At 46.9% G+C, this 57,671-nt stretch carries 48 protein-coding genes, 7 tRNA genes and 1 pseudogene (1 of these 56 running past the window's edge); 40 read left to right on the forward strand and 16 right to left on the reverse strand.

Annotated features, from left to right (window positions below; genetic code table 11):
- Nucleotides 1–16: 16 nt before the first annotated feature.
- From BM210_RS27105 to BM210_RS27135, 8 genes and pseudogenes are all read left to right on the forward strand, one after another.
- Nucleotides 17–92, forward strand: a tRNA-Val gene (locus BM210_RS27105).
- Nucleotides 93–109: 17 nt separating this feature from the next.
- Nucleotides 110–183 (forward strand) — tRNA-Met (locus BM210_RS27110).
- 38 nt (nucleotides 184–221) lie between these two features.
- Nucleotides 222–298, forward strand: a tRNA-Asp gene (locus BM210_RS27115).
- A gap of 20 nt (nucleotides 299–318) precedes the next feature.
- Nucleotides 319–394 (forward strand) — tRNA-Phe (locus BM210_RS27120).
- 23 nt (nucleotides 395–417) lie between these two features.
- Nucleotides 418–494 (forward strand) — tRNA-Pro (locus BM210_RS27125).
- A 253-nt stretch (nucleotides 495–747) separates the two neighbouring features.
- Nucleotides 748–1,254 (forward strand): GNAT family N-acetyltransferase, encoded by a 507-nt coding sequence (locus tag BM210_RS27130; protein ID WP_091175382.1) that lies wholly within the window; start codon nucleotides 748–750, stop codon nucleotides 1,252–1,254.
- A gap of 14 nt (nucleotides 1,255–1,268) precedes the next feature.
- Nucleotides 1,269–1,472, forward strand: a pseudogene (locus tag BM210_RS34425) (hypothetical protein); the annotation flags it as partial.
- A gap of 42 nt (nucleotides 1,473–1,514) precedes the next feature.
- On the forward strand, nucleotides 1,515–2,063 hold the full coding sequence (locus BM210_RS27135) for a GNAT family N-acetyltransferase (RefSeq protein WP_091175384.1): 549 nt from the start codon (nucleotides 1,515–1,517) through the stop codon (nucleotides 2,061–2,063).
- Between the two features lie 36 nt (nucleotides 2,064–2,099).
- Here BM210_RS27135 and BM210_RS27140 read toward each other — a convergent pair whose 3' ends face one another.
- On the reverse strand, nucleotides 2,100–2,819 hold the full coding sequence (locus tag BM210_RS27140) for an HAD family hydrolase (protein WP_091175386.1): 720 nt from the start codon (nucleotides 2,817–2,819) through the stop codon (nucleotides 2,100–2,102).
- Nucleotides 2,820–2,928: 109 nt separating this feature from the next.
- Here BM210_RS27140 and BM210_RS27145 point away from each other — a divergent pair, with 109 nt between their 5' ends.
- The 4 genes from BM210_RS27145 (at nucleotide 2,929) to BM210_RS27160 (ending at nucleotide 4,257) form a co-directional block, all read left to right on the forward strand.
- Nucleotides 2,929–3,414, forward strand: coding sequence for a GNAT family N-acetyltransferase (locus BM210_RS27145; protein ID WP_256224078.1), 486 nt, complete (start codon nucleotides 2,929–2,931; stop codon nucleotides 3,412–3,414).
- 35 nt (nucleotides 3,415–3,449) lie between these two features.
- On the forward strand, nucleotides 3,450–3,917 hold the full coding sequence (locus tag BM210_RS27150; RefSeq protein ID WP_091175387.1) for a GNAT family N-acetyltransferase: 468 nt from the start codon (nucleotides 3,450–3,452) through the stop codon (nucleotides 3,915–3,917).
- A 173-nt stretch (nucleotides 3,918–4,090) separates the two neighbouring features.
- Nucleotides 4,091–4,167: transfer RNA gene (locus tag BM210_RS27155), tRNA-Arg, on the forward strand.
- 7 nt (nucleotides 4,168–4,174) lie between these two features.
- Nucleotides 4,175–4,257, forward strand: a tRNA-Leu gene (locus BM210_RS27160).
- A gap of 197 nt (nucleotides 4,258–4,454) precedes the next feature.
- Here BM210_RS27160 and BM210_RS27165 read toward each other — a convergent pair.
- Together BM210_RS27165 and BM210_RS27170 are read right to left on the reverse strand one after the other, a co-directional pair.
- On the reverse strand, nucleotides 4,455–5,516 hold the full coding sequence (locus BM210_RS27165) for a Gfo/Idh/MocA family protein (RefSeq protein ID WP_091175389.1): 1,062 nt from the start codon (nucleotides 5,514–5,516) through the stop codon (nucleotides 4,455–4,457).
- 1 nt (nucleotide 5,517) lies between these two features.
- Nucleotides 5,518–6,249, reverse strand: coding sequence for a ThuA domain-containing protein (locus tag BM210_RS27170; RefSeq protein ID WP_091175391.1), 732 nt, complete (start codon nucleotides 6,247–6,249; stop codon nucleotides 5,518–5,520).
- Between the two features lie 212 nt (nucleotides 6,250–6,461).
- On the opposite strand from BM210_RS27170, the gene BM210_RS27175 reads away from it, so the two are divergent.
- The 3 genes from BM210_RS27175 to BM210_RS27185 all read left to right on the forward strand — a co-directional run bounded on the left by BM210_RS27175 (nucleotide 6,462) and on the right by BM210_RS27185 (nucleotide 11,588).
- Nucleotides 6,462–7,403 (forward strand): helix-turn-helix domain-containing protein, encoded by a 942-nt coding sequence (locus BM210_RS27175; RefSeq protein WP_091175393.1) that lies wholly within the window; start codon nucleotides 6,462–6,464, stop codon nucleotides 7,401–7,403.
- Between the two features lie 267 nt (nucleotides 7,404–7,670).
- Entirely contained in the window at nucleotides 7,671–9,221 is a 1,551-nt protein-coding gene (locus BM210_RS27180; RefSeq protein ID WP_091175394.1) for a type 2 periplasmic-binding domain-containing protein, read from the forward strand.
- A gap of 27 nt (nucleotides 9,222–9,248) precedes the next feature.
- Nucleotides 9,249–11,588 carry a helix-turn-helix domain-containing protein gene (locus tag BM210_RS27185; protein WP_091175396.1) on the forward strand — a complete coding sequence of 780 codons (2,340 nt, stop codon included), beginning with the start codon at nucleotides 9,249–9,251 and terminating at the stop codon, nucleotides 11,586–11,588.
- A 105-nt stretch (nucleotides 11,589–11,693) separates the two neighbouring features.
- On the opposite strand, the gene cyoD is transcribed toward BM210_RS27185, so the two are convergent.
- The 5 genes from cyoD to BM210_RS27210 form a co-directional block, all read right to left on the reverse strand.
- Nucleotides 11,694–12,017, reverse strand: a complete 324-nt coding sequence (cyoD, locus tag BM210_RS27190; RefSeq protein WP_091175397.1) for a cytochrome o ubiquinol oxidase subunit IV — start codon at nucleotides 12,015–12,017, stop codon at nucleotides 11,694–11,696.
- Nucleotides 12,018–12,665, reverse strand: coding sequence for a cytochrome o ubiquinol oxidase subunit III (gene cyoC, locus BM210_RS27195; RefSeq protein ID WP_091175399.1), 648 nt, complete (start codon nucleotides 12,663–12,665; stop codon nucleotides 12,018–12,020).
- Entirely contained in the window at nucleotides 12,665–14,632 is a 1,968-nt protein-coding gene (locus BM210_RS27200; protein WP_091175400.1) for a cbb3-type cytochrome c oxidase subunit I, read from the reverse strand. Before BM210_RS27200 ends, cyoC begins: the two co-directional genes overlap by 1 nt.
- Before the next feature lie 24 nt (nucleotides 14,633–14,656).
- Nucleotides 14,657–15,625, reverse strand: coding sequence for a ubiquinol oxidase subunit II (gene cyoA / locus BM210_RS27205; RefSeq protein ID WP_091175518.1), 969 nt, complete (start codon nucleotides 15,623–15,625; stop codon nucleotides 14,657–14,659).
- Nucleotides 15,626–15,923: 298 nt separating this feature from the next.
- Nucleotides 15,924–16,205 (reverse strand): hypothetical protein, encoded by a 282-nt coding sequence (locus BM210_RS27210; protein ID WP_091175402.1) that lies wholly within the window; start codon nucleotides 16,203–16,205, stop codon nucleotides 15,924–15,926.
- A gap of 258 nt (nucleotides 16,206–16,463) precedes the next feature.
- Between BM210_RS27210 and BM210_RS27215 the strand changes: the two genes are divergently transcribed.
- Nucleotides 16,464–17,339 (forward strand): SDR family oxidoreductase, encoded by an 876-nt coding sequence (locus BM210_RS27215; protein ID WP_091175404.1) that lies wholly within the window; start codon nucleotides 16,464–16,466, stop codon nucleotides 17,337–17,339.
- A 235-nt stretch (nucleotides 17,340–17,574) separates the two neighbouring features.
- Complete coding sequence (locus BM210_RS27220) at nucleotides 17,575–18,249, forward strand: TIGR00266 family protein (RefSeq protein ID WP_091175405.1); 675 nt, start codon at nucleotides 17,575–17,577, stop codon at nucleotides 18,247–18,249.
- Nucleotides 18,250–18,260: 11 nt separating this feature from the next.
- On the opposite strand, the gene BM210_RS27225 is transcribed toward BM210_RS27220, so the two are convergent.
- Together BM210_RS27225 and glpX are read right to left on the reverse strand one after the other, a co-directional pair.
- Entirely contained in the window at nucleotides 18,261–19,064 is an 804-nt protein-coding gene (locus BM210_RS27225; RefSeq protein ID WP_091175407.1) for a sulfite exporter TauE/SafE family protein, read from the reverse strand.
- A gap of 173 nt (nucleotides 19,065–19,237) precedes the next feature.
- The gene (gene glpX, locus BM210_RS27230) at nucleotides 19,238–20,215 is read right to left on the reverse strand and encodes a class II fructose-bisphosphatase (protein ID WP_091175409.1); all 978 of its coding nucleotides are present in this window, start codon (nucleotides 20,213–20,215) and stop codon (nucleotides 19,238–19,240) included.
- A 255-nt stretch (nucleotides 20,216–20,470) separates the two neighbouring features.
- Here glpX and BM210_RS27235 point away from each other — a divergent pair, with 255 nt between their 5' ends.
- The 10 genes from BM210_RS27235 (at nucleotide 20,471) to glp (ending at nucleotide 30,510) form a co-directional block, all read left to right on the forward strand.
- Nucleotides 20,471–21,121, forward strand: coding sequence for a helix-turn-helix transcriptional regulator (locus BM210_RS27235; protein ID WP_091175410.1), 651 nt, complete (start codon nucleotides 20,471–20,473; stop codon nucleotides 21,119–21,121).
- Between the two features lie 139 nt (nucleotides 21,122–21,260).
- Nucleotides 21,261–22,067, forward strand: coding sequence for a pyruvate, water dikinase regulatory protein (locus BM210_RS27240; protein WP_091175412.1), 807 nt, complete (start codon nucleotides 21,261–21,263; stop codon nucleotides 22,065–22,067).
- Nucleotides 22,068–22,141: 74 nt separating this feature from the next.
- Entirely contained in the window at nucleotides 22,142–22,756 is a 615-nt protein-coding gene (locus tag BM210_RS27245) for a PH domain-containing protein (protein WP_091175414.1), read from the forward strand.
- A 477-nt stretch (nucleotides 22,757–23,233) separates the two neighbouring features.
- Entirely contained in the window at nucleotides 23,234–23,965 is a 732-nt protein-coding gene (locus tag BM210_RS27250) for a response regulator transcription factor (protein WP_091175415.1), read from the forward strand.
- A complete protein-coding gene (locus BM210_RS27255; protein WP_091175417.1) occupies nucleotides 23,962–25,023 on the forward strand; it encodes a sensor histidine kinase in 1,062 nt (353 codons plus the stop codon). Before BM210_RS27250 ends, BM210_RS27255 begins: the two co-directional genes overlap by 4 nt.
- Nucleotides 25,024–25,128: 105 nt before the next feature.
- Nucleotides 25,129–26,499: a molybdopterin-dependent oxidoreductase gene (locus BM210_RS27260; protein ID WP_091175418.1), complete on the forward strand. Its 1,371-nt coding sequence runs from the start codon at nucleotides 25,129–25,131 to the stop codon at nucleotides 26,497–26,499.
- A gap of 160 nt (nucleotides 26,500–26,659) precedes the next feature.
- The gene (locus BM210_RS27265; protein WP_091175420.1) at nucleotides 26,660–27,301 is read left to right on the forward strand and encodes an MOSC domain-containing protein; all 642 of its coding nucleotides are present in this window, start codon (nucleotides 26,660–26,662) and stop codon (nucleotides 27,299–27,301) included.
- Nucleotides 27,302–27,536: 235 nt separating this feature from the next.
- Nucleotides 27,537–28,154 (forward strand): molybdenum cofactor guanylyltransferase, encoded by a 618-nt coding sequence (locus BM210_RS27270; RefSeq protein WP_256224093.1) that lies wholly within the window; start codon nucleotides 27,537–27,539, stop codon nucleotides 28,152–28,154.
- Between the two features lie 104 nt (nucleotides 28,155–28,258).
- Nucleotides 28,259–29,263, forward strand: a complete 1,005-nt coding sequence (gene moaA / locus BM210_RS27275; protein WP_091175424.1) for a GTP 3',8-cyclase MoaA — start codon at nucleotides 28,259–28,261, stop codon at nucleotides 29,261–29,263.
- Nucleotides 29,263–30,510 (forward strand): molybdopterin molybdotransferase MoeA, encoded by a 1,248-nt coding sequence (gene glp, locus BM210_RS27280; RefSeq protein ID WP_371263557.1) that lies wholly within the window; start codon nucleotides 29,263–29,265, stop codon nucleotides 30,508–30,510. Before moaA ends, glp begins: the two co-directional genes overlap by 1 nt.
- 245 nt (nucleotides 30,511–30,755) lie before the next feature.
- Here the strand turns inward: glp and BM210_RS27285 are convergent, their stop codons facing one another.
- Nucleotides 30,756–31,922: an MFS transporter gene (locus BM210_RS27285; protein ID WP_091175425.1), complete on the reverse strand. Its 1,167-nt coding sequence runs from the start codon at nucleotides 31,920–31,922 to the stop codon at nucleotides 30,756–30,758.
- Nucleotides 31,923–32,600: 678 nt separating this feature from the next.
- Between BM210_RS27285 and helD the strand changes: the two genes are divergently transcribed.
- The 11 genes from helD to BM210_RS27340 all read left to right on the forward strand — a co-directional run bounded on the left by helD (nucleotide 32,601) and on the right by BM210_RS27340 (nucleotide 43,673).
- Entirely contained in the window at nucleotides 32,601–34,955 is a 2,355-nt protein-coding gene (gene helD, locus BM210_RS27290) for an RNA polymerase recycling motor HelD (RefSeq protein ID WP_091175427.1), read from the forward strand.
- 392 nt (nucleotides 34,956–35,347) lie between these two features.
- Nucleotides 35,348–35,926: an RNA polymerase sigma factor gene (locus tag BM210_RS27295; RefSeq protein ID WP_091175429.1), complete on the forward strand. Its 579-nt coding sequence runs from the start codon at nucleotides 35,348–35,350 to the stop codon at nucleotides 35,924–35,926.
- Nucleotides 35,923–36,888, forward strand: coding sequence for an anti-sigma factor (locus BM210_RS27300; protein WP_091175431.1), 966 nt, complete (start codon nucleotides 35,923–35,925; stop codon nucleotides 36,886–36,888). Before BM210_RS27295 ends, BM210_RS27300 begins: the two co-directional genes overlap by 4 nt.
- A gap of 151 nt (nucleotides 36,889–37,039) precedes the next feature.
- The gene (gene eis, locus BM210_RS27305) at nucleotides 37,040–38,251 is read left to right on the forward strand and encodes a GNAT family N-acetyltransferase (protein ID WP_091175433.1); all 1,212 of its coding nucleotides are present in this window, start codon (nucleotides 37,040–37,042) and stop codon (nucleotides 38,249–38,251) included.
- A 385-nt stretch (nucleotides 38,252–38,636) separates the two neighbouring features.
- Nucleotides 38,637–38,936: a LiaF transmembrane domain-containing protein gene (locus tag BM210_RS27310; RefSeq protein ID WP_091175434.1), complete on the forward strand. Its 300-nt coding sequence runs from the start codon at nucleotides 38,637–38,639 to the stop codon at nucleotides 38,934–38,936.
- A 40-nt stretch (nucleotides 38,937–38,976) separates the two neighbouring features.
- Nucleotides 38,977–39,666 carry a PspA/IM30 family protein gene (locus BM210_RS27315; protein WP_091175436.1) on the forward strand — a complete coding sequence of 230 codons (690 nt, stop codon included), beginning with the start codon at nucleotides 38,977–38,979 and terminating at the stop codon, nucleotides 39,664–39,666.
- Entirely contained in the window at nucleotides 39,663–40,205 is a 543-nt protein-coding gene (locus BM210_RS27320) for a PspC domain-containing protein (protein WP_091175437.1), read from the forward strand. The genes BM210_RS27315 and BM210_RS27320 overlap by 4 nt, the downstream gene beginning before the upstream one ends.
- Before the next feature lie 3 nt (nucleotides 40,206–40,208).
- Nucleotides 40,209–40,913 carry a PspA/IM30 family protein gene (locus BM210_RS27325; protein ID WP_091175439.1) on the forward strand — a complete coding sequence of 235 codons (705 nt, stop codon included), beginning with the start codon at nucleotides 40,209–40,211 and terminating at the stop codon, nucleotides 40,911–40,913.
- A gap of 178 nt (nucleotides 40,914–41,091) precedes the next feature.
- Entirely contained in the window at nucleotides 41,092–41,802 is a 711-nt protein-coding gene (gene liaF / locus BM210_RS27330; RefSeq protein ID WP_091175440.1) for a cell wall-active antibiotics response protein LiaF, read from the forward strand.
- A gap of 160 nt (nucleotides 41,803–41,962) precedes the next feature.
- Nucleotides 41,963–43,030, forward strand: coding sequence for a sensor histidine kinase (locus tag BM210_RS27335; protein WP_091175442.1), 1,068 nt, complete (start codon nucleotides 41,963–41,965; stop codon nucleotides 43,028–43,030).
- Nucleotides 43,020–43,673: a response regulator transcription factor gene (locus tag BM210_RS27340; RefSeq protein WP_091175443.1), complete on the forward strand. Its 654-nt coding sequence runs from the start codon at nucleotides 43,020–43,022 to the stop codon at nucleotides 43,671–43,673. The genes BM210_RS27335 and BM210_RS27340 overlap by 11 nt, the downstream gene beginning before the upstream one ends.
- Before the next feature lie 371 nt (nucleotides 43,674–44,044).
- Here BM210_RS27340 and BM210_RS27345 read toward each other — a convergent pair whose 3' ends face one another.
- Entirely contained in the window at nucleotides 44,045–44,440 is a 396-nt protein-coding gene (locus BM210_RS27345; protein WP_091175445.1) for a VOC family protein, read from the reverse strand.
- 448 nt (nucleotides 44,441–44,888) lie between these two features.
- Here BM210_RS27345 and BM210_RS27350 point away from each other — a divergent pair, with 448 nt between their 5' ends.
- Together BM210_RS27350 and BM210_RS27355 are read left to right on the forward strand one after the other, a co-directional pair.
- Nucleotides 44,889–47,447, forward strand: a complete 2,559-nt coding sequence (locus BM210_RS27350) for a winged helix-turn-helix domain-containing protein (protein WP_091175446.1) — start codon at nucleotides 44,889–44,891, stop codon at nucleotides 47,445–47,447.
- Nucleotides 47,448–47,649: 202 nt separating this feature from the next.
- A complete protein-coding gene (locus BM210_RS27355) occupies nucleotides 47,650–51,633 on the forward strand; it encodes an S-layer homology domain-containing protein (RefSeq protein WP_091175448.1) in 3,984 nt (1,327 codons plus the stop codon).
- Nucleotides 51,634–51,880: 247 nt separating this feature from the next.
- On the opposite strand, the gene BM210_RS27360 is transcribed toward BM210_RS27355, so the two are convergent.
- The 4 genes from BM210_RS27360 to BM210_RS27375 all read right to left on the reverse strand — a co-directional run.
- Entirely contained in the window at nucleotides 51,881–53,398 is a 1,518-nt protein-coding gene (locus BM210_RS27360; protein ID WP_091175449.1) for an extracellular solute-binding protein, read from the reverse strand.
- Between the two features lie 487 nt (nucleotides 53,399–53,885).
- Nucleotides 53,886–54,758, reverse strand: a complete 873-nt coding sequence (locus BM210_RS27365; protein ID WP_091175451.1) for a carbohydrate ABC transporter permease — start codon at nucleotides 54,756–54,758, stop codon at nucleotides 53,886–53,888.
- Between the two features lie 39 nt (nucleotides 54,759–54,797).
- On the reverse strand, nucleotides 54,798–55,697 hold the full coding sequence (locus BM210_RS27370; RefSeq protein WP_305728476.1) for an ABC transporter permease: 900 nt from the start codon (nucleotides 55,695–55,697) through the stop codon (nucleotides 54,798–54,800).
- A gap of 309 nt (nucleotides 55,698–56,006) precedes the next feature.
- Nucleotides 56,007–57,671, reverse strand: partial view of a helix-turn-helix domain-containing protein gene (locus BM210_RS27375; RefSeq protein ID WP_177238029.1) — the 3' portion only. It continues 648 nt past the right edge of the window; the window shows 1,665 of its 2,313 coding nt (coding positions 649–2,313); the start codon falls outside the window, past its right edge; it ends in the stop codon at nucleotides 56,007–56,009.

Raw genomic sequence — 57,671 nt, forward strand, 5'->3', positions numbered from 1 at the left:
CGGGTCACCAAAGCAAGGGCGCTTAGCTCAGCTGGGAGAGCATCTGCCTTACAAGCAGAGGGTCGGCGGTTCGATCCCGTCAGCGCCCACCATATTTTTAGTAGAATGACGCGGGGTGGAGCAGCCCGGTAGCTCGTCGGGCTCATAACCCGAAGGCCGCAGGTTCAAATCCTGCCCCCGCAACTTAATTTTTCGAAGCTTACTTGCCTTCGAAACAATGTGGAGCCGTGGTGTAGTGGCCCAACATGCCTGCCTGTCACGCAGGAGATCGCGGGTTCGAATCCCGTCGGCTCCGCCACTTTTATTGAATATACATAAGGCTCGGTAGCTCAGTCGGTAGAGCAGAGGACTGAAAATCCTCGTGTCGGCGGTTCGATTCCGTCCCGAGCCACCATTTTTACACAAAGTACATTTTGTCGGGACGTAGCTCAGCTTGGTAGAGCACCTGGTTTGGGACCAGGGGGTCGCATGTTCAAATCGTGTCGTCCCGACCACTTCTTATGCAGTCTAACGTGACAGCTTAAGACTTGAATTTTCTTGATATGTACTAGCATTCGTTGCCAATTTCATTATTTTAAGAACCGATAAACCTTGTTCATACAAGGTTTTTTTTGTTTTCTGGGAAGAACTATTTAATAGATAGAAACACGGTTCCGGGAAATCTTAATTACATCCAAAAAATCCATGTTCAAATGTTCGTATCAGATGGATAATAATTAGGAAGATACAACGGAATGAGGGATATTCATGAAAGTGATTTTAGAAAAAGTGGCTTATGAGCAAAAATCGATACTGCGACAGCTCCTTGAGCTTTATAAATATGATTTTAGTGAGTATGAGCTTGATGATGTCAATGAGCAAGGGTTGTATGATTATAAATATTTGGATTACTATTGGACTGAGGATGGAAGACATGCATTTTTCATAAGAGTGGACGAGAAACTGGCAGGCTTCGCTTTAGTGAGAGCACTTGGAGTGAATGCAGAAGGTGAGGACATCCATTCAATGGCTGAGTTTTTTGTGATGAAGAAGTACAGAAGAAGGGGAGTAGGTAATAAGGCGGCGATTCGTTTGTTTGATTTACTTCCTGGGAATTGGAAAGTTGGGCAGGTAGAGAACAATGCTCCTTCGCAGTTATTTTGGAGAAAAATTATTGCTGAGTACACAGGTCATAGCTATGTAGAAGGAAGACGTGATGATTGCGACGGTCCTTTGCAAACCTTTAAATCGAATCATCTGAAACAAAGAGAGTGAGTCGGTAAAAAAGAATTACAGTTAATACAGGCAACCTCGGGCCAACCGATACTGGCTGGATGACAGACTCTATCAAAGCTGAGCTGCTGCCTCGATTCCCAAGAGGACGAATAGGTACACCAGTAGATGTAGCGCGTCTGATTGCCTTTCTAGCAAGCGACGAAGGATTACAGGGCAGGTTATGGCATTCTGAAGGTGGATACAACCGAGGAGGATAGTCGTAGGTGCTGTGAGGGGATACAAGCGGGAGGGATGGGGATATGCAGTTAGTTACGGAGCGATTGATTATAAGGGAATTCGAGCAGAAAGACTGGCAAGACGTGCATCTGTACGCCTCAAGTCCATTGGTTACGACACATATGATCTGGGGACCCAATACGGAGGAGGATACCAAGGCCTTTATGGGCAAAGTTATAGAGATGCAGGGGCAGCAGCCGCGCAAAGAATTTGAAATGGCTGTAGTCCTGAAGGCGACGAAGCAGATTATTGGTGGTATCGGCTTGTACATATCCGAACCGAAGCAGGGCGAGATTGGCTATTGCTTTAATCCGGAATTTTGGCAGCAAGGCTATGCCTCTGAAGCTGCTGAGGCTATGCTTCGTTTCGGATTTCAAGCTCAGGGATTGCACCGAATCTATGCCACCTGCCGTCCAGACAACATCGGCTCAGCCAAGGTCATGCAGAAAATCGGTATGACTTATGAAGGGCGTTTGCGGGAACACATGCATCATAAAGGTAAATGGCATGATTCCTTGCTCCACTCGATATTAGAGCAGGAATTCAATCGTGATGAACGTTCGCAAGAATAGAATCCGCTTAATAATGAACACAGCGGATCTTATTCACTACAGTTCTAAAAGTTCAGAGAGTGTATGGATGATTCGATAGGGCTGTGTCTCTGAATTGACGGGGACACCGACTTTTTTATGATCGATCCAAATCCCTTTGATGCCAAGACGTTGTGGTGCGGCAATTTCCCATTCAAAATTATCGCCAACCATCCACGTATCTTCTGCGGCTGCACCCAACTGTTGGATAGCGTGGTGGTAGATGCGAGCGTCCGGCTTGCCAATCCCAAATTCACCCTCAACAAGGATAATATCGAAAAGCGGCGCAAGACCAAATTTGTTAATTTTGTTCCATTGTGGTTCTGTGTTTCCATTCGTCAGCAGGGCTAACTTAATTCCCATCGCCTTAAGACGTTGAACCGTTTCTATGGCACCTATGAACGGCTGTATGGCTTTATCGCGTAGTTCACCATAGGTAGAAGCTATCTGATCAGTATTAGCGGAGTTGGTAAGCTCGAACTGCTCTAGCGCGGCTGCAATGATCTCGGACCTCGCTTTTCGAAGATCCATTCTGCCGATACGATGTCGTTCAGGATCACTCCAATGCCATTTGGCTCTTGCTTTAATTGCAGCAATTACATGCTCGATGTCCATTTGTTCAGATAAATGTCCGCAGGCATCCCTCCAGCATTGATCGGTGTCAACTCCGTGATCATAAGAAATAATCGTATCATCCATATCCAATAAAATCGCTTTTGGCAGTCTAGCTTCCAGCACACGATCACTCCCATCAATGGTTTTTGTTTATGTAGTCCTTGTTCCATATTCATTGTAACATAGCCACTCCATACGCAAGGCTCAAATTTAAAGTTTCTGGTGTATAAGTTTGCCTAATAAGAAAGGTCGTGTAGAGATGCAAGATGTCCATGTGAAGCAGGTTTCTTTTGATAATATAGATTTAAGTGTATTAATAGCTAAGCTGGACGCTGAGCTGCTGCTGAAATATCCGAAGGAGGATATTTTTGGGGTAGATTTTGAGGACCCAGAAATCCATAAAATGACGTTTGTTATTGCGTACTGCGAAGGCATTGCAATTGGGTGCGGTGCACTGCGACCTTTGGATCCGGTAAGTATCGAATTAAAAAGGTTTTTTGTAGATCCGTCTTACAGGCAACGCGGCATTGCTTCATTAATACTCCACTTTTTGGAACATGAGGCTATTCGAAAAGGATATTCGATTCTCAGGCTAGAGGCAGGGCTGCTTCAACCTGAAGCGATAGCCATGTACACCAGATTTGGGTATGATGAAATTGAGCGGTTTGGTGAATATGTCGATTCTAAGCAAAGTGTGTGTTTTGAAAAGCGGCTGTAGCCATACAAGACCCTACATAGACGGAGTGAGCAGTCATGAACATTGAAGTTAAGGAAGCAGAAATCAACCAAGTAGATATCGTCTTGAACCTGATGCAGCAAGCTTTCCAAGAGTACAATGGGAAGTTGACTCCACCATCAGGGGCGCTCTCCGAAACAGCGGAAGATATTAAAAACATCATGCAGCAGGGTGGCGGGGCTGTAATCGCTTGGGCTGGGCAGTCAGCTGTTGGATCGGCCCGTTATAAATTTAAAGATTCACACATGTACATAGGAAGAGTGTCAGTCTCGCCTGCCTATAGAGGGAATGGGATTTGTAAAAGCCTGCTGAGCTTCTTAGAGCACCTGGCCAAAGCCAAAGGGATACAGGAAACAAGGGTGGAGGTACGCTTGTCGATACCCGGGAATGTGGAATTGTATCAGAGACTGGAATATGAAATTATCGAACAAAAGTATTATCCGGAGCGAACAGATAGCTGGTATGTGATGAGTAAAAGAGGATAATGAGGTCTATTTTTCTGTAAGTAACATAACAGGCAAATGGGTCAAGTTATGAAAAAATAAAATATTTTAATATTTTGCTTGCAATCATAATCTATACGTGATATTATACTTCTTGCGCACATGAAGCAGCGCTGAAATAACTGCTGAAACACAGTTTATAAGTTTTATACCGCGCGCCCTTAGCTCAGCTGGATAGAGCGTTTGACTACGAATCAAAAGGCCGGGAGTTCGAATCTCTCAGGGCGCGCCATACACTTGCCGGTGTGGCGGAATGGCAGACGCGACGGACTCAAAATCCGTTTCTTGAGAGGGAGTGGGGGTTCGAGTCCCTTCACCGGCATCATGGAATACCTAAAAAACTTGCTTCGATCTAACAATTACGTTAGATCGAAGCAAGTTTTTTTAAAAATAAAATGTATATAGGTACAGCGGAGCTGAACCATTCTTATATTGTGAGAACCGGCCAAGTCGGATACGACTTAGCCAGCCTTGCAGCACGCATAACTAATGATTTGTTGGCTCAATCCGCCTAGGTAATTACAATTTGCCGATAATGGAGCTGATCAGTACCTTTTCCCCACGCTTTGCGCTTTCAATCGCACCGAATACCATAGCCATACTGTTCAGGTTATCGGAGCAATCGGTCTCAGCCTTGCGGCCTTCGATGAGCGAGGTGAACATTTCCTCGAAGCAGCCTTCATGACCCTCACGGCCTTCCCAGACGGCTGTAGGGTCTATTTTTACGTGTTTATTCGTAAAGGCTCCTTCAGCTTCATCTACGGGTACGACTTCGGCATAGGGACTGTTCGTCCCATCCCATATCAAGGTTCCTTTGGAGCCGACAATTCGCCATGCGCTTTCCCAGGATGTTGGGGCGCCTTCAGCACTCCAAGAGCCGTTATAGGAAAATACGGTGCCGTCCGACATTTCGAATATGCACACTGCTGAAGCATTGCCTTTGTACCAGGAATAGGGTGGATTAAATTCATGGCAGTATACGGACACCGGGTTTGCGCCCAGCAGAAAGCGGGCTTGATCAAATGTGTGAATAGCCATATCGAGAATGAGCGGGTTGTCCATCGCTTCGCGGAAGCCGCCGAAATGTGGTCCAAGGAAAAAATCGGCTTTCATAAAGCCAGGCTGTCCGATTACGTCCTGTTCGATCATGCCTCTGGCCTCGCGGATTTGTTTATTATACCTGCGGTTCTGCATGACGATATAGTTTTTGTTGTGCTGATTCACGAAGTTCTTCATTTCAACAGCATCCTGCATGGAGGCGGCCATCGGCTTTTCTCCGATCACATTGCAGCCAAGCGCGGTTGCTGTCATGACTACGCTTTTGTGAACCTCAGGTATGGTAACATCCATTACCAGATTGGCCCCAGTGGAACGAATAGCATCCTCAAGATTAGTAAACCGCCCGCAAGTAAGTCCAAGCTCATTCGCCATCGCTTCTGCGGCGGCTGGATAAATATCGACCAAAGCGACAATTTCAACGTCTTCTCTCGAAATTGCATATTTGACCCAACGCTTGCCCATGTTGCCACAGCCAACCTGGACGGCCCTGAAAGGCTTAACTGCTTTAACCGCACCCGACATATTACTTGCCTCCCTTAATGGTCTCCAGCGGCTTGCTGTTGCCATAGACAGGCACCGGACGGGATGTTGGAGCTGCCCACGATACGGCGTTGCGAATGACACGACGAATCTGTTCGTTATAGTAGGTAGGATAGGTTTCGTGACCAGGACGGAAATAAAAGATTTTGCCTTGTCCACGATGGAATGTGCAGCCGCTGCGGAATACTTCTCCACCCTCGAACCAGCTTGTAAAAATCAGCTCGTCTGGCTGCGGAATGTCAAAGTGCTCGCCGTACATTTCCTCCTGCTCGAGCTCAATGTATTCACCGATGCCTTCGACTATCGGATGTCCGGGGGAAACGACCCACAGGCGTTCCTTCTCATCAGCCTCACGCCATTTCAAATTGCATGACGTCCCCATCAGCTTCGTGAAAATTTTGGAGAAATGTCCGGAGTGCAGCACGATTAAGCCCATACCCTCACGTACACGCTTGTGAACGCGGTCCACAATGACGTCGGTAACCTCACGGTGCGCCTTATGCCCCCACCAGATCAGTACATCTGTATGGTTCAGCTTGTCTTCGGTTAATCCGTGCTCTTCTTCATCTAATGTAGCATAGCTGATGTCAAAAGCATCGCCGAGGCCTTCGCCGATTGCGTGATGGATACCTTGGGGATAGACGGCACGCACCTTTTCGTTGTTTTGTTCATGACGGAACTCATTCCAGACAGTAACCCGTAGCCTTGCACTCATATTGAATACCTCCATTATATAATAGTCAGTTCACTCACCTCAGATTATAGGCAACCGCTTACACAAAAGATAGACTGAAATCTGCCCGTTCCTTCTCCAAAAATGACTTTTTTAAATTTCATAAAAAATCCTGTGCTATACTCGATATAATTAGACTTCCAATCCTATGAAGGTCTATCTTCAAAAGTAAAAACGATGAGGTGCATTCGTTTATGACTATTGCAATGGATACGCGGCATGATCCCGTCAGGGAAGAGCTCGTTATATATCAAAATCCATCTCTTTTTCTGAAGGTATGGGAGGTACAGTCCGATAAAGCGACAGTGGGGATTCCCGAGGTATGGCCGTGGCATTATCATAAAGAGGTCGAATTTCTAGCTATAACAGAAGGTCGCGCAGGTATACAAACCAAAGATGATTATCGGTTACAAGACTATGGAGATGTGATGCTGTTCGGTTCCTCTCAGCTTCACCGGATTCATAAAGCACTGCCGTCCCCGCTGAGGTTCATTGTGCTTCAGGTCGATTTGCTGCAGCATTTTGATCAAAGCTCGCTACCTTATTTGCACTGCTTTTCCGAACTGACGCAGCCGCTGAGCAAATTGAATTACATATTTAGGGAGCATCCTGAGGGCCGTGAGGAGGCTTTCTCGCTTGTGAAGGATATTTATAGGGAGTCCCAGGAGCGCAAGCGGGGTTATGAGCTGGCGATCGGTGCTGCCATCAAACGGCTGCTGCTGCTTTTGCTGCGCTACGACTCCCGGATGATGCTTCAGGGTGATACGGAGCTGGAAGTAGTCCGCCTGCGGCCGGCACTTGATTATGTAGAGCGTAATCTCGGCGGTAAAATTACGGTTGAAGAGGTTTGTGGTCTGCTTAATCTGAGCTACGCTTATTTTATCCGCTATTTTCGCACAACGATGGGGCTATCTTTTATTGAATTTGTGAATTACAAACGTGTTAAAAAAGCCGAGAGGCTGCTGGTGACCCGCGATCTGAGCATAACAGAAATTGCCTGTGAGGTAGGAATACCGAGCAGCGCTCAATTTTATAAATTATTCAAACGTCATAATCATTGCTCACCTGGAGAATTCAAGGCGCGAATGAGCGGTAAGACGGTCGGCAGCGGGAGCATCAAATCGAAGACTATTTAGTGAACGTTGACAGTACTGCCAGAGGTTTTATACTTGCAGCCGGGCACTAAACGCAAGCAAGCATACCGGACTTTTCTTTCCTTGCCGCCGATAATCCGCTTTTTTCCTTATAGGAACGGTATGGAGAAGGGACATTTCTTTTTGTAAAGCCATGTAAAAGTATTGTCCGTATCCTGCCTTTCCAACGGCATATATGATTGGACTTAAGCGTTCCTGCTGCAAGTGGGAGCTGCGCAATTACAATCATGATGGGGAGGACTTAACCTTATGAAGCTCAAGAATAGAAAGAGTCATCTGACATTGACGCTGTTGTTGGCGGCGGCAGTGATTGCAGGCTGCTCGAACCAAGCGGATACAGGTAAAGCGAGCAGTGCGGACAAGGGGACAGCAGGGCAAGCCAAAGAAGCGGATAAACCGCTATCGATCAAAATGTTCGCCGGACTGTATAACGAAGTGCCGAATATGAACGACGATTATTGGACGGAATGGCAAAAGCGGACGAATTCCAAGTTGAACGTGGAATGGGTGCCTTCGGGTGATTTGAATACCAAGCTCGATCTTCTGCTGGCTTCCGGTGATCTGCCTGAGGTTGTTGCCGTTCCCGATTTTAAGAAAGCGACTCTGCTCAGTGCAATCAAAAATGGTGCTTTTTGGGACCTTACTCCATTTCTAGGTGATCTGAGCAAATACCCGAACATGAAAAACAATTTGGTCAAGGACGCTTTTAAATACAGAACGATTGACGGCAAAATTTATTCGCTTCCGGGCTCCCGTTCCAGAGTTGACCCGGGAATCAAAATCCGCAAGGACTGGCTGGATCAGTTGAAAATTCCGGTTCCTACTACACTCGATGAGTATGCCGATGCCTTGAAAAAGATCATCGACGCCGACATAGACGGCAACGGAAAGAAAGACACGCTGGGCCTTATTGGACACGGGGTCATCGTGAGTGATGGTGACGCTTCCTTTGCAGCGGGATTCGGTGCGTCTCAGCCTACTTACGATGCAGCCGGAGGATTGATCTATACCAATTTAAATCCACAGTATACGGAAATGATCGCCTGGTTCCAGAAGCTCTACAAGGAAGGCATCTTGTCCAAGGAGTTTGCTGTCATGAAGACGACACAGGCTGAAGAGCTGTTCCAGACGGGCCGCGCGGCTTCTTATGCAAGAAGTATCTGGTGGGATAAGCAGTGGGAAACCGCAATGGAAAAAAACGGACAAAAAAATCCGCAAATTTTGAATTTGACGCTTAAGGGACCTAAGGGTACAGCGATTGATTTATCGATAGGCGGCGGAGGCGGTTTCCTGATATCGAAGCAGGTACCAGAGGCCAAGGTATGGCAGCTGCTTGATTATTTTGAGAAGACAGCTTCGGAAAGCATTACGGATTTTGCCTATTACGGCACAGAAGGCGTACATTATACGGTAGTCGACGGACAGAAGATATTGAATGAAAAGGGTATTAAAGAAGTCAATACAACAAGTAAAGGGGTTGGTGTGCTTACTTACCAGAAGTGGGGTAAGGTCATCAGCGCATCGGGAAGCAAAGCCTATAATGATGCCAAAATCAAAGAGGTTGCCAATTTTGATGAAATCGGCACGGTTGATCCTTTCCGCTTCCTGGTGTCCGACTCCTGGATCAATGTCTGGTCCAAATATGAGAGTGAATGGAAATCGATGGTAACCAAAACGATTGTTGGTCAAATCAGTATGGATGAATACAAGCAATATGTCGATAAGATTAATAACCTTCCAGAAACGAAACAAGCGTATCAGGAATTCGCCAAAAACTATAAAGGCTACTTAGGCAAGTAACAACCTCTGTTTGCCGGGGAGGAGTCTATGAAACATTGGATACAAAGGGGGCTTGCGCTGCTTGGCGCCATGCTCCCCGGAACAAATTATTTAAGTCGTTTGGTCTGGTTAGGCTGTATCTCTGTGTCGCTGCCCATCTTTCTTCTGGGCACTGCTTATTTACACGTGTCTGAAAATAAGCTGACGCAGCAGTTCCAAGAAGATAATTTTGCCTCGCTGCTACAATTGAAGGAACGTATGGAAAACGTATTGACCCAGATTGAATATCAATCGCTGCAGCTTTCGATCCAACCTTCGATCAAAGCGGTTCTCGGTCAATCGGATTTTGCCGATCATTATGTCGAGCAGTCTGAGATTTTGGAAACGCTGCTGGTCCAAAAGAACTCCGGCAGCATGATTCGTGAGGTTGTTTTTTACCAAAGCGCAAGCGATATTGCAATTTCGAGCGGGTATGGAGCGACCGCCTTGGAAAATTCCCCGCAGCGGGACAATATCATGAAGGTGCTGTCTATGGATAACAAGTCGGAGTGGGTATACCTGCCTTCCTCCGTCCAGGATGGCTGCATTTCCTATGTGCGCCGCCTTCCGGTAACTCATTTTGGCAAGCCGCAGGGCATTATGATTTTTCAGGTCCGGGAAGCGGAAATACGCAAGCTGCTGTTCAATTCCGGCTCAGCGATGCGTGCCCAGGATTTGCTGGTCATGGATTCTAAGAATCACATTATGCTGCATTCCTCCAATGATTCTCTGCTGGGTAAACCTGCGAGCACGCAGCTCTTGCTTAACCGTGTTTTATCAGCGGAAAGCGACACCGGTCATTTTATCCAAATCGATGCTCAAGATGAGCGTTTGCTAACCGTATTTTATCGTACGGCTCTTGGAAGAACCTATGTATCCTTGATGCCGGAGAGGGAGATGACGAGTCAGCTGACATGGCTCCGTCTGTTTATCGCACTTTCCGTGCTGATTTTTTTACTTCTCGGCGTGTTTCTGACGATCATTTTTTCCAAGCTTGCCTATAGTCCTATTGATAAGCTGCTTAAATACGGCGAACAGCTGCGCCATGGAGGCACAGCTAAGGTTCCCGGGATCAAAGGGAATGAAATTGAATTTATTCGCTCCTGCCTGACCTATTTGAGAGATCAGGCTGAATCACTGGACAGCTATGTCAAGAAGATTCAACCTGATTTGCGTGACCAGTTTCTGCTGAACCTGCTGGGCAGCACCTCGATCGTCCGTAAAGAAACATTAGATTCCTCCTGTCGTACGTATCGGATTCCCCAGGAAGGAATTTATTTGGTACTGGTCGTCAAGGCGGAAAATCTGTTTAAGGAAAAAAGGTTTTTGCCTAATGAGGGTGCGATTATCGTCTTTGCGATCAAAAATGTCATGCTGGAGCTGTTGGAGCACAGCGAACCGGCGCAGGGGTTCGTTGTCGAGAAGGAAGAGAAGGAAGCGGTCGCGATTCTCCACTTTGATAGCCATATCGATGAGCATGAAATTACACGGACGATTCAAGGCTATGCGGATAAAATTTGCGAGGCGCTGCAAACGTACTTGTCCTTCCAGGTTTCCATTGGAGTCGGAGGACAGCGAGATCATCTTGCACGGCTGTCGGAATCCTATAACGAAGCAAAGCTTGCGCTGCAATATCGGTTGATCAGCAATGACCAGGGCGTACTTTTCTACAATCGCTTGGCCGTTCCGACCGATAAGCTTAAGGTTTTTAATTATCCCAAAAATTTCGAACTGGATATGGTTGAATATTTACTGCAAGGAGAGCTGTCGTCGGCTGAGCAGTCTCTGGTGCAATTCTCGACACGCGTGCGAACTTCGGATTCGTATAACACGGCGATGCAGTGCTATTTGGTCCTGCTATCCTCGATTATTCAATCGTTGGAAGAGATTGGACATGGTGTTCTGGATAGTCTTGGCGACAATCTCTTCGAACAGTTGAAAGCAAGGCAGACGTATCAGGAGGTTCACGAGTGGTTCGTGGAAATTTTATTTCCCATGCACAAGCAGATTACGGAAGAAATTCGGATGAATACAACCAAGCTGTCCGTACAAAAGGTGCGTATTCACATTGAAGCGAATGATGGCTTACCTTCTTTGATCGAATGTGCAGAGCTGGTTAATATGAGTCCGTCTTACTTGAGCCGGATGTTTAAGCAGGAAGCGGGCATTTCATTTATCGAGTATCTGATGAAATACAAGGTAGAGAAAGCGCGGAAATTGCTGGAGGAGACGGACCACAGTATAACAGAAGTTGCCTCCATGGTCGGGTATTCCGAACGTAATCTGAACAGGGCTTTTCAGCGGCATGTGGCGATGTCGCCCAAGCAGTATCGATTGTCGACGCGATGAGAATACAGGGGATCAAATAAAAGGCCCTGCAAAGACCACCGAAATAACGGCTGTTCTTGCAGGGCTTTTTGTGTTCTGGAAACATGTGGCTCTAAATCTATCGATTTAATGGGCAACCGTATTATACGTCATAATCCATACGGAGCCTGACACAATCGTCACGAGAATAACAAGACCTAGTATCAAAGCCATCAAGTTGTAGCGCGGCTTCTGCTCTTCCCTAATATGCATAAAGAAGATCATCTGAACAGCGAACTGTAGAATAGCTATTAAAAGAATAATGACAAGTGTTGCGGTTGCGTTCAGCATATGATTCATGACCAGTACTAGCGGAATGATGGTCAGCACAATGGATAAAATAAATCCGATCGTATAGGATTTCAGTGACCCGCCATGATCATGATGCGGTTCTGCGCTGTGGTTATCCATTTACATCACCCCCATTAAATAAACGACTGTGAGCACGAAAATCCATACGATATCAAGGAAATGCCAATATAAGCTGATGATTGTAACCTTGCGTTTGGTAACATTCGTGATACCGCGACGACTGAGCTGGAACATGATTCCTATCATCCATACGAGTCCAAGCGATACGTGAAGTCCATGCGTACCCACAAGCGTGAAGAATGCAGACAAGAATGCGCTAGTGGAGATCGTTGCACCTTCATGCACCATGTTGATGAACTCGGTTACTTCGAGCGTGATGAATGAAGCGCCAAGCAGCACAGTGACAGCCAGCCAGCCGATCAAGGCCTTTTTATTGCCTTGATTCATGGCGAGAACAGCTAAGCCGCTGGTGAAGCTGCTGGTTAACAGGATGAAGGTTTCAGCGATGACACCCGGCATTTCGAATAGCTCATGGGCAGTAGGACCGCCGTTTGTATTGAATCTTAAGACCACATAAGTGGCAAATAAGGTACCGAATAAAATACAATCCGTAATTAGAAACAGCCAGAAGCCGAAGGTCTTCATGGATTCTTGGTCGGCATGATCATCGTGATGATGCTCAGGTTCGTGCCCATGTCCATGTCCGCCGCTGTGTGCGGATGACTTGTTGGTAATTGTCTGTGCCATTAATGGGACCCCCTTAATGCAGCTTCCGTTCGTTTAACCTCATCGACCGGAATATAGTAGTCGGTATTGTAAGTGAAGGAGCGAACCAGCATGCAGACAGCGACGCCGATAAGTCCAGGAATAGCCATCCACATCCAGCTCCAGACAAACCCGAAGCCGGCTACAAACCAGCAGACCGACATGATGAATGGGATCGCAGAGTTTCTTGGCATATGAATCGGTTCGATTTCGGGTGCTGGAACAGCAGTGCCTGCGGCACGTTTATTTTTCTCCTCCAACCATGCGTCCATACTATCTACTTGTGGTATGGTTGCAAAGTTATATAGCGGCGCCGGTGAAGGTATCGACCATTCAAGCGTACGCCCACCCCATGGATCGCCTGTAGTATCTTTTTGCATGAACTTGATGCTGTGGGCAATTTGCCATACTTGGAATATGAAGGCTATACCCATCAAAAATCCGCCGACGGTGGATATGACATTAAGCGGCTGCCAGCCCATATCAAAGTCATAAGCGTTAAAGCGGCGCGTCATGCCCATCAAACCAAGTGCATATTGCGGCATAAAGCACACATAGAAGCCGATATTCCAGAACCAGAAGGCCCATTTACCAAGTCCTTCATGCAGTTTGAATCCGAACATCTTGGGCCACCAATAATACAATCCGGCAAAATATCCGAATACGACACCACCGATCAAGACTTGGTGGAAATGCGCAATCAGGAAGTAGCTGTTATGAAACTGAAAATCAGCTGGAGCAACAGAGAGCAGAACGCCTGTCATTCCTCCTACGATAAAGCAGGGGATAAAAGCCGCTGTCCACATCATCGGTGTAGAAAATGTAATTTTCCCTCTAAACAGCGTGAACAGCCAATTGAATACTTTGACTCCGGTAGGAATCGCTATGATCATGGTCGTTATGGCAAAGAATATGTTAACGTTGGCGCCTGAGCCCATCGTAAAGAAGTGATGAGCCCAAGTGAAGAAGGACATAATACTTATGGAAAACATCGCGAACACCATCGACTTGTAGCCAAACAGCTTTTTCTTGGCAAACGTCGATACGATTTCCGAAAATATACCGAATGCGGGCAGAATCACAATGTAAACCTCGGGGTGACCCCACATCCAGATTAAGTTAATATACATCATCGGATTACCGCCACCATCGAGCGTAAAGAAGTGAGCGCCGAGGAAGCGATCCAGAAACAGCAGAGCAAGTGTAACGGTCAAAATCGGAAATGCAAAAATGATAATGATGCATGTAGTAAAAACGGACCATACGTACATCGGCATTTTCATTAAGGTCATGCCTGGAGCGCGCATTTTCAGGATCGTTACGATAAAGTTAATGCCCGTTGCCAAGCTCCCGATTCCGGAGATTTGAATGCCCCAAATATAAAAGTCTTGACCGACACTTGGGCTGCCGGATAACTCCGAGAGAGGCGGATAAGCCAGCCAGCCAGCATCGGGTGAGCCCCCTATAATGAAGGACAGGTTGAACAGCATCGCACCAAAGAAGAACAACCAGAAGCTCAGCGAGTTCAGAAAAGGGAACGCGACATCGCGAGCACCGATTTGCAGTGGTATTGCAATGTTGAATAAACCGAACATGAGAGGCATCGCCATAAATAAAATCATGATGACGCCGTGCGTCGTAAATATCTGGTTGTAGTGCTCAGCCTGCAGAAACTCAAGCTGCGGTAGCGCTAGTTGTGTACGCATGAGAAGCGCATCGACACCACCGCGGAACAACATCAGCAGGGAAGCGATGATATACATAATTCCTACTTTTTTATGGTCGACGGTAGTCAGCCATTCGGTCCAAAGCCAACGCCATTTTTTGAAAACCGTCAAGGCAAACACTATAGCCACCATCGATATGGCGATGGAGACTTGAGCTCCGAGAATCAACGGGTCGCCTGTAACGAAAAAGGTGGATGAAAATTGTTTGATTGAATCCAGCATGGTAGGTCTCCTTTCATTTCATCGTTAATGGCCCGTATGGCCCAAAGGGGGAGTTGCAGCTGCAGGTGCTGACTTGTCTTGTGTGCTGCCGTTATTGATAGCTTTTGGCTGTGTGCCGCCATGGTGATGTGCACTTCCACCAACTGCGTATTGGGTTACAATTCGTTCGAACAAGCCAGCAGGAAATGATGAAAAGTACTGCACGGTTGAAGGTCCGGGCTCAGAAAGCTTGGTATAGCCGTCCATGGTAAGGGCAGGAGAAGCATCTTTCGTTTTCTTCACCCAAGCGTCAAAGGATTCTTGAGAAGTAGCATCAACCTTGAAGGTCATTTGGGCAAAATCACGCCCGTTGAAGTTAGCCCCACTGCCGAAATATTGACCTGGCTCGTCCGCTTGCAGGAACAACGTCATAGCCATGCCAGACATTGTATAAATTTGACCCCCAAGCTGAGGAATCCAGAATGAGTTCATTGCCGTTGCCGATGTCAATTCAAACTTGACCGGAACGCCTTGAGGTATTTGCAGATAGTTGACTGTTGCTATGCCCTGCTCCGGATATTGGAACAACCATTTCCAGTCGAGCGAGGTAACCTGTACCGTGATCGGCTTTTTATCCGATTCCAAAGGTTTGGAAGGTTCAAGAGCATAGGTGTATTTAGCCGTTACTATAGCCAAAATAATAATAATAACAATGGGGATTCCCCACCAGATGATCTCCAGTTTGGTACTGTGCGCCCAATTAGGTGTGTAGGCTGCTTTACTGCCCGCCTTTTCACGGTATCGCCATAAGATAAATCCGCTCAACAGCAATACGGGAACTATAACGACGGAGCAAAGCAAAGTTGAAATCCACATCAAATCCTTTTGCGCCGCGCCGACCGGGCCTTTAGGATCAAGAACGATAAATTGTTCACTGCATCCGGAGAGCAGGACGAGTGACAATATAAACAACATGGGTATCAGAATGCGTAGGTTCGGCCTCAAGCTTTTCATCTCCTTTTTCAACTCTGATTCTCAAATCAATGACATACTTATAACTTAGCAGAAATGAAAGCAGATAACTGCAGACTTAACAATACCGTCAATAATTTGTCTTTTCTTCGTAATACAAATGTCACCTGTTCGACATCTGTGACGATATTACCCTGTAAAATGGAAAACTAACCGCTAAAATAAGTACAAAAAAACCGCCTCGTTATCACGATGTGATTTCGAAGCGGTCGCTGGAGCTATGTGTTAAATAAAGAGCAACCTACTACCCTGACAATCAAGAGAACGAAATCCGTTATCTCTAGAACGGCAGTTTATTATGATCCTGATGACGTTTGTGAACAAGCCCCATTGCAGTACCAATGACGAATATATGCACGCTGCCTACAATAAAGCCCAAGCCGACCATAAGCCCTGTATTGCGATCGCTGAAATGGCTCAAATTCATAAGACATAGAAGAACGCCGATACCGAGAGCAACCCATGCGAAACAGGTCATTAATGTTACTAAACGTGCGATTCCGTTATCCGTATGGGCTTTACCAAGATCAACACGATGAATGGATGAGGTTTTAGTTGTCATAATGAACACTCCTAATTGTGTAAGTGCTTTCCTTCCATATAGTATACTACACTTTTTGGCGTTTGTTCAAACATTATTCGCAATTCGATCAATATTTGGACAAATGTTAGGGCCTGTTTCTACAAAGCTGACTTGACATCGTTAATAATGAATAAAATAAATAGTTAGTTAGTCTAATTAAGACGATAACTGACATATATGCTTTGATATACTATCTGGGTGAAGCAATCAACGAATAATCAGGAGGCTGAATTTATAATGAAGGCTTTGGAAGGAAAGGTAGCTGTAGTGGCAGGAGCGACAAGAGGTGCGGGCCGTGGAATTGCGGAGATGCTGGGCGAAGCGGGCGCGACCGTTTACGTCACAGGACGCAGTACGAGAGGTCATTTATCCAATATGGGGAGGCAGGAGACGATCGAGGAAACGGCGGAACGGGTTACGGCCAGAGGAGGTGTAGGAATTGCAGTAAGGGTAGACCACACGATAGAGGCCGATGTAAAAGCACTTTTTGAACAAGTGCGTACAGAGCAGAATGGTGTCCTCGACATGGTTGTTAATGACATATGGGGTGGCGAACGACTCACAGAATGGGGAAAGCCGTTCTGGGAGCATTCATTAGATGATGGACTGCAAATGCAAATTCCTGCGGTACATGCGCATATGATAACAAGCTATTATGCAGCACCATTGATGGTTGCAAGGAACAGCGGGCTGATCATTGAAATTACCGATGGATTTGATTATCGATATCGCGGAAATTTGTACTACAGTCTGGCCAAAATATCGGCGATCCACCTAGCCCAGTCCATGGCAGCGGAGCTTCGTGAGCATCAAGTAGCTGCAGTTTCATTAACACCCGGATTTTTACGTTCAGAGGCAATGCTGGATTATTTTGGTGTGACGGAGGCGAATTGGCGGGATGGGGTGAAAACAGATCCACATTTTCTGATATCAGAAACACCCTATTTCGTTGGGAGAGCAGTTGCGGCTTTGGCAGCGGATTCGAATGTGCTGGAAAAGTCGGGTCACATTCTGACCTCATGGGAGCTTTCGGATATATATGGATTTACAGATATGGATGGAGGACGTCCTCATTGGGGAAAATATGCTGAAGAGCAGGGCTTTTATAAGTAAATTCGGACAATGAACGAAGTGGATGACATTTCGGTGAAGGCATTGGGGACCGTTAGTAGAAAATCAAGGCGGTATGCGAGCAAGCTTATGTGTCCAGACCCGATGCCGCGGCTTCGGGTTATTTGGATTGTAGAACCGACACCATTCGGCATAAAGTTGTTATTGGAAGGGGGAGTTGTATTATAATAGAAGAAGATTTTTACTTTACATATAGAATAGGAGGAATATAACAGATATGAAATACGAAATTCTTTATCAAGGTGCTTTTCCATTAGTTAAAATTGAATTGGAGCAAGGGGAAAATGTAAAAGCGGAGTCCGGGGCTATGGTATCGATGACGCCTAATATCGATCTCAAAGGAACGGTAGATGGCGGTTTGATGCGAGGGCTTGGCCGAATGCTGAGCGGCGAAAAGTTCTTTTTCCAGGAGTTAACGGCTACCCAAGGCAGAGGAGAAGTACTTTTGGCGCCAGCGGCGATCGGTGATGTTCAAGCGATTGAGCTTGACGGCTCCTATAAGCTGTATGTGCAGAAGGACGGCTTTCTTGCCGGTACCAATGGCATTCAGGTGAACACGAAGATGCAGAATCTGATGAAGGGATTTTTATCTGGAGAAGGCTTTTTCATTGTGGAGATCAGTGGAAAAGGCACGGTATTCCTATCCTCTTACGGTGCTATTCATGCGATTAATCTTCAACCTGGAGAAGAAAGAATTATCGATAACGGGCATTTGGTTGCTTGGCCTGATTACATGAATTATACGATTGAAAAGGCATCCAAGGGCTGGATATCCAGCATAACGAGCGGCGAGGCAGCCGTATGCCGTTTTCGAGGTGAAGGCGTAGTGCTGATTCAAACCCGGAATCCGGCTGGCTTCGCTTCGTGGATTAAGACATTTCTTCCTAAATAACGAATAATCCATTATGAGAAAATCATGCGAATGGCTACAATTAAAAAGGTAATACGCAGCACCCACATTAGTTTCTTGCTGCTCAGTGCGTTGGCGATTTTGGCACCCAGCCATCCGCCAACCAGAGCGCTCGGTGCAAGTCCCAGAACCATCCAGCCATTGACTTCCCCCAAGCTTAGATGCGTAACTGTACCCATTATTGAAGACAAAAAGATCACAAACATCGAGGTAGCTGTTGCAACATGCGGTGGATAGCGGAACAATATCATCATCGCCGGAACGAATAAGGATCCACCGCCAATACCGAACAAGCCGGAAATAATGCCGACAACCAGCCCGATCGCAAGCGCTGGCAGCACTCCGTAACCGTATGTGTGCACAAGCCCTGCTGCGTCTGTGTGCGTTCTTTGGATAGGCCATTGTATATGTAGCGGCTTCAAACGATCTTTAAAGATCAGTAAGATCGCCATCACCAGCATGAAAATTCCAAAGGCAAGCTGAAACGACTTGGCATCAACAAATTGAGTAATATAAGAGCCGAGCATTGCGCCTGGCCCGCATGTCAAGAAATAGAGCCAGCCGCTGCGGAAATCGACTTTACGCTGCTTATGGAAAGCCCACGTAGAAGAAAATGCGGTGAAAATCAACACAGCCAAGGAAGTTCCGACGGCTGTTGATACTGAAATGTCCTGTCCAACGAAATAAGGACCGAGATAAATGAGCGACGGCACAATAACAATACCGCCTCCCAGACCGACAAGACTGCCAAGCGTTGCAGCGAGTAATCCGACAACTGTATAAAATAAAAAGCTCATGCTTGTTCCTTCCTTGTTGCAGGGTCTTCAATATGGTGGTCGCTATAGAATAATGTTTTTTGAACATGCTCTTAGAATTTGCGCAGCAAACGAGCTTCGTAAGCAGAGATCTAGGCTGGGGTAACTACCATAGTATCATACCCATAAGGAAGGTCAATGCATCAGCCAAGCTGTTATTTCAAATAAAGACCACCGATCAGCGGCTTATTCGGCAAATAATGGACAGTACGAATAAAACGGACGGTTTTGGTTTTGGCTCTCATGACGATCGAGTGTGTCTCTGCACGTTGATTGCCCATATACTGCACGCCACCAAGGAATTCGCCTGGAGTAATCCCGGTTGCCGCAAAGAATACATCTTCATTACCGACCATATCGTCCATGCTCAGCAGCTTGAATGGATCGCCAATTCCCATACGTCTGCAGCGTTCCAGCTCCTCTTCATTTGATGGCATCAAGCGTCCCTGCAGTTCACCATCAAGACAGCGAAGTGCGGCTGCAGCCAATACACCCTCAGGTGCACCCCCCGAACCTACATACAAATCAATGCCGGATTCGCTTAAGCAAGGAGCCATTGCGCCAGCCACATCGCCATCGCTTAATAATTTAATACGTACACCGACACGGCGGAGTGTTTGAATTTTGTCTTGATGACGTTCACGGTCCAGGATCATCACGGTCAGATTGCTAAGCGGCTTATCCAGGTATTGAGCAGCTTTCAACAGAGTCGTTTCCAAAGGATCATCCAAATGCAGCTTGCCAGCCAATAGAGGACCTACGGCCAGCTTATCCATATACATATCTGGAGCGTGCAGCAGGCAGCCTTTATTAGCCATTGCGATAACGGCCAGCGCATTATTCAAGCCTTTGGCAACCGATTCAGTTCCTTCCAAGGGATCCACGGCAATATCGACCTCGGGGCCTTGTCCGTTTCCGACTTTTTCACCAATATAGAGCATAGGGGCTTCATCCATTTCACCTTCTCCAATAACGACAGTGCCCTGCACTGAAACAGAATCGAACATCGCTCTCATCGCTGTAGTGGCTGCTCCGTCAGCTTCATTTTTATTGCCTCGTCCCATCCATTGTGCAGCGGATAATGCCGCCAATTCGGTGACTCTCACTATTTCCATTGCTAGCTCTCGTTCCATTCTTTTTGCCTCCAAACTCATATTGGTTTAAATAGGTTGTATTATATTACAGTTATAATTTCATTATTACACACTATATGCGTGTTATGTAACTGTTAAATGTAATTAAAGTGATGTTTTTATGATAAAAAGTTTGTTTTTAACATATAAATATTGTTTATAGGACGTGTTTGTGTAAATCATTTCTGAAGTTTGGTATACTTTATATCATATAGAAGGTTTCAGAAATAGAAGTTCTGGGACAGGGAGGTCACGATTATCGAATTGTCAGCCCGTCAATTACATATTGTTGAATTGGTTAAGCAGCATTCACCGATCACCGGTGAGCAGATCGCTGAGATGCTTGGGTTAAGCCGCCCGACGCTTCGTTCGGATTTGGCATTGCTGGTGATGCTCGGGCTGGTCGATGCGAAGCCGAAGGTCGGTTATACACCGGGTTCATCCATTTCCGCTGAGAATCAGGTGTCTCGCAGATTGCAATCATTGAAAATAAAAGATATACAGGCTGTACCTGTTGTAGTCAGAGAGTCGGCATTGATACATGATGCAGTTGTTGCTCTTTTTATGGAAAATGTTGGAAGTTTGATTGTGGTCGATGAAGAAAGCTGTCTATCCGGCATTATTTCGCGCAAGGATTTGTTGAAATTCACATTGGGCAATCCTTCAGCTTCCACGATGCCTGTCAGTATGGTCATGACCAGAGAGCCCAATGTGATTCATGTACAGCCTGAAGATAATGTGCTTGAAGCGGCACGGAGAATGATCCATCATCAGGTGGACGGTTTGCCGGTGGTCGTTCCCATCAAGCAGGATATTGCGCAGGGACGCAGCCGCTGGGAGGTCGTTGGTCGCATTACCAATACGATGATGACACAGCTTCTGGTGGATCTTGCCTCCGAGTCTTGATAGTTCGGTGAATAAATCAGTGGCGGAAGCCAGAACTAACATCACGAATAATTTCGCAGCAGTTGCAACCAAGCTCTCGTTATTCACCTGACTTCTGAAATAGCCCGGATAGTATGATGTGAGCAAAGGAGAACAGTGGATGACGGACGATCGACATTATGAGATAACCATTTGCTCGGATTCGGTAGGAGAGACGGCCGAGGCGGTTGTAAAAGCGACCATGCGCCAATTCGATGCCCATCAAGTGACGACGAAGCGGATTGGACATATCAAGCACGAGGATGAAATACGTATAATCATGGAGGCTGCAGCCAAACGGGGAGGTTTTGTGGCGTATACACTTGTTCAGCCGGAGCTGCGTGAAATGATGAAGGAAGAAGCGATCCGTCTGGGAGTCAGAGCTATAGATATTATGGGACCGATGATGGAGGCGTTCATCGATACATTCAATGATTCGCCGAAGCGAAAGCCTGGGCTGCAGCATGAAATGGACGACGATTACTTTCGACGTGTCGAGGCTATCGAATTTACGGTTAAATGCGATGATGGACGAGATACCAGCTCGTTGCTCAAGGCGGATATTATATTGATCGGCGTATCGCGGACATCCAAGACACCGCTCAGTATTTTTTTGGCACATAAAGGTCATAAGGTGACTAATTTACCGCTTGTTCCAGAGGTCAAGCCGCCTAAGGAGCTGTTTATGCTTCACGGCAGCCGAATTATCGGTTTAATTATGGATCCTGATAAGCTGCTGAAGATTCGCACCGAGCGGTTAAAGGCAGTTGGGCTGCCCAATGGCGCCAAATATGCCGCGCTTGACCGGATTGTTGAGGAATTGGAATATGCGCAAGGCATCATGAAGCAGCTGGGCTGTCCGATTATTAATGTAACCGATAAGGCGATTGAGGAAACTGCGGGCATTATATTGGGTTATATGTCTTAATATTAGCCGTAAAATGACTATAAATACTGGAAAGCTTTTATCGAATAACTAGTTTTGAGAGGACGGGTACTTGAATGTTCAAAAAAATAGCTGCAGATGCGCTTGGGTTAAGCGATATTGGCAGCGTGATTAAACCGGTGGATTATGACAAGGTGGATGCTGACGATTATGTCATGAATGAAGACAACGAGAAAATTTATTTTCTGATCAAATCCAAAGCAGATGAGTATTGCTTCACCAATCTAGGCCTAATCCATCTGGATGGTACAAGTGCACTCAGCAAGAAACGGACGCTTCGCCGCTTTAATTACAGCCATCATCCGATTTCGAATGTAGCTCTTGAAACAGCCGGAACTGTCGATCTCGATGTAGAAATTAAATTTTTGATTGGTACAGCGTCTTATTCCATTGATGTTCACAAGAAGCATATTGCCGAAGTCAAGGATCTGTATAAATCGCTTTTGAAAATTGCTGAAATCTCCGAAGAGAACGAAACGACGCTGCAGTATGCAAAAGAGAGTATACACCTTGCATCAACGACATTAAATCGTTCGGTTAAAGAGGGCGGAAACATTGTCGAGCAGTTTAAGGAAGTCACCGAGGCTGCTTTCTTCTGGATGGTGGAAACCCATAAGCAGTACAAGGTCAAGGATTATGGTCATATTTTCGAGCGTTATATTAATCAATAATCCAGGTACTTGCAAGATCGGATGGCCAAGCTGCGGAATCATACATGCCATTTTAATTTTATTACTATATAAGATGAACCAAAGAAACACACAGCCCGAGCGGAGAAAGCAGACCCTTCTGGAGAAACGGAGTGTTCGCCTTTGCAGACGGATTCTTACCCTTACCCCTATGGGGCTAAGAATCGAAAGAATCTGGCTGCAACAGCGATTGGAAGAGTGGGTCTGCTTTCGCAGCGCCTCTTTGCTGTCATGATGTTTTATTCATCTTATATACATGAACAAAGCCCTGTCGAGCTTAAAAAGTCGGCGGGGCTTTCTTCATGCTGCAAGTAATGTGCGAACTAAGGGCTGAATATAGGATTGTTAATGAATACGTAATATTTGCGTGTGAAGGTTATGTTAAAATATAGTAAGACCCTGTTGTATGAAGTAGCTTAAATCTCATGGTTGTACCTGAAAAGGAGGGCGCTCAATTCGATGGTGAAAATTTTGGTAGCCGATGATGAGGAAAATATAACCGATGTATGCGCCCGATACCTGCTGCGTGAGGGTTTTGAGGTCTTATGCGCCAAAGATGGCGATGAAGCACTTCGTGTATGGGAAAAAGAATTACCGGATTTTATCGTGTTGGACGTGATGATGCCCAAAAAAACGGGCTGGCAGGTATGTGAAGAGATTCGCAGCAATCACGATGTGCCGATTCTAATGCTTACGGCTAGAGGAGAAGAAATGGACCGGCTCATGGGACTTACCATGGGTGCGGATGATTATATGACAAAACCGTTCAGCCCTCGGGAGCTGGTGCTGCGTGTGAAAGCCATACTACGGCGACTGAAGCCTATGGAAGCGGCCAATGCAGCAGCTATTCCGACTCAGGCTAGCAAATCAGGCTCGATCATTAGCCGAATGGGGCTGGAAATTGACAACTTGCGGAGGGTGGTCAAGGTAGGAGGTAAGGAAGCGGAGCTGACAGTGAAGGAGTTCGAGCTGCTGTGGCTGTTTGCCAACCATCCCGATCAGGTGTTTTCCCGCAATCAATTGTTGAATACGATTTGGGATATTGATTATTTTGGAGATACGACGACAGTGACGGTTCATATCCGAAGGCTGCGTGAGAAGATTGAGAAGAACCCTTCCGCCCCTAAATATATTAAAACCGTCTGGGGGATCGGCTACAAGTTTGACGGAAAGGGGGGCGATCCGGAATGAATCGGTTTATGGGCTCGGTAGGCCTGCGCACCTATTTGCTGTTAACGAGTCTGGTTAGTATTGCTGCCATATTGATCAGCTTATTTGTCAGCTACAGGAAGATGTTTTTGACGTTGGATGAATTGATATGGCTTACTATTGTGACTGTAGGGGCAGGTATTCTTTCTTTGATTGTGCATCTGATTATGACCCGGCCGATTGAACGGGCGATTGATATGATCAGCAGGGAATCGCAGCAGATCGCGCAGGGCGATTTTCGCGGAGAGCTGCCCCTGATTGGCCCTGTGGAGTTTCAGGCGATGGCAGTTAATTTTAATCAAATGAGCCGTCAATTAAATGAAAGCTTTCAGCAGCTGCGATCCTCGGAGGCTTCGCGGCGTGAGCTTGTGGCTAACGTGTCCCATGATTTGCGTACTCCGTTGGCGTCGATTCAATCGTTTGTTGAAGCCCTTCAGGATGATTTGATTGAGGACCCCGACACGTATAAACGTTACCTGAGTACGATTCGTCTGGAAACCCAGCGACTGAGCGGTTTAATCAACGATTTATTTGATCTTTCGCGCAGGGAGGCGGGGGCAGAAAGCTTCGAGCCTGAAGCCTATCACCTGGATAATCTGATTGTCGAAACCTTGCAAAGCCACCGGCTGCAAATCGAGGAAAAAGGTATCGAAGTCGAGGGGCATATTCCCGAGGAGCTGCCGCCCGTCTTGATTGTACCCAATGAAATTAAGCGGGTGGTTTCCAATTTGCTTCACAATGCACTGCGTCATTCCCCTGAAGGGGGGAAGATTCGGATTTATGCGCAATTGCCAAAGGACGGGTACGTAATGGTTACGGTGGAGGATCAAGGTGAGGGCATTGCTGAAGAGGAGCAGGTTCGTCTGTTTGAGCGTTTTTATCGAACGGATCATTCACGCAGCAGGGCAAGCGGCGGTTCCGGGCTTGGGCTGGCGATTTCCAAATCGATCGTGGAAATTCACAGCGGTCAAGTTGGGGTAAACAGTAAGCTTGGGGAAGGGAGTCAGTTCTGGTTTACAGTGCCTGTGGTACAGCGGTAATACAACCAAGAGCCCTGCTCGATACGTATACCTATTTAAAGACCTAAAATTGACGGTTACCAATAGGATCAACGAATGGACGTAAACAGGAAAGGCGGTGCGGAAATGGATAGATGGAGAGATTGGCTAAAGGAATCTTACGGTAAAAAATTATCAAAGCTGCACGCATGGAACGCTTGGGTTGTGCTTTTGCTGGCTGTTACGGGTGTTGTGCTCTTTGTCCCGTCGATTCGTGGTGATTTGGGCGCATTGCGTGTTGTTCTCAAACAGGTTCATATTGTGCTTGGAATTGCGTCCATTGTCCTCATCGCCTTGTACGTGCCATTGATTGCTAAGCACTGGAAGCAGCTCAAAACGAGATTGAAGCAGCGTTGGAATTTGGCGATTGTGCTGTTTTTACTCATAGGCTGGGGGATCACGGGGCTTGTTCTCTGGCAGTTCCACAACCTGCCTCCCATCTGGAGCAATGTTTCGCTGGTGCTGCATGACTTGTTCACATGGGTAGGAATCCCTTACGCTTTGTATCATTCCATTTCCCGAAGCCGTTGGCTCAAAACGATGCGTTCGGAAGAGTTGAAGGCAGCTAGACAGCTGCAAGCGGATAAACGGACTGCAGTGAGCGTTGCGGCAGCACAAGCGGGTTCAGAAGCAGTGCCGGGAGCAGAAGTAGGATTGGATTCAGGAGCAGTAACTGTGGCAAAAGGCACGATGGGTCCGCAAAAATTTGTGGAATTTTTAAAAAATGCACCGATTTCGCGGGCAACCTTTTTGCGTTCAGTTATTGGGCTACTGCTTGTATTTGGTGTAGGGCCTTATTTTTATCGCTGGATGAAAAGCGTTTCGGACACTGGGGGGTCAGGGCTGGATCAGATTTATGCATCCGATGCCAATCATATGCAGCCAGAGCCTGTTGCACTTGCCGAATCCAGCCCTCCAATCGGGGGTGGTTTAAAAGGTGAATTCCGTATCTATACGGTCACTGATATTCCGGCCTTTTCGAGCGATAGCTGGCAGTTTTCGATTTCAGGCCTGGTCGATAAGCCTATATCGTGGGATTGGGAGCAATTTATGCAGCTGAAGCGTAAGGTGCAGGTTAGTGACTTTCATTGTGTAACCGGCTGGTCCGTATATAAAGTAACCTGGGAAGGGATTCCGCTGTCCGAGCTACTCGAGATGGCAGGCGTGAAGAGCCAGGCGCGTTTTGCCAAAATGTATTCAGGTGACAAAGTATATACGGATTGCTTGTCATTGGAGCAGGTCAAAATGGAAGATGTGATGGCTGCCGTGCTGATGGATGGGAAGCCGATTCCTAATCAATTGGGAGGTCCGGTCCGGTTGATTGTTCCGAAAATGTACGCGTACAAATCGGTCAAATGGCTGCAGGCTATCGAACTGATCGAAAAGGAGCATATCGGTTATTGGGAAGTTCGCGGCTACGATAATGATGCATGGGTACCGGGGAGCAGGCTGTCTTAGACAGTGCGGCTCCTTTTGCCGTATGAAGTTTGAGTAGTAACTAACAATATACTTACAAATTACAGCAATTTCGTATAGCCTCGAGTGAATTTTTATTCTATAGTAGAAGGAAAAGAGCTTGCTGCAGGACATCCGACAGGCAAGCAGGAGGCTTAACGTCATGAAGCTGGTTTCGCTAAATATTAGTATGCCGGTTACGGTCGATTATCAGGGAAAACCTGTACAGACCGGAATTTTTAAAAAACCTGTAGCTCAGGAGCTGCTGCTATCTACCACTCAATTGGAGGGGGATGGGCAAGCTGATCTAGTGAATCACGGCGGAGCGGACAAAGCGGTCTGCGTTTATTGCGCCGAACACTATGACTATTGGCAGGAGAAGCTGCAAAAAAAGTTGTCTTACGGAGCGTTTGGAGAAAATTTTACAATTACAGGATTGCTCGAATCGGATATTCATATCGGGGATACGTACGAAATCGGTACAGCTGTCGTTCAGCTTAGCCAGCCTCGGCAGCCATGTTTTAAGCTTGCTTTAAAGCATGGCATTAAGGAGCTCCCCTTGCAGGTCCAAGAAACCGGCTTTACGGGCTATTACTTTCGAGTTCTGCAAGAGGGACTTGTTTCCGCAGGGCAAACATTCCGTCTGGTAGAGAAGCAGCCGCTTGCTATTACGGTTTCCACGGCCAACCGTCTTAAATATGTCGATAAATCCGATACCTCCGGTATTCTTCGACTGTTGTCTGTCGATGCTCTCTCGGACAGCTGGCGAGCTTCTTTCGAAAAACGCTTGGAGAGCTCCGAGTAGATGCGTATGTATTAACCTAAGTAAGCGTGTCCCTGTGGGACGAAAAGCGCCCCGAGCACACGCAGTCAATCAACAAAAAATACCGTACACCTTAAAGTAAGCGTGTCCCGACAGGGACGAAAAGCGTGTATAAACGCACCATAAAGTAGGCATCCCGAAGAGGGAGTCCAGAGGGCAGCGCCCTTTGGGTCCCTCCCTTCAAGGGAGGGTTGGGGAGGGTGATAACTTGGTGAGGATGGAGATCTCTGGAGTCATATTAGCCGGGGGCAGTAACCGTCGGATGGGCGGAAGCCCGAAGGCGATCTTGCAGCTGGAAGGCAAGCTATTCATCGAACGGCAGCTGGAAGAGATGAGCAAGCTGTGCAGCGAAATTATCATTGTGGCCAATCAAGCGGAATACTTCGAGTCGTTTCTTACCGGTCAGTATTGGAATGTACGGCTCATAAGGGACCTGCATCCTGGAAAAGGTCCGCTTGCAGGGCTGCAAGCTGCAATGGCTGAGGCAAGATACGAGGAGCTTTGGGTAGTTGCTTGTGATATGCCCTTTGTTTCGGCTCCCGCGGCGCAGCTGATGCTGGAATTAAGGCGCGGCACAGAAAAAGACTTCCAGATTGTGCTGCCGTTGATTGCGGGTAGACTGCAGCCGCTGCATGCCATCTATCACCGGACCTGTAAGCTTGTTATCGACCAGTTGCTTGACGCCGAGTATTACCGGATGATGGCGTTAATCGAGCATGTGGGCAGTACAGTGGTTGAGGAATCCTTGTTTATTCAGCATGAAATTCCGCCCGATTTCACAGTAAATGTCAATGATCAGGCTGATCTGGAAAAAATTCAGAATGGGCTTAGATAGAGTATAAGTCCGCGGGCATTATTTACTTTTGAATTGTAAAATGTGCGATAATAATATGCATACTACAGTCCATTCTACAATATAAGGAAACGGGGTGAGTGAATATGGCAGATATACTTCAAGATCGCTTTGGCCGTGTTCATGATTATCTGCGCATTTCCGTCACGGACCATTGCAATCTGCGCTGTGTCTATTGTATGCCTGAGGAAGGCATGGAATTTGAGCCCGAGGACAAGATGCTTAGCTTTGATGAAATAGTTGAAGTTGTCCGTGTACTTGCTGGTCTCGGTGTGCGCAAGCTTAGACTTACCGGTGGAGAACCTCTAGTCCGAAAAAATCTGGAACAGCTAATAGCCCGTTTATCCGTAATTCCCGGAATTGAGGATATAGCTTTGACAACAAATGGTATCTACTTTGCACAAAGAGCAGATAAGCTGCGCGAAGCAGGTTTAACGCGAATTAATATCAGCCTGGATTCACTGCGTGCTGATCGATTCTCATTAATCACAAGAGGCGGCGATATTCACCGTGTATTGGCAAGTATTGAAGCGGCCTATCGTGTGGGTCTGTATCCGATCAAGCTGAATGTGGTCTTAATGAAGGGCTTGAATGACGATGAAATTGACGATTTCCTAATGATGACTATGACCCGCGATGTTCAGGTGCGGTTTATTGAATATATGCCAATTGGGCACGATGATGCGAATTGGAAAAGCAAGTACGTGCCTTTAACAACCGTGATGGATAGATGTGCGGAAAGAGGTTGGGCGGCCCAGCCATCCGGTGAAGTGTATGGCAATGGCCCTTCTAAAAATTATCGAATCGAGGGCGCACTCGGTTCGTTTGGATTGATTCATCCGATCAGCGACCATTTTTGCGAAACCTGTAACCGGCTTCGGTTGACGGCGGATGGTAACATTAAACCTTGTCTTTATTGGTCTGATGAGTTTAATGTACGCTCACGCATCGGCGATGATCTGGCATTGGCAGAGCTGTTTCTGAAGGCGCTTGATGTAAAGCCGGAGAGTCATGAAATGGCCAAAGCACTGTTAGATGAACAGCAAAGCCATAGTCCCACATTACGCAGAATGTCGCAGATCGGAGGATAATGAAAACTGTGACAGGTTATCGATTTCAGCGAAAGCTGGTTCAAGTGGAGGATGCGCAGCAAGCGATCCTCCATTACGTGCGTCTGCAGGAAACAGAGGAAGTAGCGCTTGCTGAGAGCTTTGGACGGCGCTTGGCGATGACGGTGACGGCTGATCATCCGGTTCCGCATTTTCGACGTTCCGGTGTTGATGGTTATGCACTTCGAGCTGCTGACAGTATCGGATCGGGACCAGATCGGCCCATTAAATTAACTGTTACTGAATGGATCCCGTGCGGAACGATGCCCTCGCTACCTATAGGGCAAGGTCAAGCTGCCCGTATCATGACAGGCGCTGTCGTTCCCGAAGGTGCGGATTCGGTTATTATGATGGAAATGACGGAGGTTTCGACAGATCGTGAGGTAGGTATTCGCAAGCAAATGGCCGAAGGTGATAATATAACACCGATTGGACAAGAAATAGAGCCGGGTGAGGTGCTGCTGCGGCCGGGAAGAATTATTCGTTCGGGTGAGGCGGCAGTGCTGGCAACCTTTGGATTCGATACGGTCCGTGTGTTTCGTAAGCCACGAGTTGCGATATTTTCTACAGGCTCGGAGCTGCTGGAGGTGGGGCTGCCTCTGGAGCCGGGGAAAATTCGCAACAGCAACAGCTATATGCTAGCTGCCCAGGTGAAGGAGGCGGGTGGAGAGCCAGTCATCATGAATGTTTTACCGGATGACCCTGCAGAAGTGGAGAGATCGCTGCTGGAGGCATTGGAGCAAGTGGATTTGATGATCACAACAGGCGGTGTATCCGTAGGAGATAAGGATGTACTGGTAGATGTATTCGAGCGTTGGGATGGTCAACTGCTCTTTAACAAAATCGCCATGCGTCCGGGAAGCCCTACCTCAGTCGGATATTGGAGAGGAAAGCTGCTGTTCGCCTTATCAGGCAATCCCGGAGCCAGCTTTGTAGGCTTTGAGCTGCTCGTTCGACCTTACTTGAAAGGCATTCTGGGGAATGCAGAGAGGCTGCATGAAGAGACAAAAGGGTACCTGCAAGCCGCTTATTCCAAAGGCTCCGCCTATCCACGTTATGTACGTGGAACCATGATGCTGCAGGAAGGCCAAGTGTGTGTCGAGCCTGCCGGCAAAGATAAATCGAGTATCATGAGGTCAATCAAAGATACAGATTGTCTTATTTATATTCCTTCAGGCGGACGAGGTGCCGATCGGGAAGATCTGGTTCGGATCCTGCTGCTTAACTAAAGTCAAACCCCCATGCAGGGCGAACCGCGCTGCACATGGGGGAGAACAAACAATACAAGAATCTCATTTGTACTGGTGTGCAATGCCCCAACAGCGCTCATTCGAGCTTTCCCATTCAGAAGGCCTGAAGGCATATTCAAACATAGGCTTGGAGAAGTGAAAGGATTGGACTGGAGCCAGAAGCGGGATGTATCAGTCCAAGGTGTTCACGTATGTTTATACCTTCTTGGTTATGTAAATTTGACTCATGCTTGAGGGTTTGCTGTTACTTGCTCTTCAAAATCTTCTTCCTTTGTCTGCTTGGTCAAAAAAGCACCGCCGATCAGAAAGGCTCCACTGACGTAGAAGACAGAAACAACACCTGCCCATGTGCCTAGCAGCCCGAACATCATGGGTGCAATCAGCTGGGACAGCCGGTTAATGGAAAGACGCAAACCGAGCACCTCTCCGGTTCGTTCCTTGGGTGAAGCATTATAAGTTGTCGTCATGGATAGAGGCTGCCCGCATCCGAGTCCAGCTCCCATAAAAGCACTGAGCACACCAAATAGTATTGCATTACCGGACAATGGCACCAGGATGAAAGATAAACCTGCGACTAATATGGATCCGAGCAGTACTCGACCGCGCCCGAATTTGCCGCTCAGTCGGCTTAACGAAAAGCGGACGATAACCATAGTCAATCCTTGTATCGTAATAATCCAGCCAATCTCTGTTGCTGATAAGCCCATTTGGCTGGCGAATAGCGGGAAGTAGGCAACGAATATATCTCTTGAATAGAGCACTAGAGCGCTGGAAGCGAGCGCTTTACGCAGAAGCGGTATTTTGAGCAGCTGGACCGGAGAACTTGATTTCTCGGTTCTGGCTTTTTTCTTGCGTTCCAATTTAGGAATCAGAAAAGATAAGCATACAGGCAAGACGCCGATGCAAGCTGCAACGAAGTATGTAAAAGGATAGGATACCAGCTCAGCCAAATACCCGCCGAGGACAGGACCGATTAAGCCTCCAGATGCAACAGCTGTACTGTATATACCAAAATGATGATCACGGTTCTCTTTGGTAGATATATTGCCGATTATATTTTGCAGAGAGATGACGCCGAAAATCTGAGATACTCCTATGATGGCTTGAGATACATAAAGTGACCATAGGTAGGGGAACAAGAACGGCAAAGCAACGCCGACAGTCAAGCCAATCATGCCAAAAATGACGGGCAAGCGGTCTCCGATGAAGTCCGTGATTTTCCCGATATGTATCGCCAATACGAATGGAAAGAAAGCGAACGCTGCTGTCAGCATACCAATCTCCCAAGTGCTGGCCCCCAGCTGTAAGGCGTACAGGGACATAATAGGCCGGGTACTGAACAGCATGACTTGAAAGCCAAGTGCGATGAAGATAACGATTCTTAGAGTCATGATTAGATTCCTACCTTTAAAGGATTAATATCCAGATGAGATGAAATATAGAAACGTTAGCGTTTACACAAGGGTTTAAGGTGAAAACAAACTGTTATATGAATCTCGATAGATCCCAATTTTACTTTTACCACGAAAAAGTATGGATAGTAAAGCTTTACGAATATAATTTTGCGGAGAATTTAGAAGGTAAAAGAAATCGATATCGTGTTCACGGGAACTTTTGTGATGCAGCTGCTGTGAATTATTAAGGTAATCTGCTCGCTTTATCGTAGTTTAGTGAGGTGTGGGGAAGCTGACCATAGGATGATAAGGTAAAGTTTAGGGTAAAGTAAGGATTCATGATTAACAATAAGAGGTTATAGGGTACAAAATCTGCTGAGATGAACAAAAGGCTGCGCTGTCCCAAAAGAGACGGCGCAGCCTTTTGCTCATGAATAGATATAGAAATGACCCAGCAAGCTCAAGATGGGATCGAATCTCAGTATCACAACAACGACAAAATATCCCCCTATATTGATTTCGGAGGAAAGAAATGTTAGAATGAGAAATACTCTGAAATTAAAAAAACCGAACATGAATAACTTTATCTAATTATAACACTAATTCGAATGAATTGTCAATGCTACTTTTGAATATCCTTACCTAACTCACTATTTTTGAAAGAGGGCGGCTTGAATGAGTATGACGGAACAGCAATGGAACGAGGAGCAGCGGCGTGTAAATGACGTTACCGGCTTGATGGAGCTGCAAATCGAGCAGCTGGAAGGAGAAGTCGGTGAGGTTAGAGGCGAGGTTGTGGATATCCGTACCCATTTCTGGGACGATGTCACGGTAAATATGGGCACAGCCGAGGATTCGGCTGAGACTTTATCCAACCTCAAGCAGCAGGTAGAAATGTTATCCGAACGTGAACGTACCCACCGCATTGCTTATTCTGCGTTGAAGAAGTTGAACCGAATGGTGAAGTCTCCGTATTTTGGGCGGATCGATTTTAAGGAGAATGGAATACAGGGCACGGAAATGATTTATTTGGGAATCGCTTCCTTTATGGATGAAAGGGACGATACCTTTCTCGTCTATGATTGGCGTGCGCCAGTGTCTAGTCTTTACTACGATTACCCGCCAGGGCCGTCCTCTTATGAAACGCCAGGTGGCTTGATTGAAGGAGAAATGCTGCTTAAAAGGCAGTATGTGATTCGTGACGGCGATATTCGGCTAATGTTTGATACTGGGGTTACCATTGGCGATGAGCTTCTTCAGCAGGTACTGAGCCGCAGCTCGGACGCTCAAATGAAGAGTATTGTCGCCACCATCCAAAAGGAGCAAAATCAGATTATCCGTAATGACCGCAGTCGGATGCTGATTGTCCAAGGGGCAGCAGGCAGCGGAAAAACATCATCGGCGCTGCAGCGTGTGGCTTATCTGTTATACAAAAATCGCGAGACGCTGCAAGCCGATCAGATGCTGCTGTTCTCACCTAATCCGATGTTCAACAGCTACGTATCTACGGTTCTTCCCGAGCTTGGTGAGGAAAATATGCTGCAAACGACGTTTCAGCAATATTTGGAAAGCCGAATTGGCCGTGATTTTCAGCTGGAGGATCCGTTTATCCAAATCGAATACGTATTAAGCGCACCGGAGGATGTTGAGTATGCGGCCAGAAACAGCGGTATCCGCTACAAATCTTCCGTCGATTATCTGATGGTAATGGATGCGTACAAGACCTGGCTGGAAAAACAGGGGATGAACTTTATTTCCATACGTTTTAAAGGTCGTGAGGTTGTATCCTCGCGGCGAATCAAGGAACGCTTTTACAGCTATGACTCCTCGATTCGTCTGGCTAATCGTGTTGTGCTGCTGCGCGACTGGCTGTTGAAGGAGATCAACGCTTTTGAGAAGCTGGAACGGAATATGCCGTGGGTGGAAGAGGAGATCGAGCTGCTTGATATCGATGATTACCGACGTGCTTTTAAGGAGCAGCAGCGTATTCAGAAAGAAAAAGGCACGACGTTTGATGATTTTGATGTGGAAAAAAGCTATCTGGCCCGCATGGTTGTCCATGATCGGCTAAAGCCGCTGCGGCGGAGGGTTAAGCAGCTGCGCTTTGTTAACGTACGGGCACTGTACAGGCAGTTATTTGAAAAAGAAGGGCTGTTCTCTAGCTTATCCGGAGAAGCTGCGGTACCCGAGTATTGGTCAGAAATCTGTCGTCAGACGATTCAGCGGCTGGAGCAGTCGGAGCTTGCTTATGAGGATGTCACGCCGTATCTGTATTTGCTGGAGCTGGTGCAAGGCTTTCAGACGAATACGAGTATCCGCCATGTCATTATCGATGAAGCACAGGATTATTCACCATTTCAGCTTCATTTTCTAAAACGATTGTTTCCTCGCTGTCGGATGACTGCATTAGGTGATGTGAATCAGGGAATATATGCCCATGCCTCGTCATTGGGTGAGCATGACCCGATTGCCAGACTATATGGTGCCGAGCAAACCGAATTGATTCGCTTAATGCGCAGCTACCGTTCCACACGAGAGATCGTTGAATTCACACGAGGCATGGTGCCCGGCGGTGAAGACATCGTGCCGTTTAATCGGAGCGGAGAGAAGCCGAGGGTTATCGTGGCTACGGAGCAGGAACTGCTGCATAGTCATATGATAGCCGATTTACTTGCGCTTATTGCCGATCAATATGAATCCATAGCGGTGATTTGCAAAACGGCGAATGAGAGTGTAGGCGTATATGAAGCGTTAAAAGAACATCTCCCGCTGCGTCTGATCACGAAGCAAACGCCGTCTTTTGAAAAAGGCGTGCTTGTTATTCCTTCTTATTTAGCGAAGGGTGTTGAGTTTGATGCCGTTATTATTTATAACGGCTCCCGTGAGCGGTACAGCCGTGAGAACGAGCGGAAGCTGTTTTACACGGCATGTACCCGTGCGATGCATCTGTTGTATATATATTCGTTAGGTCAGCCAAGTCCGTTCATTACGTCGCAAGCTGATGATACTTATTTGTATATGAACTGTTGATCTTTCATTCAATGATGTCTTCTTTTTAATTAACAATACTTTTGGATAATGATCGAAAATTGGATATTAACCGAACGTCTCCGGGTGCCTCCGAATTATTGGGAAGCACCCTTCGTCGTTTCATTACAGCTAATACCTGTACATCTATCGAACCGTTAATATGGATAAGAAAAGTTTGTCATTATAGCTTACATTTCATGGAAATCACCGTTAAACTGGGTTACAATGGCACGAGAGAATACATCGTCGATTTTTCCTTATACCTGTTGCATGCCTGTTAAGGATCATAGAGATTTTTTCTGATTTCGGAAAATTTTGGTCGTAGAATCCAGAGAGAGTTTATTTGCGAATAGAAGTATAAGAGGGAGAAGTTGGCCGAAAGGAGATCCTTCATGAATGGTTTAATGCCCGACCAAGAGCTGATGAAGCGAATTGCAGCTAAAGACGAAGAGGCTTTAAAACAGCTTTATGATCATTATGAAAAACCAATTTATTCATTCGCTTATCGTATGGTCAGAGATGCAATGATGTCCGAGGAAATTGTTCAAGAGCTGTTCCTTCGGATATGGAATACAGCCGAGCGCTTTGATGGCACGCAGGGTAAGCTGACGAGTTGGATGTTCACGTTAACGCGCAATATTACGATTGATTTGCTTAGGAAAAAAAGAAGCCGGACACCGCAATCCATGGCAGAGCCTGATCAACTGCAGTTTGTTGCGGATGAACGGATGAATACAGAGCTGGATGTGGAAAAGAAGTGGGTCGGCGAGCAGGTGAAAGCGGCTCTAGATGATTTGAATGAGGATCAGAAAAAAGTTGTCGAGTGGATTTACTACCAGGGATTTACACATCAAGAGGTGTCAGACATGCACGCCATTCCTTTAGGAACCGTTAAAAGTCGTGTTCGGTTAGCAATGAAGCAGCTTCAGCGGCATCTATCTGATGGAGGAAGGAGGGATTTTCAGCAATGAGTAACCAACGAACAGATATGATGTGTGATCTGTTAGAGCTATATGCATTGAATGGCTTAACGAAAGAGGAAGCAGCGGAGTTCAAGAAGCATTTGAAAACTTGTGCTGTATGTCGCAATCAATTAATTGAGCTGCAGTTGGTTGTTGATTTATTGCCAACAGCTTCGGAACCGATAGAAGTACCGCAAGGGATGCGTGAGCGAGTTCTGGATCATGTATTCAATAGTACAACAGCTACCAAGCCGGTTCAGAATACGGCAGTTCGGGCAGGTTCTGAGCTGAATGCGATGGAAAGCTCGGGAACCGCTATGAAAACTATACGGGCTAGCCGATCGATGCAAATGGACAACGAACAGAGTGCAGTGGATGAAACGTCCAAGATGACAGAGCTCAGCCGCATTTCGAGTCAAGGAAAAGCAGATCAGAAGCTTCGTTACTGGAGGCTGGCTAGTCTCGCGCTTACTGCAACAGTGATTGGACTCGGGCTGTATGCATTTACACTTAAAGGCAATATGAGTGAACTGCAGGTGGATCTGATAGCTGTAAAAGAAACGGTTAGCGGGCTGCAGACCGAGTTGACTGGACTGAATAGCAAGCTGGCACTTGCCAGTAAGCCTGCGGCGGACATGCAGGTTAATAAAATCGTGACTTTAAACCCGGCAGCGGAAAATATTGTTTCAAAAGGTCTGGCTTCTATTGTCATCGATAGTAAAGGTACGCATTTGATCGTGCAGGCTGATGATCTGCCCCAAGTGAAGCAGCAGGAGGCATTTCAGGTTTGGCTAATTAAAGATAATCAACCGGTGAGTGCGGGAACCTTCTCCCCTCACGATGGCAAAGGAGTCGTCTACTTCACATTTGAACCGAAGGATTATGATACGGTCGCGATTACTCTTGAACCGGATGCCAATGGTGAAAAGCCCCGCGGATCTATCGTGCTTGCAGGTGGTTTGAAAAGCTAGATTTCACTAGTATAATAAATGTAAGGCTATGGAATAGAACGCTGGGCTCAGCGCGATCACCGCTTATCTTTGTAGAGTAACAGGTGAGGGTTTAGCCTGGCGTCTGTTCAGTTTGACAGCAGCATTCAGCTTTTTCATTGGGGGAATATGGATGAGTACATTGGACATTCGTCAAATCAGTAAGGAGCATATTGCGGATAGCATCGCATTATCCGAATTTGCTTTTCAGATGGAGCTGACACCGCAGCAGCGGGAGGAACGGATCGAGAGATTCAATGAACAACAAGGATGGGGTGCTTTTGCCGATGGCAAGCTGGCTGCCCGTATGTCCATTCTTGAATTACATACTTGGCTTCATGGCAAACGCTTTGAGATGGGTGGAGTTGCGGGTGTTGCTACATGGCCTGAATATCGCCGCGGCGGGCTGGTTACAGGGCTGCTGCATAACGCGCTGCGTGTCATGAAGGAACAAGGGCAGACCCTATCCTTTTTGCATCCGTTTCAATTTGCCTTTTATCGTAAATTCGGATGGGAAACCTACACGGATTATATGAAATATGAGATTCCAACAGCTATGCTGCCCAAGCTTCCTTTGCAGACGGGAAGCATCATGCGGGTGGATGAGCAGATCCCCTTATTGAATGGGATTTACCGCAGCTATGCCGTTCGTTATAACGGTATGCTGGATCGGGATGAGCAGTGGTGGAAGCGGCGCATTTTTACATCCAAAAAAGGGACAACAGCCGTTTATCGTGATGAAGCTGGCGTACCATGCGGATATGTATTTTATGATGTTAAGGATCGGGTTTGCAAAATTCATGAACTGATCGCTTTGAATTATGAAGCAGAGCAGGCGTTGTGGAAGTTTATCGCTGATCATGATTCCATGATCGATAAGGTTACGCTGCAGGCTCCCGCGGATAATCGACTGTCGTTTTTACTGGATGATCCGCGGATCAAGCAGGAGCTTGTCCCTTATTTTATGGCGCGAATAGTTGATGTGGTTAGCTTTCTGGAGCAGTTTCCGTTTGCGGTAGCTGACGATCTGTTGGGTACGGGAATGAGAGAGAGTGAGCTGACGCTGAACATTCGCGATCGACATGCCGCTTGGAATGACGGCAGCTTTACGGTCAGGATTGATGCCTTTGGAACAGCAAAAATAGAGAAGCTCAAGGAAGGGCAAGCGGACATGAACGGACTTGCTGTGGAGTGCGATATCTCTACACTATCAACCATGTTCATGGGCTATCAGCGTCCTGAGTTTCTGCACAGCATAAATCGGCTGCAGGGTTCTGAGGAGTCCGTCAGAAAACTGGAAGCATTGATACCGCGACGTCAAACCTATTTACCTGATTTCTTTTAAGGTGCGGCATACCTACTTTTGAAGAGGAGAAAGCCTGCGTCAGCCTCCAATGAAGATTTAAGACGATATATATTAGAAGAAGCGTGAGCTGCCAGAAATGGAAGCTTGCGCTTTTTTTCTCGGCTTCTTAGGGCATCATGCTTGCAGCAGGAAACGTATGACACTGATACCCGAGCGGAGAAAGCGGACCATCTGGAGAAACGAAATGTCGCCTTGCAATAGCACTTTCAAAAGTGCCAGCATCTTTGTCGCCTGAGGTCGCATAAGTACCCCGACTTAGGTCTAGTATGAGAAACCGCCGCAGGTCCGTTTTGAAAAGATGCTCTGTGGTCTAAAATAAAGACATGAGCAAGGGACATCACAACGAAAGGCGGTGAATACATAAATGAGATTGAATCGAAACAGCGGTTTGGCAGTGGCACTTATAGCATTTGGTGTCTTAATACTGCTTAGCAAAATGGGACTTCATATGGGGCATATCATGAGTTACTTATTTCCGATTGCGTTGATTGGATTAGGATATATCGGACTTCGCAATGATCGTACGATAATCGGTCTGATCCTGATCGCCATTGGTTCACTAGTACTTATCGTGAAGCTGTCAGGTGTAATTGCTATTCTCGTCGCGATCGGGTTGATCGTATATGGGGTATCGAGCTTGAGAAGAAAATCACGCGCTTACTAAGACTTATAGTCAGATTCCAAAGATGAAGGTGGTAAAGAGTATGGGTTTAGGCAAACGATTCAGAGATATTACGGTTGCAACATTCAATGAAATGCTGGAAAACTCGGAAGATCCGGTTCGTCTAATTGATAAATATTTAAACTCGCAGGCCGAGCAGATTCGTGACTCGGAACGCCTCCTGCAGCAGTGCTTGTCACACGCCTCAGGGTTGAGACAGCAATATATGACAGCTGCTCAATTAATGGAGCGCCGCGAACAGCAAGCGCTGATGGCATTGAAGGCCGGTGAAGATGAAGTGGCCCGCATAGCCCTTCAGGAGAAGCTGCAGCAGGAAGAACGCAGTGTGCAGTACAAGGCATTGTATGATCAAAGTAAGCTTGGTATTGTAGAGCTGGAAAGCCAGTTGCAGCAGTTCAAGGCAGATTACGAGGAGATTGCTTCCAAACGCAGCTACTACATTGCACGATTGGAGAGCCTGCGCTTGCAGCAGCGGATGAATGAACGGCTGCGCGGTATGGGCGGCGGTATTGGAGCTGAACAGCCGCGGATGTTCGATCGGTTGGAGGAGCGTGTCTCCGATATGGAATCGGCAGCGCGTGCACTGCGTGAAGTGAGAAGCCATGGACGTGAGGTGCTGCAGGCAGTAGGAACAGCAGCCTCGCAAGCGCTGGATCAGGAGATGGCTAAGCTCAAGGTTAAATTGCAAGAGGAGGGCTGGATGCGATCATGAGTAAATTATATCGTTCACGTTCAGACCGATATGTAACAGGTCTGTCCGGTGGATTAGCAGAAACCTTAGGAATCGATTCGACCTGGATTCGTTTGATACTAGTGTTTACCACTTTCTTTTCCGGTGGTGTCGTCATTGTCTTGTATTTCCTAGCCGCACTGGTCATTCCCAAAGAGCCGCGTGACCATGGACCATTTGGTCCGGGCTACGGATACGAAGGTGCGGGTGCACCGAATTGGAATGGTCAAGCTGGACCTGGGTGGGGACAGCAACCATGGGGTCAGGAATGGAATGGAAAAAAATATGGCTGTGGCTATCGCAAGCATAAACGCAATGAATATCGTCAAAACAATGGTCATTTTGGAGCTAATAACGCTGGGTATCCGGGCGCGCCAGGTCAAGGGCACACTCAAGCCGGTGATAATTTGGATGACCTGATGAAAGATATTGAGAAAAAAGCGATGTGGAAAGAAATCGAAGATCTTCGTGCCAAAGTAGCACAATACGAAAAAAACCAACAAACCAAAGGGGACGTGTAAATCATGGGAGTATTTTCAAGAATCAAGGATATGACGAAGGCATCACTGCATGAAATTTTGGATAAAGTTGAAGATCCGATTATTATGTTAAATCAATATTTGCGTGATATGGAGGAAGAAATTGCTCAAGCAGAAGTAACAGTAGCCCGCCAAATTGCCAACGAACGTAAACTGAAGGAACGTTATGAAGAAGCGATTCGTTTGACAGATCAACGTGAAGAGCAGGCTAAGGAAGCTTTGAAGAATGGTCAGGAACTGGCTGCTCGTCAGGCTCTAGAGCAAAAGCTGTACTACGAAGGCAAAATTGCAGAGTATGGCGATTCGCATGAGCAAGCTAAGGTACAGGCTGCTGAGCTCGTTCAACAGCTTCATGAGATGAAGGATGCGTTCTATCAAATGCGCAACAAGCGCAGTGAATTGGTATCCCGTGCCCAATTAGCAAGAGCACAGCGTCAAATGGCTCAAGTTACAGCGCAAAATGTAATCGAAGGCGGTCATGCCGCCAAAGGCTTCAGACGTATGGAAGACAAGATTGTAACGCTTGAAGTGGAAGCTGAAATTGCACGCAAGCCTTATGTGGGCAGCAGCGCATATTCCTCTGGAGTTGGCTACACGCCTGCTAGCAGCATAGACGCGGCTAAGCAAAAGAAAGTTGATGATCAACTGCAGCTGTTAAAAGAAAAGATGGGCTCAGAGAAGTCTCAGTAATTTCTTCTCATTATCCTCTTTGAGTGGATACCGAATTATGATATGCTTGGTAAGGCAAAAAGCCATAGGGCCATTTCAAAGCCGCTATGGCTTTTCAGCCTATGAAGATATCAGAGTAAATATATGCAAATGTATCACATACTACCCAGAATCAGCATAAGAAAGGAGGCAGCATAGGATGAAGAAATTTGACCGTAAATGGAAGGGAAGCGAACGTGGAGACGGGACTGGTCATGACCGGAAGGGCAACCGTAACGACCGCAATGTAGCGCTGGTTTTGATCGGCGTTGGCATATTTTTGCTTTCCAATAATCATTGGGGCTTTTTCACCGTGCTTGCCATTGTGCTGATTTTTATCGGTATTCATAAGGTGAGAAAGTCATCTCCACGCAAGGGCTATATTTTGATGGGGATTGGACTCGTTATTTTATTAGGCGGTAACTTCTCTTTGCTGCTTGCTATTATATTAATCTCGTTGGGGTTTTTCTATATTCGTTCCAGGCAGCTGCATCGCGCCGAAAGCTATGTGAAGAAAAGCTTGATTGAGAGCGTACGTTGGGGGAAAGAGCCATGGGTTTTACGCAACAGCTCCATCTGGCATGTCATCGGTGAAGCAAAGATTGATTTGACCTACGCGATTCCTGAACAAAGAGAAGTTACGCTTGTTCTGCAGGGCGTAATCGCCGATCTTGATATTATCGTGCCAGAGGATATGGGACTCTCCGTAACTTCGTCCGTTATTTTTGGAGAAGCAGTGATCGGACCTAATAAAGAATCGGGCATTTTAAATAAAACGGTATGGCAAACAGCTAACTTTGAAACTGCGGATACGCAGGTAAAGTTAATGATTTCCTATATTATAGCGGATATTGATATCAAGATTGTTTAGGTGTCTGGTGAATAAAGAGTAAGTTATCATGCAGAAGCGTTAGTATTCGCCTTTGTTTCCGGATGTTTATCGCTGTGACCGTAAGGATCTTGGCCGCGCAGCGGAGACTTATTCACCAGACTTTTAGAGGAATTGCGGTAAAGCTAGGAGGACATGCTTAATGGAAAGACACAATAAACGGCTGACCAATATGATGTGGCGAAGCATGGGCGAGTCGATTGGGCTCAGCCTTGTTTTGTTTGGCGTTATTGTGTACTTCCTGATCCATTATGGTTATCTGAAAGAGTTCACCACTTGGAGTGAAGGCATTCAAATGAGCCTGACCTTGATTCTCATTGTTGTCGCCATCGGCGGCGTATATGGCATTTGGTACAGCGGCAAGATGAAGTCCCGGCTGGAGCAGCTTGGCGAGGTGATGCTGGCACTGGAAAAGGGGAATCTGACGCGTACGGTTCCTCCGCTAGGCGAGGATGAAATCGGTCGGCTCGGAGAGCAGCTCAACGAGATCACGAAAAAATGGGAAGAGCAGGTCAGCTCGCTGCAGCGGCTTTCCAATAATAATGCGCAGCTTGCGCAAAAAGCCAAATATTCAGCGATTGTCGAAGAACGGCAGCGGCTGGCGAGGGAGCTGCATGATGCGGTCAGTCAGCAGCTGTTCGCGATCTCGATGACGGCTACGGCGGTCGGGCGCACGCTGGATAAGGACTTTGACAAGGCGCAGCGGCAAATTTATTTGATTGAGGAAATGGCTTCAGTGGCGCAATCAGAGATGCGTGCGCTGCTTCTGCATCTGCGTCCTGTTCATCTGGAAGGCAAACGACTGGCAGAGGGCTTAGTCGAGCTGCTCGATGAGCTGGCCGCCAAGGTGCCCATGGAGATTGTAGGCGAATTGACGGATGATATCCAGCTCCCTAAGGGCATTGAGGATCATCTGTTTCGTATTGTCCAAGAAGCCATGTCGAATGCGCTGCGGCACTCCAAGGCGACACGGCTCGAGGTGCGGCTCACACAGTCATCGGCAGAAAGCATTCGCTTGCTCATTCGTGATAACGGAATCGGTTTTGATCTAGATGTGAAGAAGCATGCCTCTTACGGCATTATGACAATGAAAGAACGTGTGAACGAAATTGGCGGGTCCTTGAATCTGATCACGGCACCAGGAAAGGGCACGCGGATTGATATTCGGGTTCCTATTATAGCGGAAGGAGTGGAAGAGCTTGGAGAATGAGGAACAGGCAATAAAAGTATTGCTGGTGGATGATCATGAGATGGTACGGATTGGCCTTGCCGCCGTGCTGAGCACAGAGGATGACATTGAAGTCGTTGGTGAAGCCAGCAATGGTGCGGAAGGGATTCGTCTAGCACAAGAGTATAAGCCGGATGTGGTTCTGATGGACCTTGTCATGGAGGGTATGGATGGGATTGAAACGACGAAGCAGCTGCTCAAGCTGTATCCCAATTGTAAGGTAGTCGTACTGACAAGCTTTTTGGATGATGAGAAAATGTATCCTGTTATTGAAGCGGGCGCCTTCAGCTATTTATTGAAAACATCACGCGCGGCAGAAGTGGCGCAGGCAATACGCGCTGCGGTCAAAGGGCAATCTATTCTTGAATCCCAGGTTGCATCAAAGATCATGAACCGCTTTCGACAGCCAAAGCCCGTAGCCCCGGCCCACGATGAACTGACGGAACGCGAGATGGAAGTACTGCGGCTTATTGCATCCGGGCGGTCGAATCAGGACGTTGCGGACGAGCTGTTTATCGGAATCAAAACGGTTAAATTCCATGTAACGAACATTTTAGCCAAGCTCGGTGTTGAGGATCGTACACAAGCAGCTATCTACGCGTTCAAAAACGGGCTGGCTGAATAAGCTCCTTAACTATTTGGTTAATGTGGAATACGCTGTCTAGTTTCCGCCTGCGGCTAGCTGAAGAAGACAACTAGGCTGCCCCAACATAGTTACGTTTACGGGGCACTGCTTGGGTGACATTTTGTGGCTCCACTCGTAGAGCTTATGTGGCGTTATCTTCGGACAGGGGCTCGACTCCTCTCGTCTACATACTGCAAATCCACAACAACGAAAAGGAGCTTGCCACTCGATGTGGCAGGCTCCTTTCTTTGTTTACACAAGGTATTGCAGTTGAAGCGAAATAGCTCTATGTAACCGTCAAACCTTGACCACCTGAAATTGCTAACTATTTGCAGCAGCAATGCGGAAGTTTGTTTTATATTGATAAAATTTTATTTTGCGTTCTTATCTGGCTGATGAATACCAAAATTATTGCCTTCGGTATCCATATAATATCCCTGCCATGCCATGCCAGGCAGAGCATATTTGGGCAATGCGACCTTACCTCCATAATTAATAATTTTTGCTTCGGTAGAATCGTAATTTGCTACTCCAATTGTACATGCAAAACCATTCAAGGGCTGGCCTGGTTCAGGGGAAGCACCTTGACGTTGCATCAAAGCTCCGTTAATTCCAAGCTCATTTGCATCGCCAGTAACAGCTCCAAAGTAAGGCATTCCAGCATAATCGCTCCAATCTTCAAATGTCCATCCAAATACCTCTCCATAAAACTTCTTGGCACGCTCCATGTCATCCACATGAATTTCGAAATGAACTAATCTGCCCATAATTACCTCCTCATCTTGCTTAAATGTTTTCTAATTATTTCTTCTTATAGGTTTGATTTTCCTTCATCATTATTGCAATAAGTATAGAAGTTTATTCAGTTTTACCTAAAAGGTTGAGAGCATTAAAGGTATCTTAACCATCCTTCCAAATCATAAAGCCAATGATGGGATTCTAGTCTTTTGAAACGGCAGGTCGAATGTAATCATTCGTCTGTCCATTCTGCAGTTGAATTAATCAACAAATGATCGGGTTAGGCAGCATAATCAAACAATACAACCGAGGATATCCTTGATCAACTTTAATTGTTGCACCAAAACCTAAATATGGATGGTTATAAAACAAGAAGTGAGATGTGACAGTATGGCTCAAATGGGGCGCGAACTTGTCTTGTCTGATATACTATAAGTAGATTGAACTTAAAGTTCAATTCCGCACGGAGGGATTCTATTGATTGTAAGTACGAAGCTTCATATCCCCCATGCGCGTAAGGTCTTGGTGTCTAGGCCGAGGCTGATGCGCAAGCTGAATGAGGGGCTGCAAGCCAAGCTGACGCTTGTTTCCGCGCAAGCTGGTTATGGGAAAACAACCGTGTTAAGTGAATGGGTGAAGCAATACGGCGCGCTTGTAGCGTGGGTTTCGCTGGATAAGCAGGACAATGACTGGGGTCAGTTCTGGAGCTGCGTCACAGCTTCCATTAAGGAGGCAGTCCAAGGTTTTGGTCAAACGATAGAGCCTCTTCTTGAAAAAGGGCCTACGCTATCATTAAAGTCTGCAATTACGGCATTACTAAATGAGTTGAATCGATTAACCGGTGAGTTGGTCATTATTCTCGACGATTACCATGTCATAGAAGTTCCCGATATTCACCAATCCATGATCTATCTACTTGAGCATTTACCTCCCCATATTCATCTGTTTATTGCAAGTCGCAGTGATTTGGCGATACCTACGGCGCGGCTTCTGGCAAAAGGTGAGCTAAATCAAATCATGATGCATGATTTGCGGTTTCAACTGGATGAGGGGCATGCCTTTTTCAGTGATACGACCGAATTATTACTAACCAAAGAGCAAGTAACGGTGCTGTTCCATCAGACCGAAGGTTGGATCAGCGGCCTGCAGCTGGCGGCGATCTCTCTGAAACGCAGCATGAATATAGGCGAGACCCTTCAACAATTCAGCGGTCACCAGCATCATATAGCTGATTATTTGCTGGAAGAAGTGTTCCTTCATCAATCGGAGTCTATGCGCGCTTTTTTATTGGAAACTTCAGTGTTGAGTCGGATGAATGGTTCCTTGTGCCAGGCTGTAACGGGTCAAGTGAACAGTCAAGAGCTTCTGGAGAGATTAGAGAAGCTGAACTTGTTTGTCATCCCTCTGGACGATCACAGGCAGTGGTATCGCTATCATCAGTTACTTTCTGATTTTTTGCAACAAATGCTTTTTAGAACCGATCCGGACAAATGGATGCAAGCGCATATTCGTGCGGCGAAATGGCTGGAGCAGCATGGTTTTGACGAAGAAGCGGTAGAGCATTATGTAGAGGGACAACAGACCGAAGATGCTGTTCGGTTGATTGAGAAAAAGCTGCCTACGTTCGTGCAATCCAAAAGTGTGCTGCTGATCCGATGGGTATCTGTTTTGCCAGAAAACTCCTTTGTGGAGAAGCCGATGATTGAACTATTCTATATATCCGTATTGCTGGGCGTAGGGGAATGGAAGGCCGCTTTCAGTAGAGTGGAGCAAGCCGCAAGCCGCTTTCAAGCGCAGGAGGGGAACTGGACTGATGCAGAATGGAAGCTCGCTATGGGCAATATTTACTTTTTTATGGCGGTTACCTCTTATCTTCAGAAGGATTTGGAGCGAACGTCGGACTACTTCGAATTGGTAGAACGATATATGCCGGAAGGCAGCTTTTTTCAGACGGTGGGGCGTAACCGATATCAAGGCCATGATTCGTTCGATGATCAGTTGGCGCTTATTAACGATCTACATGCAGCGGATGTCTTCCTGTTGAAGTGGATTACAATCTGGAAAGACAAACGAGAATATCCGTTCATCGGATTCTTGTATGCCTCTTATAGCAAATTGCTGTACGAATGGAATCGGTTGGATGAGGCAGAGTTTTATGTAAATCAGGCGCTTGGACGAGAAGACATACAGCCTTTTGCGCGTATTTTGATGCAAAATATCATTAGTGCTTCGCGGATTCAGCAAGCCAAAGGCAATCTAAACCAAGCATCCGAGCTGTTGGAACAGTTGAAGTCGCAGATTGAGTCGCCAGATGTTGAATTATTTAGGTTGAAAATCGAAGCGGAACAAGCTTGTCTATCTGTGAAGAAAGGCTCACGACAAGATGCGCTTGATTGGTTGCAAAGGTGTGGTCTAGCGCATACGGACGAGGTTTCGCTGAATCGTATGGAAGAGCATTTGGCGTTGGCTAGAGTGCTTGCAGTCTGTGAACGGATGGATGAAGCGCTGTATCTGATGGAACGGTTGGAGCGTTTATTAGACAAGGAAGATCGTCTCCGCGATCGAATCAAGGTGTTGATTATGCAAGGTGTGGCGCTTTATAGGTTAGGTCAGAAAGAGGCTGCACTTGTTCAGTTGGAGACAGCCTTACTCTTAGCAGAACCAGAGGGGTACATTCGCAGCTTTATGGACGAAGGCGCTGTGATGACAGAGTTGTTATCCGCTTATATGAAGGTGCGGCTAGGCGTTCGCATAAAAAGTTCCCCCTCCGCTTCATTAGCGTACGTAGGGCAACTGCTTCAAGCGCTGCACGTCACTTCGAAAGAGGAACTCTCTCTTAAAGAGATACTAACCGAGCGGGAGGCTAGAGTATTCATATTGATCACCCATGGAAAGTCAAACAAGGAAATCGCCAATCGTCTGAATATCTCGGGTGAAACGGTAAAGTCGCATATTAAAAACATATACAGAAAGCTTGGTGTCAACAATCGAGCGCAAGCGTTGGAGCGTGCCAAAGAAATAATGACACTGGCATGAAGGGAATCCCTGGTATCCCCATTTCTTCTGTGTTCTACCCCTTTTTTTGTATTCTTCTCCCCCGTATTTCGGGGGATTTTTTTTTTGCCGAAATAGCCTTAAAGTTAGGAAAGGAGCGACATAAGTTGACATCAAGCAACGGGAGTTTCGACTTTTACTGCGAGCTTTCATCAAGCTCAGGAGATATGGAGGGAAAAGAAACATGACGACCATCAAGAATCAAATTAAAGTAAAAAGGAATAAAACGAAATGGTACATGCTGAGCTTGGCGCTGTTCATTTTAATAGGTGCAGGGTTATTTGCAAACCCGGTACAAGCAACAGAACAATGGAGTCAATATGGCAAGCCGGGATTGGTTCATAGTAAAAAATTGGGAGGATTTTTTTATCCTTATAGCGTGGCGATAGACAACAGCGGTAATATGTATGTGGCGGATACGAGTAACAGCCGCATACAGAAGCTAACCGCTGCCACAGGAGATTGGAGCCAGTTGGGTGGCACTTCTGGAAGTGGCTTAGGCCAATTTAATAATCCAGCTGGGGTGGCGGTAGACAGCAGCGGTAATGTGTATGTGGCAGATACGTTTAACCAGCGCATACAGAAGCTGACAGCAGCCACAGGGACTTGGAGTTCTTTGGGCCAATCCGGAAATGCTGATGGCCAGTTCTGGAATCCAGCTGGAGTGGCGGTAGACAGCAACGGTAATGTATATGTGGCGGATACGTTTAACCACCGCATACAGAAACTGACGGCAACCACAGAGGATTGGAGCCAGTGGGCTTGGAGTTCGTTGGGCCAAGAAGGACATGGCTTAGGTCAGTTTGAAAATCCAACTGGAGTAGCGGTAGACAACAACGGTAATGTATATGTGGCGGATATGTTTAACCACCGCATACAGAAGCTGACGGCAGCCACAAAGGATTGGAGCGAGTGGGCTTGGAGTTCGTTGGGCACTTCCGGAAGTGGCGCTGGCGAGTTTTCCCGTCCAAGTGGAGTTACGGTAGACAGCAGCGGTAATGTGTATGTGGCGGATTCGAGTAACAACCGCATACAAAAGCTGACGGCAGCCACTGGGGCTTGGAGCCAATTGGGCAGCACTTATGGAAGTGACCTAGGCGAGTTCAATATTCCTATGGGAGTGGCGATAGACAGCAGCGGTAATGTGTATGTGGCAGATCCGAATAACCACCGCATACAGAAGCTGACGGCAGCCACACAGGCTTGGAGCCAGTGGAGTGTCATGGGAACTACTGCAGGTACTGCTCCGGGCGAGTTTACTTATCCAACTGGAGTAGCGGTAGACAGCGGCGGAAATATGTATGTGGCGGATAGGAATAACAACCGCATACAGAAGCTGACGGCAGCCACAGGGGTTTGGAGCCAGTGGGGCGGCTCTAGAGGAAGTGGCGCTGGCGAGTTTGATAATCCAACTGGTGTGGCGGTAGACAGCAGAGGTAATATGTATGTGGCGGATTCGGGTAACCGCCGTATACAGATGTTGACGGCAGGGGTTTGGAGTTCGTTGGGTGCTGTAGGCCAGTTTGTTTCTCCATCTGGAGTGGCGATAGACAGCAACGGTAATGTGTATGTGGTGGATACGGGTAACGGCCGCATACAGAAGCTGACGGCAGCCACACAGGCTTGGAGCCAGTTGGAGGATCTAGCCGGAAGTGGCTTAGGCCAGTTTAATAATCCAGCTGGGGTGGCGGTAGACAGCAACGGTAATGTGTATGTGGCGGATAAGAATAACAACCGCATACAGAAGCTAACCGAAGCCACAGGGGCTTGGAGCCAGTTGGGCGGCATTAGAGGAAGTGGCTTAGGCCAGTTTGCTAATCCAACTGGAGTGGCGATAGACAGCAACGGTAATGTGTATGTGGCGGATATGGGTAACTACCGCATACAGAAGCTGACGGCAGCCACAGGGGCTTGGAGCCAGTTGGGAGGCCAGTATGGCCCTGACGTAAGCGAGTTTGCTGATCCAAATGGAGTGGCGGTAGACAGCTATGGTAATGTGTATGTGGCGGATTCGTCTAACCATCGTATACAGAAGCTGGTAACTACGATTGTGCCGAAGGCCCCAACAGGCGTCATGGCTGCAGCAGGTGACCAACAAGCTACCATCAGCTTTACGGCACCTGCTGATAACGGGGGAAGCGTGATTACTAGTTACACGGTAACTGCAAATCCGGGTGGAAAGACAGGAACTGGGGCAACGAGTCCGATTACAGTTACAGGACTTACGAATGGAACCACCTATACCTTTACGGTAGTTGCAATGAATATAGAAGGGAATAGCGTGGCTTCCAGCGAAGTGAGCGTTACGCCACAACCTCCATTAGCTGGAGCTCCGGTGTTAGCAACACCTGTAGCCGGCAATGCGCAGGTAGCCCTTGCATGGAATCCGGTCAACGGTTCGACAGGGTACAGAGTCTACCAAAGTGTAAATTCCGCAACGTATGGAACCGAAGTTACCACAGTGAGCGGATCGGTGTACAACTATAATGTGACAAGCTTAACCAACGGCACGACATACTATTTTGTCGTGAAGGCGATCAATGGCGGCGGAGAAAGTGGAGCTTCCAACATTGTGAGCGCAACACCTCAAGCTCCATTACCAACATCACCGGAGTTAGAGACACCTATAGCCGGCAACGCGCAGTTAGCCCTTACGTGGAATCCGGTTAACTATTCCACAGGCTATAGAGTCTACCAAAGTGTGAATTCATCAACAAATGGAACCGAAGTAGCCACAGTGAGCGGCTCGGTGTACAACTACACTGTGACTGGCTTGACCAATGGTAAGACGTACTATTTTGTCGTGAAGGCGATCAATGGCGGCGGAGAAAGTGGAGCTTCCAACATTGTGAGCGCGATACCGAAGACCGTTCCGGGAGTTCCGACTGACATAACCGCTGTTGCAGGTAGCGGTCAGGCTATCATCAGCTTTAAAGGACCTTCCGATAATGGCGGAAGTGGGATCACAGGGTATGAGGTAACAACAACACCCGGCAACACCATCGTAACAGGAACAACAAGTCCGATTACGATAACAGGCTTGTCGAATGGGTTGACCTATACGTTTACGGTGAAAGCGATCAATAGTGAGGGAAGCAGTGCAATATCTGTTGTCTCCAATCCAGTCATACCGTGGTCATCATCCGGTGACAAAAGTAGTGGCAGCAGCGGCTCAACCTCCTCTAGTGACAATACGCTGACCTCCACGGATGGCAAATTAACGCTTCCGGTTGGTAATAAAGGCAATGTCAGCTTGGAAAATGGGATCACGATCGTTATTCCTGCCGATGCAACAGACAAAGAATTGAAGATCACGATAGAAAAAGTGCTGCAAACTCAAAGTCTGCTCATGAATCAAGGCGTTCTAGCCAGTTCGGTCTTTGAGATTATGAAAAATTTCCCGGACAACTTCAACAAACCGGTAACGCTAACCTTAGCTTTTGATCCTGCAAATGTACAGATCAATCAAAGGGTAGCCGTATTCTACTATGACGAAGCGAAGAACGTATGGGTGGAAGTCGAGGGTAGCAAGGTTAATGGCTCGACCCTCACCGTAGAAGTCAATCACTTTACGAAATTTGCGGTATTCGCTCTAAGCGAAGCGGCTTCAACAGAAACGAAACCAAGTATAACCTTTACGGATATTACTGGACATTGGGCTGAGTCCAACATAAAGCAAGCGGTAAGCGGTGCTATCGTGACTGGATATCCGGACGGGACGTTTAAGCCGAATCACACCGTGACGCGAGCAGAATTTGCCGTGATGCTGATGAACATAATGAAGCTGCCAGGAGAAGGAACGAAGCTGAGTTTCTTAGATTCAGCGAAGATCGGAACTTGGGCGCAGAAAGCGGTCGCGCAGGCGGTACAAGCAGGGATTATTAATGGCTATGAGGACGGAAGCTTCCGTCCAGATGCAGAAATAACACGTGCAGAGATGGCAGTCATACTTGCGAATGCTCTGGGTCGGCATAGTGAATCGAATGTCGCAACGGGCTTTGCAGATGACAAGAGCATTCCAGTGTGGGCGAAGGACGGTGTTGCTTACGTGAAGAAAGCAGGCATTGTGCAAGGAAAAGGTGCTAACGAGTTCGCGCCTCAAGACCACGCTACAAGGGCAGAGGCTGTAACCGTTCTACTCAATATGCTGGCACCAAAGAGCAAGTAATATAAAAATCACCGCTAAACAAGCTTAGAAGGCGCAGGTGCACTTTCTAGGCTTGTTTTTTAGTTCATCCTTTGTATTTAATATTTCTTTTTGGATTTAACGGGCATAGATCATTGGCATTTTAAAAAATTAATCTCGAACTGAGATTATACGACTAAGCTAATGGTATCCGCAAAACAAAATACCCAATAATCTAAAACTGAAAATCCAGCTTTAAGATTAAAGGGTATAACGGTTCATTCCTCGATTACTTCTTAATTTTGGTGTAAGCTTGCTCGTATTCTTTTATTAATTGATCTCCGCCCGCTTTACGCCACTTTTCCACCTCAGCCTGCCAGCCCGCGTCGTCAAGTCTGCCCATAATGTATTTGGTCTGAGCATCCCAGATCATTTGGTCCAGCTCCTTGCCACGTTCACTATAAATCGCAGAATTCAGGGTTAATGCCGGGTTCGGCACGGAATATTGGGTGCCATCGCCTTCCATTTGATTCCCTTTCACCCCGATCGGAGAATCAATCTGCGGCAACACGTTCAAGGTCTCTAAGCTGATCAGGTTGTCGCGATATGGCTTGATTTCTTTGTTGAATAAGTTCAAGTCAGTGATTTCCGTATTTTTGCCGTCAGCCGATACTTTGTAGTGTGTGCCTTCAATACCACGACGCTGCAAAGTCGCCATCTTCGAATCGAGCAGTTGATCCAGAAACTTAAGGACGCGCTTCAATTCAGCCTCGGTCTTCACCGATGATTTCGGAATAACTATCACTCCGAAATTCCCCGGTTCTCCGGCCTGCTTGATGCCGTTCGGTCCTTCGAAGAAGGCCATATCGAACACGCCTTTGGGATTCACTTTGGCCATGCGGTCTTGGAAGCTTCGTCCATTGGTGGCTACTCCACCGAGCTTCATAGCTACCCGCTCGCTATCGATCGCTTTATCGTGCTCAGTTACGTCGTATACGGCGAAATCTTGGTTGATCAGTTTCTCTTCATATAGCTTCCTGAACAGCTTCATGGTATCTACATATGGCTTGGTCATAAATTCCGGCGTAAATTTGCCGTTTTCCGCCGCCCAACGGTTCGGTGCGCCTTGAGTAACAGCAATCCGAGTTAAAGGAGGCTGAGTTCCTTCATTATATCTCTTGTATAACTGGGTTCCGTACGTATCTGCCTTGTTATTGCCGTCCGGATCCTCGGTCGCGATGGCCTTCATCACATTGTACCAATCATCCAAAGTTTTCGGTATTTTCAGCCCTAGCTTGTCGAACCAGTCCTTTCGATAGACAATGGCTGCCCGACCAATTGGACGAAGAACGGGAACGCCGTAAATTTTACCTTCCACAGAAACGTTCTCAAAATATTGTTTATCCAGACCTGCCAAATTTTTATAATCCTTAAGCATCGGTCCGATTTCCCAAAATAAACCAGATTGCATCGCGTTGATTGTCGTAGGAACGTAATTAAGTCTTGCCAGCTTGGGAAGTTCACTGGAGGCGATCATAACGTTAATCTTCTCGTCATAAGCCGCATTCGGAATCCATTGGATATCCAACTTTGTATTGGTGTATTTCTCCAGTGCTTGCTCAAATTCGTTGCCTTTCGATGGAATTTCTCCCACCTGCTGAAGCGCCATCGATAATTGCAATGGAGTATCATCCACTTTGGAAGCTGCCTTTGTTACATCTGTGCTTGCCGGTTTATCCAATCCGCATCCTGAAACTACACCGACCGCCATAATGACGGCGCTAGATAATGCAACCCATTTTTTCATGTTTTCTTAATCCCCCTTATTTTTTCTTCACTTCTACAGCCTTTAAGATGAGGCGTGATTTCCAGAACAGGCCGAACTGTATCACACTGACGACTATCGGGACATACCTCACCCGCAGCATCATAGGCATTCCGTTGACCGAGTTTGTGATGTTGACCTTATAGTCATAGGCGGCGTTGGGAATCCATTGGAATTCCAGCTCCGTGTTGTGTATGTCTCAATGGTGTTTTCCCCTTCATTGTCTTGTGAGGGGACACCTCCCACTTGAGTCGCAGCGATGGTGATAGTATACGCCCGAGTGTCTTGCACTGCTGACGGCTTTGCGCCTTCGCCTTCTGTTCCTTCACCACAGCCGCTGAGTAGGCTGGCCGTGAGAATGAATACGGATGCTCCGGCAATCCATGTCTATGCTTTCATTTTATTAAGACCTCCCTAATTCGAATTAAAGTGATTTATTAAATGATAACGGACCTATTGTAAAGTCCAGTCATCCCTTAACCGAGCCTAACAGTACACCCTTTGCAAAATGCTTCTGCAAGAAAGGATAAATCAGCATAATCGGGATGGTCGCGAAGACGATGACCGCCATCCGGATCGTGAGCGGCTGAATGAGCTGTTCATCCGTACTCGTGTCGCCGATCCGGGTTTGCGCTAGGATGACGATCTCCCGCAATAGCACCTGTACGGGCCAACTTTTGTTGTCGTTGATGTACATGATTGCGTTGAAGAACGTGTTCCAATGGCCGACTGCGTAGAACAAACCAAAGGTCGCCAACGCCGGTGCAGACAGTGGAATTACGACTCGAAGCAGCACACCCAGATCGTTACAGCCGTCGATTTTAGCTGAATCCTCCAGCCCGTCAGGAATTTGCTGGAAAAAGTTTTTTAAGACGATTAAGTTGAAACCGCTGATGGCCACTGGCAGCATCAATGACCATAACGTATTGGTCAATCCCAAGCCTTTAACTACGAAGTAGGTCGGGATCAGCCCGCCATTGAACAGCATCGTAAACAATACGCCCAATATGATGACATTCCGGCCGCGAAATGTTGGTCGTGAAAGCGGATAAGCCAGCAATGAGGTAAATACCAAATTGATTAGAGTCCCAAGGACTGTGATATAGACGGAAATTCCTAAGCTGCGTAAGAGTGTATTGGTGGAGAAGATGTATGTGTACGCCGTCAGAGAAAATTTAGTGGGAAACAGGATAATGCCCCCCTTGGCCACCTCATGCGGATCGGTGAACGAAACCGCCAATATGTAGATAAACGGAAGTACAGTAACTAACCCGACCAGCAACAATATCGTATAATTGATTCCGTCAAAAAGTTTGTTCCCCAGTGTCCTGTCTTGAACCATGGATGGTCGCCCCCTTACCTATAGTTTTGAATGGTAACATTAGTAAACGCCTTCTTCCCCGAACCTTTTAGCCATCCAGTTGGCCGTTAACACTAATACTAAACCGACGACCGATTTGAACATCCCGACGGTGGCGCTATAGCTATACTGGCCTTGCGACAGTCCTTTTAAGAACACATAAGTGTCGAAGACTTCCCCGACTTCACGGTTGGTCGGAGTCAGCATTAGGAAGATGTGCTCGAAGCCGCTGTCCAGGAACGTTCCAAGTCGCAGGATAAGAAGGATAATAATGGTGCTTCGGATAGCCGGAAGCGTAATATGCCAAAGCTGTCTCCAACGATTGGCTCCGTCCATGCGGGCCGCCTCATATAATTGAAGATCCACTCCCGATAAAGCGGCAAGGAAGATAATCGTCCCCCAACCGACTTCTTTCCATATGGATTGCGTGACAATCATCGTTCGGAACCAATCGGCTTCCAGTAAGAAGGCAATTTTCTTGCCGGTCAGCGCGTAAATCAGCTCATTCAATACGCCTCCTTCCGTGGTTAACAACAAATAGAAAATCCCGACGACGACAACCCAGGATACGAAGTGGGGAATGTACACCAGTGTCTGAACGAATCGTTTGAATCTTTCTCTTCGCACCTCATTCATCATCAGCGCCAAAACAATAGGCATTGGAAAGAAAAATACCATGTTGTAAACAGCAAGTAACACCGTGTTTCGGAACAGCTCCCAGAAAATCGGCTCGCCGAAAAATCGCTCAAAATGCTTCAACCCGACAAAAGGGCTGTTAATGATGCCGATATGTGGTTTAAAGTCTTGAAATGCGATGACCAAACCATACATGGGCACATACCTGAAAATCAGGAAGTACAAAATTCCAGGGAGAGCCATAATGTACAACCATTTGTCGCGAACCATTTCGCGCATAAACATATTTTTGACTTGTAACTTTCTTGCAGGTATTGCGGTTGATAGATCTGCTTTTGCTGACATGTAACGTCCCCTTCCAAACGACTATGAATGACCTATACTGGCTCATGCTCCGATTATGCATCAGCCTCCCAGAACAATAAATAGTCTGTTTTTGACAACTCGCCAAACCTAGATCTACGGCCTTTTCGGAGGGGAAATAGACTGGTTTTGACTTGCATAGTCCGTTTTTGATTAGGGTTCTCAGCCCTTGAGCAGTAAGGAAAAACCCGACGGGATTTACCGTCGGGCTGGGTTCTTTGCGTGCTATGCTCAATTCTTAACATGGGTATGCAGCTCCCGATATTGACCGGGGGTCATGCTGGTGACTTTACGGAACGTTCGGATAAAGGCTGTGCTGTTCGTATAATTGACCTTCTCCGCAATCTCGGAGATTTTCAAGGTGGAGTGCTGCAGCCAATGCTTGGCGACATTCATCCGATACTCCGCCAAATAATCGATAAAGTTGATGCCCAGCTCTTTTTTGAATACGCGGCTCAAGTAAGCCGGATGGAAACTCAAGCTTTCCGCGCAGGATTCCAGAGATATATTTTGATTATACAGCTCATGGACGAGCCTCATCATTTGATTCGCGATACTGACATATTGGGTTTCTGCTTGCTTGGTCAAATAGGATATCACCGGATCAAACAGACATTCACAGAACCATTGCGTAATTTCGTCTAACGCGTTCAGCTTTTGAAAATAATCGATCGTTGCTTGTTCGCCAAGAACCTTACGTATGGGAATACCCAGCTCTTGAAGCAGTTGATAGACTCGGGAAATCAATTGCAGCATCAAAGGCGAAAACTCGTGGGAGTATGCCTCTTTCTCGATCACAGCTGCCATGTATTCCCGGAAGACTAGATGGACGCACTCTTGGTCGGCCAGCTTAAGAGCCCCTACCAATTGGTCCTCTAAAATCTTCAGCTGAGAATATACTGCCGACTTATTGCCTTGCGTCGAGTCGATATCCTCGAAGTGCAAAATCAGCTCTTGCCCGAGACTGATTCTTCGACGCAGCGCCTCCAAGCATTCATTATATGCGCGCACCGCCTCCTTGAGCCGATCGAAAGGACGGCTGATACCGATACTGATTTTAACCTGCAGGTACTGCTGAATACTCTCTTTCAACATTTGTGCCGTATCATGCGACTGCTGCTTCAGCAGCAACGGGTCGTCTTCTTCACAAGCCAACAGAGACACTTGCGACTGATCAATCAGGATCGGACTAAATCGATTCGCCTGCGGCAACAATTCACAGACAATGTTATTGATGGCGAAGAGAAGCAGCTCTCTATCGTGTTCCCGGTATTTGGTGAATTGTATCGTATCGATTTGTACGGTGAGGACTACGAGCTTATTCCACTGTGTCGGAAAATCGTAAATCTTCGTTCGGTACAAGAAATCGCTTTCCGAGATCAATCCGCTAAACAGCTTCAACACGAAAAACTCTTTCAGATGATCGTATTGACCGGCGATTTGCTGCTGCAGTTGCTTCCCCGTGCTGGATAATGTGCGGAACCGTTCTTCGATAATACACAATTCATCCGATCCCGATGACTCCGGCTGTTCCGATGCCCCAACCTCCTTGGAATATTCGAACAACCGACGGATCGGCGTATACATGCGTCGGCTCCCTAACCAAGCAAACAGGAATACCATGAAGAAGATGACTATGCAAAGGGCTAGTGTAATACCCCCGATTTTACGCGATTTCGTCGTGATTTCCTCAAGTGAAACGACCGAAACATAAATCCAGCTGTTATAGTTCGATACCCGGTAATTGACCAATACTGGAGTGCCGTTCAAAATCTCATTGACAAAACCGACTTCCGCGTTCGATTCTTTTACTTTATTAACGATATCCGTATTGATTTTGGAGTAATTGCCTTTTGTTACGGATAGAAAGTCGTTGCCGTCGCGATCCAAAATATA

The sequence above is a fragment of the Paenibacillus sp. 1_12 genome, from assembly GCF_900114475.1.
Taxonomy (GTDB): domain Bacteria; phylum Bacillota; class Bacilli; order Paenibacillales; family NBRC-103111; genus Paenibacillus_S.

Excerpts from the sequence above, each read along its gene's own strand:
- BM210_RS27310 (WP_091175434.1), top strand. The coding sequence starts at position 38,637 with ATGAGATTGAATCGAAACAGCGGTTTGGCAGTGGCACTTATAGCATTT.
- moaA (WP_091175424.1), top strand. The coding sequence starts at position 28,259 with ATGGCAGATATACTTCAAGATCGCTTTGGCCGTGTTCATGATTATCTG.
- BM210_RS27175 (WP_091175393.1), top strand. The coding sequence starts at position 6,462 with ATGACTATTGCAATGGATACGCGGCATGATCCCGTCAGGGAAGAGCTC.
- glp (WP_371263557.1), top strand. The coding sequence starts at position 29,263 with ATGAAAACTGTGACAGGTTATCGATTTCAGCGAAAGCTGGTTCAAGTG.
- BM210_RS27250 (WP_091175415.1), top strand. The coding sequence starts at position 23,234 with ATGGTGAAAATTTTGGTAGCCGATGATGAGGAAAATATAACCGATGTA.
- BM210_RS27300 (WP_091175431.1), top strand. The coding sequence starts at position 35,923 with ATGAGTAACCAACGAACAGATATGATGTGTGATCTGTTAGAGCTATAT.
- glpX (WP_091175409.1), bottom strand. The coding sequence starts at position 20,215 with ATGGAACGAGAGCTAGCAATGGAAATAGTGAGAGTCACCGAATTGGCG.
- cyoC (WP_091175399.1), bottom strand. The coding sequence starts at position 12,665 with ATGGCACAGACAATTACCAACAAGTCATCCGCACACAGCGGCGGACAT.
- BM210_RS27165 (WP_091175389.1), bottom strand. The coding sequence starts at position 5,516 with ATGTCGGGTGCGGTTAAAGCAGTTAAGCCTTTCAGGGCCGTCCAGGTT.
- BM210_RS27265 (WP_091175420.1), top strand. The coding sequence starts at position 26,660 with ATGAAGCTGGTTTCGCTAAATATTAGTATGCCGGTTACGGTCGATTAT.
- cyoA (WP_091175518.1), bottom strand. The coding sequence starts at position 15,625 with ATGAAAAGCTTGAGGCCGAACCTACGCATTCTGATACCCATGTTGTTT.
- BM210_RS27245 (WP_091175414.1), top strand. The coding sequence starts at position 22,142 with ATGTTCAAAAAAATAGCTGCAGATGCGCTTGGGTTAAGCGATATTGGC.
- BM210_RS27220 (WP_091175405.1), top strand. The coding sequence starts at position 17,575 with ATGAAATACGAAATTCTTTATCAAGGTGCTTTTCCATTAGTTAAAATT.
- eis (WP_091175433.1), top strand. The coding sequence starts at position 37,040 with ATGAGTACATTGGACATTCGTCAAATCAGTAAGGAGCATATTGCGGAT.
- BM210_RS27185 (WP_091175396.1), top strand. The coding sequence starts at position 9,249 with ATGAAACATTGGATACAAAGGGGGCTTGCGCTGCTTGGCGCCATGCTC.
- BM210_RS27200 (WP_091175400.1), bottom strand. The coding sequence starts at position 14,632 with ATGCTGGATTCAATCAAACAATTTTCATCCACCTTTTTCGTTACAGGC.
- BM210_RS27255 (WP_091175417.1), top strand. The coding sequence starts at position 23,962 with ATGAATCGGTTTATGGGCTCGGTAGGCCTGCGCACCTATTTGCTGTTA.
- BM210_RS27240 (WP_091175412.1), top strand. The coding sequence starts at position 21,261 with ATGACGGACGATCGACATTATGAGATAACCATTTGCTCGGATTCGGTA.
- BM210_RS27150 (WP_091175387.1), top strand. The coding sequence starts at position 3,450 with ATGAACATTGAAGTTAAGGAAGCAGAAATCAACCAAGTAGATATCGTC.
- BM210_RS27335 (WP_091175442.1), top strand. The coding sequence starts at position 41,963 with ATGGAAAGACACAATAAACGGCTGACCAATATGATGTGGCGAAGCATG.
- helD (WP_091175427.1), top strand. The coding sequence starts at position 32,601 with ATGAGTATGACGGAACAGCAATGGAACGAGGAGCAGCGGCGTGTAAAT.
- BM210_RS27325 (WP_091175439.1), top strand. The coding sequence starts at position 40,209 with ATGGGAGTATTTTCAAGAATCAAGGATATGACGAAGGCATCACTGCAT.
- BM210_RS27360 (WP_091175449.1), bottom strand. The coding sequence starts at position 53,398 with ATGAAAAAATGGGTTGCATTATCTAGCGCCGTCATTATGGCGGTCGGT.
- BM210_RS27215 (WP_091175404.1), top strand. The coding sequence starts at position 16,464 with ATGAAGGCTTTGGAAGGAAAGGTAGCTGTAGTGGCAGGAGCGACAAGA.
- BM210_RS27225 (WP_091175407.1), bottom strand. The coding sequence starts at position 19,064 with ATGAGCTTTTTATTTTATACAGTTGTCGGATTACTCGCTGCAACGCTT.
- BM210_RS27270 (WP_256224093.1), top strand. The coding sequence starts at position 27,537 with ATGGAGATCTCTGGAGTCATATTAGCCGGGGGCAGTAACCGTCGGATG.
- BM210_RS27210 (WP_091175402.1), bottom strand. The coding sequence starts at position 16,205 with ATGACAACTAAAACCTCATCCATTCATCGTGTTGATCTTGGTAAAGCC.
- BM210_RS27135 (WP_091175384.1), top strand. The coding sequence starts at position 1,515 with ATGCAGTTAGTTACGGAGCGATTGATTATAAGGGAATTCGAGCAGAAA.
- liaF (WP_091175440.1), top strand. The coding sequence starts at position 41,092 with ATGAAGAAATTTGACCGTAAATGGAAGGGAAGCGAACGTGGAGACGGG.
- BM210_RS27180 (WP_091175394.1), top strand. The coding sequence starts at position 7,671 with ATGAAGCTCAAGAATAGAAAGAGTCATCTGACATTGACGCTGTTGTTG.
- BM210_RS27345 (WP_091175445.1), bottom strand. The coding sequence starts at position 44,440 with ATGGGCAGATTAGTTCATTTCGAAATTCATGTGGATGACATGGAGCGT.
- BM210_RS27370 (WP_305728476.1), bottom strand. The coding sequence starts at position 55,697 with ATGTTTATGCGCGAAATGGTTCGCGACAAATGGTTGTACATTATGGCT.
- BM210_RS27130 (WP_091175382.1), top strand. The coding sequence starts at position 748 with ATGAAAGTGATTTTAGAAAAAGTGGCTTATGAGCAAAAATCGATACTG.
- BM210_RS27365 (WP_091175451.1), bottom strand. The coding sequence starts at position 54,758 with ATGGTTCAAGACAGGACACTGGGGAACAAACTTTTTGACGGAATCAAT.
- cyoD (WP_091175397.1), bottom strand. The coding sequence starts at position 12,017 with ATGGATAACCACAGCGCAGAACCGCATCATGATCATGGCGGGTCACTG.
- BM210_RS27170 (WP_091175391.1), bottom strand. The coding sequence starts at position 6,249 with ATGAGTGCAAGGCTACGGGTTACTGTCTGGAATGAGTTCCGTCATGAA.
- BM210_RS27315 (WP_091175436.1), top strand. The coding sequence starts at position 38,977 with ATGGGTTTAGGCAAACGATTCAGAGATATTACGGTTGCAACATTCAAT.
- BM210_RS27295 (WP_091175429.1), top strand. The coding sequence starts at position 35,348 with ATGAATGGTTTAATGCCCGACCAAGAGCTGATGAAGCGAATTGCAGCT.
- BM210_RS27285 (WP_091175425.1), bottom strand. The coding sequence starts at position 31,922 with ATGACTCTAAGAATCGTTATCTTCATCGCACTTGGCTTTCAAGTCATG.
- BM210_RS27355 (WP_091175448.1), top strand. The coding sequence starts at position 47,650 with ATGACGACCATCAAGAATCAAATTAAAGTAAAAAGGAATAAAACGAAA.
- BM210_RS27260 (WP_091175418.1), top strand. The coding sequence starts at position 25,129 with ATGGATAGATGGAGAGATTGGCTAAAGGAATCTTACGGTAAAAAATTA.
- BM210_RS27320 (WP_091175437.1), top strand. The coding sequence starts at position 39,663 with ATGAGTAAATTATATCGTTCACGTTCAGACCGATATGTAACAGGTCTG.